Here is a 56057-nt window from a genome sequence, read left to right as displayed (position 1 = left end):
ATTTGCCCGAACAGAGTTGCTCAAGCCTCTGGGCATTACCGACTTCGAGTGGAGCCGGGTCAAGGGCGATACCGATGCCGGAGGCGGATTGCGCATGAGACCGCGCGACATGGCGAAGATCGGCCAGCTTGTCCTTGCGGGCGGTCGCTGGAATGACCGCCAAATCGTTTCCAGAGATTGGATCGAGACCTCGACGACATCAAAGATCAAGGCGACGGACGATCAACAACTGCAAAAGCAGGCGGCGATACAGCGGGCTAACCGTTGTGCCGCCAAACCCCTGGTGACACGCCGTACTCTCGCTTGAAGGCGCGGTTGAAGGCCGCTTCCGACTCGTAGCCGACGCCCTCGGCGATGCGCGCAAGGTTGACCTGGTCTCTGCGCAACATGCCTGCGGCCAGGATCATGCGCCAGTGCGCCAGGTAGTGCATGGGCGGCGCGCCCACCAGCTCTGTGAAGCGGTCCGCCAGCACGCTGCGCGAGATGTGGGATTCCTGCGCCAGTGCCTCCACCGTCCACGCGCGTGCGGGCTCGCCGTGCATCAGCGCCAGGCAGCGGCCCACGTGGGGGTCGCGCAGGCCGGCCAGCCAGCCGGGGTTGTTGGCGGGCATGGACTCGATATAGCCCCGCACCACTTCCGCGAACAGCAACTCGGCCACCTTGGCGACCAGCAACTCCGAGCCGGGCGCTCGCGCGGCTGCGTCGCCCAGCACAAAACTGACGGATTGCTCGATCCACGGCCCCGCCGGCCTGCTGCGCAGCGCCGTGATGAAGAGGCCCGGAAGGTTGGACATGACGGGGTTTGGCGCATCGCCTTCGTACGTGAGCCAACTGCACACGAGCACCGTGCGATCGCCATCGCCGCCGTAGCGAATGCGTTGCACCGCGGGCACCTGCGGGCGCACGACATGTTCGACGTCCACGGCTGCGTGGCGCAGGTGGCTCCCCAGGACATGCGGATCGCCGTGCGGCACGGCGATGACTTCGCCGGCGTTCACGCGAATCGGCTCTGCCCCCTGGAGTTGCGCCCAGCACTGCCCCTGCAGCACCAGATGGCAGATGGCAAGGCGTGGAGCGCCGGGCTTGAGCACCTGGGCCATGTCCGAGCTCTTGGGAACGTTGAAGCACCAGGGCGCGCGCATGTCTCCGTTCAGGAACAGGGCGCCCTCCAGCCGGATGGTCCGCAGCACGTCCGACAGCACGTCCATAGTCACCTCTCGAGCAGCAAGGCCGGGGTTTCGGTCAATAACTCCGGAGGGGCGGTCAAACCACGGGCCTATCGGTTCGGCACCATGGGGCCTGGTCGCTTTTGGCCGATTCTACAAACAGGAGTATTAATATGCCCAAGTTCGTAATCGAAAGAGACATCCCCGGCGCCGGCAAGCTCACGCCATCCGACCTGAAGGCCATCTCGCAAAAGTCCTGCGGCGTCCTCAGCAGCATGGGCACCGACATCCAATGGATCCACAGCTACGTGACGGGCGATCGGATCTATTGCGTCTACCAGGCGACCGACGAGGACCTCGTGCGCCGGCATGCCGAGCTCGGCGGCTTTCCGGCCAACCGGGTGGACCGGGTGTACAGCGTCATCGACCCGGCCACAGCCGAGTAAAGTTGAAGCCTCTGGTGGAGATCAAGCGGAACAAGCAGAATTCCGCCACGAATGACTACCCGGCAAGGTCGAATTTTCTTCTTTTCGTTTGGCGCAGTCCTGGCCATCGTCGGTGGCTTGATGTGGCATTGGGGCGAGCCGGCCGGCCTCTGGACACTTGGGCTGGCCGGCTGCGCGTGTATTGCCGTGAGCGCCGTGCTTTCGGATGCCCTCTTCGAAAAGACGATCAAATTCTTGGGCCTGTTCTGGTAGTGCCAATCGGCCAATACCCAACATTCATCTTGCCGGCCAGAAGAAGAATGTTTGTGCGATTTCTCAAGCTGTTCCTTTGCGTCGCAGGTGCTCTCTTCACCGGAGCCCTCATGTTTCTCCATGGTTTCAATGCATGGCGCAATGGAGAGATCGTTGTCAGGCACAAGGGGAAAGAGCCGTTCACTGCAATGGCTGAAGGCCCCTTTCCCATCACCTTCGCGACAGAAGTTTGGGGGTGGATGACTATCGGGACAGCACAAGAACCATCGGACCTCCGGTTCAGTAACGGAATTTCTGTGAGTCTCCGACGAACACGACCAGACACCTGGCGCACAACCTCAACGAGCCACCATGAAACGCATTGCCCTGGCTGCGATTGACGGATACCAACGGTTCATATCGCCATACAAGGGCTTCAGTTGCGCTCATCGGGTGCTGACGGGCGGAGCTTCGTGTTCGCAGTTCGCAAAGCGGGCCATTGCCCGTCTCGGGATGAGGGGCGGCGTTCTGGTCATCCTGCGGCGCTTCAGTGCCTGTGCTGCCTCGGCGCAGACCCTCTCGAACTCTCAAGTGCAGGCAGCCGCTACGCCGCCGGAAGCACCCGCGGAAGCCTGCCCACTTTGGTCCCGTTGGGGTGCGAAGAAAATGTCGGGGTGCTGGGCATGCTGCGCGTGCTGGCCTGGCTAGACGAACTTGCAGCCAGAACCAGATAGATGCAATGTGTTCTACGTTAAGTGCACTTCGATTCTGGCCTGCCTCGATGCAGAGCTCATCTCCGATCTGACCACCTGCTATTCGTGGCGAGCTTCGCACGCAACGAAGCCCCATCTCACGCAATCGGCATCCGGGCGCGCATGAGTGGCCATTCCGGGGTGGGGCAGAATTTGCCCTGGCCGCCTGGCAGTAGACGCCCAAGGCAAACGCCGGGTGCCCTGCATAGACACTTGTGAGAATCCACATGATTCAAATGAGACAACCCGAAGACGCGCCCCACGCGTTTCAAGCCGCCTGGAACAACCACGACATGGAGTCCCTCGGAGCGCTGTTCCATGAGGACGCGACATTCGTGAACCGGTTCGGGCACTACGTGCGCGGCGTCGAGGAAATCGTCAAGCTGCACGCGCCCATCCACGCGACCATCTACAGCGATTCCACGCTCGAGAACGAGCTGATCGACGTGGTCGCCATCAGCGATGGCGCGGCAATCATTCACTTCTGGAGCCGCCTCACGGCCGGTGCGGCTCACCCGGCGGGCCCGCACGCCGTCGACACGCTGATCCTTGCCGTGCTGACGCGGCAGGCTGGCGAGTGGCGAATCAAGGCGCTCGAGAACGTCACCTTGACGAATCCTCGCACTGGAGCAGCCGTGTTGAGGGACGAGCGGGGTTCCTGATCAAGCAGACAATCGAAGAAGCTCCATTCGACTTCACAGCCACACCATGCCCCGCCTCGACGACCCCCTCCACGACGCCGAAATCGGCTCCCGCGACAGCACGCTCGACACCACCCGGATCGACGACGTGCGCATCGGCGCAGTTCGTCCGCTCATCACCCCTGCCCTGCTGCAGGAGCGCGTGCCCGTGCGCGACAACACGCTGGCGCTGGTCGAAGGCAGCCGCAAGGCCATCGCCGACGTGCTGCACGATCGCGACGACCGGCTGGTGGTGGTGGTCGGTCCATGCTCCATCCATGACCACGACCAGGCCATCGAATACGCACAGCGTTTGAAGAAGGTCGCCGACTCCCTGCAGGACGACCTGCTGATCGTGATGCGTGCCTATTTCGAAAAGCCGCGCACCACCGTGGGCTGGAAGGGCTACATCAACGACCCGCACCTGGACGGCAGTTTCGCAATCAACGAAGGGCTGGAGCGCGCGCGGCGCCTGCTGCTCGAACTGACGACCCTGGGCCTGCCGACCGGCACGGAGTTTCTCGACCTCTTGAGCCCGCAGTTCATTGCCGACCTGATCGCCTGGGGTGCCATTGGAGCGCGCACCACCGAGAGCCAGAGCCATCGGCAACTGGCGTCAGGCCTGAGCTGCCCGGTCGGCTTCAAGAACGGCACGGACGGCAGCGTGAAGGTCGCGGCCGACGCCATTCTTGCGGCGCGCGCACCGCACGCCTTCATGGGCATGACCAAGATGGGCATGGCGGCGATCTTCGAGACGCGCGGCAACGACGACTGCCATGTGATCCTGCGCGGCGGCAAGGCTCCCAACTATTCGGCCGCGGATGTCGCCTCCAGCTGCGAAGCATTGCTGGCGAACGGCCTGCGGCCGCAGGTCATGATCGATGTCTCGCACGGCAACAGCAGCAAGCAGCATCAGCGGCAGATCGTGGTCGCCGAAGACGTGGCGGCGCAAATCGCGGCTGGCGAGCGGCGCATCACGGGCATCATGATCGAGAGCCATCTCGAGGAAGGACGGCAAGACCTGAAGCCCGGCGTTGCGCTGAAGCACGGCGTGTCGATCACCGATGCCTGCATCGGCTTTGCCCAGACGGTACCGGTGCTCGAGGGGCTGGCTTCGGCGGTGAAGGCTCGGCGGCGCCTGTCGAAGGCGTGAGGCTGCGGGGGTGCCCGCTCGCCTGCGGGCGCCTTGACCTCAGAAAAGTATCACCCACTCGCCGCGCAGATACCGATACGTGTAGCTGGGGCCCGAGAAGGTAGTGCTGCGGCTGTAGCCGGCGCCAAAGCGAAAGACCTGCGATCCTCTGACTGGGCTTTGCAGACTCAGGTCCAGCAATCTTGTTGGCTGATTCAAGTCGTGATTGATCGTCTCGTTGCCAAGCCCTGCCGTCAGAGCGGCAGTCCATCCCTGGAAACGATGCCGCCAGCCGACCGCCAGCATCGACTCGCTGTAGTTCTTCGGATTGAAATAGGCCCTGTCCACGTCCTCATGACTGCTCCGGTACGTTCGATAGCGCGCTTGCAAGGTCAGCCCCAGATCGAGCGACGGTTGATAAATCAGCCGCAGGCGGGCGTGGTCACGTCGATTGCTGTCGGAAAAAAACTGCTGTCCCAGCAGCCCCACCAGGGTCACATGGCTTCCAAGCCCTTGATCCACGGCAACCCCGACAAATGAAAAATCGATTCCGCGGTCCAGGGATTTCGGGGTTTCCACCCAGTCGCGCGTCACAAGAAACTCCACCGCCGTGCTCTTTGTCGGCGACATGCGGTAGCTGCCGTCGAGCGTCAGCAGCGTGTGCCCTCCCTGCTCGAACAGGCCGGCTTCCATTGCCCCTCCATCGCCGGTTCTGGTTTCGATCGAGCGGGCCAGAAATGAGATTTTCTTTCCGGCTCTTTGCCAGTTATTTTGACGGTATTGATAATCGCCGAGCCGGAATCCGAGAAAGCGATCGGCATTTTCAAAAGCAGGAAAAAACTCGACCGACACTCGTCGCGATTGAAAATTATCGCTGTCGTTGGTCACATAGAACTCTGAGCCGAAAGCCATGTCGGCTGTTTTCTCCGGGCTTTTTTCCTCCGCCCCTTCGCAGGAGGAAGCCAGAAAAACAAATCCCGAAGCAACGGCGGCAAAATATTTCAGCGCGTCGATCATTTTGTCCCCCAGGATTTAGGCCTTCTGAACAGTTCATCCAGATATCCGAGAACACTGGCTGGCTGCAGCAACAGGCTATATAGCAATACGTAGAAAAAGAAGCCCTGGACATTCTTGCGCACGACCAACCCTGTTTTCTTGAACGTCCGGCGCTCGATCAAGAACATCAGAAGGCTCAATGCGAAAGCAGCCGGTATCAGCGCGAGAGTCATCGGACCCACAATCCAGTAGTAGCCGAAAAGGGCCATTGCCAACCCTGGTATGAATCCGATGGTGAATGCCAGGTCCAGCCACGGAAAGAGCAGGTTCCAGTAAATGAAGAATGTCGACAAGCGGGGCTTCAGGAGAATTCCGGGGTGCTTGATAAAGGCCTCCGTCATGCCACGCGCCCATCGCTGGCGCTGCTTGACAAGTTGCTTGAGGGTGCTGGGCACATTGGTGAACAGGCACGCGTCCTCGCAGTGGCCAACCCGATAGCCGGCTTTCAGCAGGGCCCACGTGAGCACGATGTCTTCTCCCACGCACTCAGGCCACCCGCCAACCTCCACCAGCGCGGCCCGGTCGTAGACAGAAAATGCACCTTGCGCAACCAAGGTGCCCTGAAACAGCGATTGCACCCGCTTGATTGCAGCAATGCCGTGGAAATAGTCCCACTCCTGGCAACGGGTAATCCAGTTCTGCCGTGAGTTTCGAACCAGGATTTTTCCCGCGACGGCCCTCGTATTGGGCGGGTCAGCCAGATAGCGCTCGACAATACTGGCCAGCGCGCCTCGATACAGGAAAGAATCGGCATCAACCGTGACGACCAGATTGTGCAGAACTTCCTTGAACCCGATGTTGAGGGCGCGGGCCTTGCCTCCGTTCTTTTTCAGATCGACGAAGGTAAGCCATGGATATCGATTCTGGACGCGCTGGACAACAAGAGAAGTGCCGTCGGTGGAGCCGTCATTGATAACGATGACCTGCAGAGGGCCAGGGTAATTTTGCCGGTCGATGCTGACAAGAGTTTCCTCGATGGAGGCTTCCTCGTTGTACGCGGCGACCAGCATGGATATCGCAGGATAAGCGGACAAAGAAGGATGCGACGGCCTCTTGTCCAAAAGCAGGCTTATGGCCATGAATGCATTCATGAAGCCCGGAATAATGGCAATGCCATAGACCAGAAAAATGGCCAGCGCGGTGCCGACGTGGTATTTTAAATCGGCCAGCCAGAGTTCGGCTGCCCATATTGAAAACCCCATCCAGGCAATTGCGCCAATCAATGCAATAAGGAATTTCCCCGATACCGGCAGATAAATCCTTGATCGCGGCGCTTTTTGGCCATCTTCGTTCATATCACCCTCGATAGTTTCGGGAAACGTAACACTTATGAAACGCTCCGAACAGTCTATTTACACCTTTTGATGCACTCCAACAACCATTAGTCAAGGAACCATGCCCGCCCGGCTCCGATGAAGGCTTCTATTTGTATCTGAGGCAGGCTGCGGAGACCTTGCGCGATGTCAATCGATCGCACGCAAACGCGTCGCAGCGCTGGGGGCTCATCGGATCGCACCGCTTCGACAACCGCTCGTTGCATGGTGATGCATCAGACCAATGCGAGCGGTTGACGCCTGCATTCGCCCATGGCTACATTCCCCTCGAAAGCTCTTGGGGAGGCCACGTTGCCCAGACATGTGTACTTCGTACTCGCCTTCATTGCCATCGCAGTGCTCGCAGGCAACCTGACCGCAACGGTCGTCGTGTTGCGCAGCGACTTTTATTCGCCACTGCAGCGACGACTCCAGCTGGCTCTGGTGTGGTTGATTCCTGTGATCGGGGCGGCCTGCTGCGCAAGTTTCGCATCCATTCACAGGCGCGCAGTTCCCAAGCCCGACAAGAGATTCCCGAGACCCGACTCCTTCGATCTGCCCGGTGGCGAGGCCAACGGTCTTTGAGTCTGGCGGTGCCTTCCTGCCAGCACTGGCGATCCAACGCGCAAGGAGCGAATGAAGATGGGTAGTTTTTCGATGGAGCACTGTGCTCTGGCGGCTTGCGTACAGCAAGTGGCCCAGCATGCCCGAGCAGTCCTGATGCATGCCCGTGTTTGCTGATACCCAGGCCCTGCGCGAATCGCTGCGCAAGGCCGGGCTGAGCGACTACGCCCGGCGCATCGAGGCCTCGGTGCGGCCCGTGGTGATGTTCGTTCGCCGCCAGGAGAAGGACGACACGCTGCCCGTCGGCACCAGCAAGATGGCCGGCAACCCCGACCTTCCACCCGATGCGCCGTGGCCCATGCGCCCCGCGCTGGCCGCGCCCGAGCGACATCTGGCGCAGCTTCGCAAGCAGATCGAGGACATCCGGCCCCCCAAGCCGTCGATGTCCGCAAGCGATGTCGAAGGGCTGCTGCAAACGATGCGCGCCAGCGGCGCCACCGAGAAAGACTTGGCGCTCATGCGCGACGCACTGCCAGGCACCAAGCGGCGCGACCCAAAGGTCGATGCGAGCCGCATCGCGTGGCTGCAGGCTCGCATGGCCGCACTGCAGACCGAATTTCCGCTCGCCTTCATCGCGCAGCTCGACCTGGGCCAACTGTCCGCGCTCCCCGGCTTCGATCCGAAGCTGCCGCGCAGCGGCGTGCTCTTCATCTTCATGGACGCGATGCGCGACGACGATGGCAAGACGCCGCTTCACCACGTGTACTGGCACGACGCACGGCCGACCGCGCTGCGGCGCCGCGAATGGCCCGTCGAGCTCCAGCGCTGGAACGACCGCTGGTCTTCCTACGGCCATCCTGCAAGCCCCGAAGAAGCCTGGTCCCGTCTGCCGATGGCCGACCGGCTGCTGCCGCATTCCGGCCTCAGCGTGCCGCATCACTGGAAGACGGCCCTGCCGCAGCACAGCAGCAAGGCGATCTGGGCCTGGTTCCAGGGGGCAGACCCGCTGCAGCTGTCGCCCCACCTGCCTCCAGGCGACACCGCGCACGGCGGCAACTTCGGCGATCGGCTAGGCGGCTGGCCCGACGACATCCAGGGCCACGCCGAAGATGACGTGGACCCGCCGGGCGGGCACATCGCAGTGCCCGGCCAGACGCTATGGCGGCACCTGTTTTCGTACGGCGGTGAATACCATGCCGGCGCCCGTCGATCGGATTCCGTAGCCAGTGGCGACGGCAACCATTTCCTCATGATCCGCGACGAAGACCTCGCGCAACGCCGGTTCGATCGTGTGCGCGATACCTACCAGTCGACCTGAGCACCACGGAGGCAGGATGGCTGACAGCAAGAAGCGCCTGTTCTTGAGACTCATGGCAATGCCTCTCGCCATGCTTGGGCTGTCCCCGCCGGCACCCGCAAAGCCCGTGTCGGAAAACATGCAACTGATGGGCGCCATCGCCCGCGCGATCGTGAACAGCGGCAGGCTCCAGGGCGTCGACTGGGTCGAGGTTTCGGCGATCTTCGCGATCGATTCCGACGGCGACGTCAACGAGAGCTATGGATACGCCTACGACGCCCAAGGCAAGGCCCACGCGGCAACCTTTCTCGATGACGCCGTCGCACGTGAGGTAAAGGCGTATCGCGAATGGCTGCGCCAGAAAGATGACAAGGGCATCATCAAGATGCTCTTCCAGTTCAACCGGAACACGTGGCGAGTCCGTGCGGATTTCGAATACGACGATCCCCTGCGCTGGCAGGTTACGCCGAGAAATCTCGATGCAATGATCGAGGCGCTACGGCCCAAGCTCGGATCGGCAAGCGGCAAGTGACGCAGCGATTGAGGAAACGCCGTGACCGAGCGATCTGATCTCCGAATAGGCGACGGCGCCGTGCCCGTCATTCCCTACGACACCTTCGAGGCCGCGAACCTGTTCCTGGCGACCGGCCGCACACCCGAAGAAGTGCTGCCGCTGATCGGCCTGAGCCCCGCGCAATGGGAGCGGCTGCGCGAGACCTATCGATGGTTTCCCTACACCTATGGTGAAAGCCAGAGGCGCAGCTACTTCGGGGGGCTGGGTGATGCCGAGATACTGCGGCTCGTTCTGGCGCCGCGGTGGAACCTGAAGCCGGGAGACGAGCCCGATCTGCGCTCGACATGGCATGTCCGTGAAGCCGTGCGACGCAATCCACGCATCGGCCCTTTCGCTGGTTGCGACTGGCCGATCACCTGCATCGCCCCGCATCCCGAAGCGACCCTGTGCTGCTACACGCACGACGGGCGCACGGTCTACTTCGACGGCAAGCCGCTCACCGATCGCAGCGGCGAGGTGCTGGAAGTGGATGCCGGGAGCTTCGAGCCCGTTGGCGGGCGCTGGCTGCGCGACAGGCGTCGCATTTATGGACAGGGCGAGTTCGGATCCAGGCCGACCTTCTATTGGTACGTTGTCGAAGGCGCGGATCACGCGACTTTCAAGGCACTGAACCTTCGTTACGCGCACGACAGGGAGCGCGCCTACTACATCACCGCCAAGGCGATCCGTACGAAGAGCCCGGAGGCCTTCGAGATCGTGCCGGAGATACGGCTCAACTACCGCGACGGTACGCGCGATGAGCTGCATGACATCAGCCACATCGCTCGTGATCGTGAAGCTGTCTATTTCTACGGAACCCGCCTGAAGGGTGCCAGGCCGGAAAACTTCCGCGACCTGGGCCACGGCTATGCGACCGACGGCACGACCGTGTGGTTTCTTGACGAGAAAAAGGTGATCGAAGGCGCGGATGCGGCCACCTTCACCGTTCCCGGTCCTGGCGAGCCGCATGTGCCCGGCCGCGTGCGAGGCCACGCAGCCACGGATCGCTACCGCGTCTACGTTGGGGCCGAGCTGTGCGACCCGCAAGAATGGATCGAGGATTGGCGCCCATTCTTCGAGGCGCGGCCCGATCTCGGCGGCTGGTGGTGGCACCAGCTTGCGGGCGAAGCGGCGGGCAACAAAGGCCCGTCGCCCTAGGAGGCCGTCTTGCTCGCTGTTTACGACGGGTCGTAACCCGGCGCCGAGCTGATCTCGGTCGGCTTGTAGATCTTGTGCTGCGCTACCCCGCTGCCCGCATCCGTCACCACCAGCAGGCGCCACAGCGGCTCGCGCACCGAACACGCGCTCTCTTCGCTGCTGAGCTTGAAGCTGGACACCCCGGGCGCCGTGCCCTTCACCACGACGCGCAGGAGCGTCTGCCCCTTGGCGTTCGAGACTTCGAGGTCGAAGCCGATGTTCTGGGCGATCACGTTCTCGGCCTTGTAGCCATAGCCGGTGAAGTGCTTCGTCACGTACTCGATGGCGGCTGCGTGCACTTCCTCGGGCGAAGCCTGGCCGGTTGCGACTGCTGCTGCGGGCTCGGCCACCTTCGGCACGCTGCCGCGCGCCTTCGCGGCTTGCAGGTCGGCCTCGGTCGGAACCCAGCCGCGCGGGCCGCGCACCAGCACCGCGAGCTTTTTCTCGGGCTCCCAGGTGGCGACGTGCCATTCGTCGTCGTCGCGCACGCGGGTGGAAACCTTGGCGTCCTTGTTGCTCTCCAGCTCGGCGATGGCGATGCGGTTGGTCTGCAGCACGGCACGGAAGCCCTGGCCTGCGTCGAAGGTGCGCTTGAGCAACGCAAGCCGGTCCTTGGCGCGCTGCACCTGCTGCGCGTTGCGCGGGCCGCCGCCAACGCGATGCTGCGTATCGAGCGACTCGATGCAGAACCAGCGCCCGCCCGAACCGACGCTCACGAACTCGCCCCAGATGGTGGCGATGACGTTGTCGCCGGTCGCCAGCCAGGCCTGGTCGAATGGCTTGTCCCGCGCGTCGAACACACCCATCTTGGCGACGATCTCGACCGGCGTGAGCCGTGGTCCTTTGAGCCGCATTTCGTCGATGACGGCGAGTACGTGGGGTTCGACTTCCTTGTCCATTCAGTGGAATTCTGGTGAGTTTGAGGGGGGTGGGAGTATGCCGCATCGCTTGCCGCGCCCACCGGGACAGGCGCGATCGTATGGCAGGATCAAAGGATGAACGAGCCCTCACGCCGAATACCGTATCGCACCTGGCCGGGCGCGCTCGCGGTGCTTCTCGCCATTGCCGTCTACGTGGGCGGCCTGACATTCTGGGACCGCCATACCTCGGGCAGCAGACCGTTGCCCGTGGGGGAGACGATAGATGTCGGCCAGGCCCGGTTCATTCCCGCCGACGGATGGGAGATGGACGTGTCGCGCTCGAAGGCAGGCAAGTCGCTGATGCTGTTCAAGGGCGGCCACAAGTTCCTGGTGACCACGGGCCCGTGGGTGGGCGGACCCGACGGCCCCCTGATACGGCAGCAGCGGCTGATGGAACGCGGCCAGCGCCTGAGCATCGAGGGCGACGCGTCCGACTTCGTCACTTCCTGGGGCCTGCAGGGCAAGACTTTCGCTTACTACGGCTCAAAGCTGGCCGGCCGGTTCTGGCAGGTGGTCGACCTGCGGCGCAAGTCTCTGGTGCAGATCGACTTCTACGGCTCCAACGACGGCATGGACGATGCGCTGACGGAAGCGCGGCGCATGCTGGACTCGATGGACCTGGAGGCGCCGCAATGAGTTCGCCCGCCTTCGAGCAGGACGACGCGGGCTGGCCGGTTGGCACCGATTCATTCTTCCAGCCGCAGCGCGCCGCGTTCTGGGTGCTGACGGCGCTGATCGTCAACGGCCTGTTCTACACGGTCAGCATGTTCTCGATGGGGTTCCGCGTGGTGCCCGTTACCGCGTTTCTGGGGCTGCTGGTGTGGGGGCTCTACTCCCTTGCGTTCTTCCAGGCGTTTCGCACGCTGGACTTGCTCGAGCAGCATCCGCCAGAGGCTTATGTGCTGGCCTTTGCGTGGGGCGGAATGGGCGCTGTCTACTTCGCCGCGCCGGCCAACATCGCCATTCAGAGCCTGTGCGCGAAGCTGGTGTCGCCGGAGTTCGTCGCGGTCTGGGGGGCGGCGATTGCGGGGCCGATCACGGAAGAATTCCTGAAGCTTGCCGGCGTCATCCTGCTGGTGCTGGTCGCGCGCAACCAGTTTCAGACTTATCTCTCGGTGCTGATCGTCGGTGCGATGGCGGGGCTGGGTTTTCAGGTGATCGAAAACCTGAGCTACACCGTCAATTCGTCCATGCACTTTCCGCTCGAAAACCAGGTGTATCCGGTGCTTCTGAACCTGCTGACGCGCGGGCTGCTGAGCGGGCTGTGGAGCCACGCGGCCTACACGACGATCGCGTCCTTCGGCGTTGCATGGTTCCTGCTCCACCCGGAGCGGCCGATGGTGATGCGGATTGCCTGCGCGCTGCTGTGCTTCGGCCTTGCGTGGGCCATGCACTTCGTGTGGAACGCGCCGTTTCTGGAAGACCTCTTCGATGGTGGATACGGCGAGATGGCCGTACTGCTGATCGTCAAGGGCATTCCCGTTGTCATCGCGGCAGGGCTCTTCTGGCGGGTTGCCGTTCGCGAGAACGGCACATACCTGCATGCCCTCGCAGCCTGGTTCGTGCCGGAGCGCGAGTTGATCCGCGACGACGAATGGGTTCGCCTGGGCGCGCCCATGCAGCGCTACAAGGTCCGCAGGGAGATGGGATGGACCTTCGGCTGGAAAGCAAGGCGCCTGAAGACGCAGCTGCAGCGCGAGCAACTACGGCTGATCCGCAAGGCCGGCACCTACGGACGCGGGGCGCAAACGCTGCGGCATGAAGTGGCCATACGGCGGCTGCGCGCGGAGCTGGATCCGCTCATCGGGGCGAAAGCATGAGGGCGCTGCTGTTGCTGATGCTCGCGGTGTTGGGAGCCGGATGGAGCGCTCCTTCGCGGGCAGTCACGCTCATCGAGCAGGCGCAGCTCACGCTGGCCTTGCGCGGTCAGGCTCCAGCACAGGCACCGCAGCCGCAGTCCGTCGCACTGCCCTATGACTGGGATCAGCGGCAAGGCGCAGTCGACGGCGAGGCGCGGTTCGCGTTCGACATACCGGTGGCCGACCCTGCCGCGCCGCTGGCGCTGTTCGTGCCGCGCCTGGGCAACAGTTTTCGTGTGCTGGTGAACGGCCAGGAACTGGCCCGATTCGGCGCCTTCCCGCCGGGCCCCTACGACGATGCCTCCGTTGCGCCGCAGTACTTCGTGCTGCCGGCCTCGGGCTCGACGTCGCCGCATCGCGTTGAAGTCGTCATCGCGGCGCAGGCTGCAAGGCAGGGAGGGCTGTCGCCGGTGGTGGTCGGCAGCAAGGCCGAGGTTCTTCCGTTGTACGAAAACGCCCTGTTCTGGCATGTCAGCGGCGGACGCTTCATTGCCATCGTGAGTGGCGTGCTGGGAGCGCTGTCGCTGCTGGTGTGGCTGCGACAGCGCGAACCGATCTACCTCTACTACGGCCTGGGAGAGTTGTTGTGGTCCGTGCAGACGGCGCGCGTGCTGTTCACGCATGTGCCGCTGCCCTGGCCCTGGTGGGGTGTGCTGCCGCTGGCTGCGTTCCAGGCGGCGGTGCCGCTGCTGTGCCGCTTCGCCCTGGCCGTGGTGGGACGCGACGACACCCGCCTGGCACGCCTGCTGGGCCTGATGGCCTGGCTGGCACCGGTTGCGGCCGTGCTGGGCATCATGGTGCCTTTGCTGTGGCTGATGCCGCTGTGGCGGTCGCTGGGCCTGCTGGCCGCACTGGCAATGATGGTCGTCGTGGTGCGCGTGGCGCTGCGCAGTGCCGTGCTGGAACACCGCGTGCTGGGCGTGGCCGTGGTGCTGGTCGTGCTGTGCGGCGCACGCGACGTCTGGGTGATGCGCACATCGCCGGAGGCCTACGCGATGGTGCCGTGGATCCGCTTCGCCTGGGTTGGCTTCGCCATCACGCTGGCATGGGTCATCGCCGAGCGCATGCGCAAGGACGCCCGGGCGATGGCGGCAATGAACGCCTCGCTGGAAGCTGAGCTCGCAGAGCGCAACGCCGCCCTGGAAGCCTCCTTCGCCCGCGAGCGGGAAGGAGAAAAAGCGCGCGGCGCGCTGGAAGAACGCCAGCGCCTGACGCAGGACCTGCACGATGGTCTCGGTGGGCAGCTGGTCGGGCTGCTGCAGATGACCCAGCAACCAGGAACGGCCCTCGGCGATGTGGCGCTGCACCTGCGCGACGCGGTGGACCAGCTCAAGCTCACGGTGGACGCCATGCATGGCTGCGAGGGCGACGTTGCCTCGGCCCTCGGCAGCGTGCGCTACCGCCTGGGGCCGCGCCTGCAGGCTGCCGGCATCGAGCTGCACTGGGACGTGGGCCCCCTGCCGCTGATGACGGGCTGGAGCGTGCGCGAGTCTCATCAGACGCAGATGCTGCTGTTCGAGGCGTTCGCCAACCTGATGGCGCACGCGCAGGCGACGCGGGCCAGCCTCGGCGCGAGACTGGTGCCCGCCAGCACCGGCGAAATCATCGAGATCGAGTTGCGCGACAACGGCCGCGGCTTCGATGCAGAAGCCAAGTTCGCGGGCAAGGGACTGACGAACATGCACACGCGCGCCGCCGCGCTGGGTGGCGCACTCACGGTGCGCTCTAAGCCCGGAGAGACCAGCCTGCGCCTGCGACTGCCCGTGCCAGCCGCGACAGCAGCCGGCAAATGAAAAAAGGGAGGCGGGCTACACGCCCCCTCCCTTTCGCTTCAGAGCAATGCCAGAGCTCAGGGCTTCTGGGAGAAATCGAGCGCCGCGGTCAGATCGCCCATCGGACGGCTGCCGTTCTTCAGGAGCGCGGCGTCGCGCTCGACAAGGCCCTTCAGCGGCGGCAGCGACCAGCGGTGCGTGATGAAGCGCAACGTGGAGGCGGTGTCGTACTGGGTCTTGTCGATGAAGCCCTTCTTCGCGAACGGCGAGACGATGAGCGCGGGAATGCGCGTGCCGGGGCCCCAGCGGTCGCCCTTCGGCACGGTCGCGTGGTCGTAGAAGCCGCCGTTTTCGTCGTAGGTGACGACCACGAGCATGTTCTTCCACTGCGGGCTGGCCTGCAGCTTGGCGAGGACGTCGGCAATGTGCGCGTCGCCGTCGGCCACGCTGGCATAGCCGGCGTGCTGGTTCAGGTTGCCCTGCGGCTTGTAGAAGCTCACGGCGGGCAGCGTGCCAGCGGCGGCGTCCTTCAGGAAATCGGCATCGAAGTCCTTCAGGTGAGCGGCGCGCGCATCGGGGTGGGCGCTCGGGTCGAACGCGGCGTAGTAGTTGAACGGCTGGTGGTGGAACTGGAAGTTTGGCGTCTGCGCGGCGGGTGGCACTGCGGGCGGGAACACGCGGCTGCCCGTTGCGATGGCTGTGGTGTCCTTCCACGCACCGCCATACCAGGCCCAGCTGAGGCCCTTGGCCGTGAGCAGGTCGCCGATGGTGGCCTGCGTCTGCGCTGGCAGCGTGTTGGCCTTGGTCGGGTCGGCGAAGAGCTTGCTGGTGTCGCTGGTCGCCGGTGCGTTGCCGCTGGGCTGGTACGGCGGCTGCATGGTGTTGACTGCGTAGAAGTTGCCGGCGGCATCCTTCGGCGTCAGTGTGTTGTCGTTCAGGTACGTGGGCGCGGCGTTGAGCACCGAGGTCGACGCACCCGCGGCGGGCGTGAGGCGCACGAAGTTGCCGGCGCCGTCGGTGTCGATGGCCGAGATGCTGGCCTTGGCGGGTGACGAGGCAGCATCTGCGCTGGGGTACAGCGGCGCGCAGGCGCACACGAGGTACTGGTGATTCAGGAACGAGCCGCCGAATGCGCCCATGAAGAAGTTGTCGGCCAGCGTGTATTGCTTGGCCACTTGCCACAGCTTCATCTTGGTGCCGTCGTAGTAGCCCATGCTGAGGCCGCCGGCATCCGAGTAGGCGGTGAACTTGTCGTTCTTGCCGCCGTTGATCTGCATCTGGTTGTTGTAGAAGCGATGCACCAGGTCGCGCGAGATGATGGTCTGGTCGATCTTGGTGCCGGTGTTGTAGAAGCCCGCATCGGCATCGATCTGGAACATCTGGTTGGGCATGCCCACGGTCTGCGCCTGCGTGATCGTGGTGGTCTGGCCGGCCGCGGTAACACCGCCCCATACCGGCGGCAGGGTCGGCAGCGTCGAGCCGTCGAAGTCCTTCTGCGGTTCCGGCGTTTTGGTCAGCGAAGTCGGGTTCACGCCCGGGATGCCGTTGGCGCCGGGAAACAGGCCGTACAGATTGTCGAAGCCGCGGTTTTCCGCGTAGATGACGACGACGTTGGTGATCTGGTCGAGCGCGAAGCGGTTGCGCAGCGCCGCGATCACGTCGCCGCCGGCACCGGCCTCGGCCACCGCTTCGGCGATGCGCTCGATGGCCTGGTCGATCTCGTTCTGCAGCGCGGTCTTGATGCCGGCGTCGGTGATCTTGTTGTGGTCGGCCAGCAGTTGCGCTTCGCTCACGCCCAGGCGTGCGGCCAGCGCGGTGCGCGCAGCGGCGAGGTTGCCGCCGTTGGCATCCATCAGCGCCACCAGTTCGGTGGTGATGGCGCTCACCACGCCATTGGCTGCGGCCGGTGCGCGGAACACCAGCGGCTGCGTGACGGCTGTCTCGGTGCTGGTCGTGGGGTCAAAGCGCTTGCTCGACGTGCCGATCTCGGCCACCACGGCGCCCTGGCCAGAAAGCGTGAAGGCGCCGTTGGCATCGGTGGTGGTGGCGAGCTCACCGCTGTCGCAGCGACCGTTGTTGTTGGTGTCGATGCAGACCTTGGCGTTGCGGTAGTAGCTGCCGGTGACGACGCCGGAAGTGGTCGTCGTGCTGCTGCCGCCGGAAGGGAACCCGAAGAAGCCCGAGTTGTTGTCGGAACCGCCACAGGCCACGACCATCACCGCCGCGGCAATGGCTGTCGGCCAGGGAGTCAGGTGGCGCACGAGTTTGCGCCCGCGCAAGGACGCGCTGCTACGTTGGGATGAATTCATCATGAGTGGAGTTATGAGGTGTGGATGAACCAGACCGGCGGCCGGGCGCCGTGATGCTCTGCGTGACGCGTGACAGCCATGTTGCAATTCGTCGTACACCGGGCTTGCTAATTCAGGGTTAAGAAATCTCCAGCAAATGTCACGCCGCTGACATGCGTGAAACCGATCCTCGCCGGTTGCCTCGCGGTCCGGTCCGCCCACCCTTTCTCCACGTGCCCTCGACGACACGCTCCCTTCGCCGACTGGCCGTGCTTGCCGCGGCTCTCCTGCTGTGTGGCGTGCTTGCCGCCTGTGGCCGCGATGCGCCCGCATCGCTGACTGCTTCGACGCCGGTACCGCCACCCCAAGCCGCGCCAACGCCAGCCCCCGCAGCGCCCCCCGCTCAGCCCGCCTACGTCGGCGCCACCTACGCCCCCGTGCCCGGCCGGCCGCAACCCAGCGCCGCGCAGCTCACTGAAATCGGCCGGCGCATCTTCTTCGACGGCAGCCTCTCGGCCACGGGCAAGGCCTCGTGCGCGAGTTGCCACGACCCGCAGCACGCGTGGGGGCCGCCCAATGCGCTGTCGGTACAGCTCGGCGGCGCCGACGGCAAGCAGGAAGGCCCGCGCGCCGCGCCCTCGCTGCGCTATCTGGAAACGCTCATCGCCTTCACGGAGCACCACCACGACAACGACGGCGACGACAGCATCGACGCCGGCCCCACCGGCGGCCACATGTGGGACGGCCGCGCCGGCTCCGCGCACGAGCAAGCGGGCATGCCGCTGCTCTCGCCCTCCGAGATGGGCAACGCGTCTGTGGCTGAAGTGGCGGCCAAGCTCGAACGCGCGACCTATGCCGATGAACTGCGCAAGGCCTTCGGCGACGACGTGTTCAAGAACCCGGACGCCGCCTTCAAGGCCGCGGGCCTTGCGCTGGAGGTGTTCCAGCAGTCGCCGAAAGACTTCTATCCGTTCACGAGCAAGTACGACGCAGTGCTGCGCGGCGAAGCCAAGCTCAGCGTGGCCGAGACGCGCGGGCTGCGGCTCTTCAACGACGAGAACAAGGGCAACTGCGCCTCGTGCCATATCAGCGTACGCACGCAGGACGGCGCTTTTCCGCTCTTCACCGACTTCGGGTTGATCGCGCTGGCCGTGCCGCGCAACCGCAAGCTCAAGGCGAATGCCGATCCGGCGTTCTACGACCTCGGCCTGTGCGGCCCGTACCGCACCGACATGAAGGACCACCCCGAATACTGCGGCCTGTTCCGCACGCCCACGCTGCGCAACGTGGCGGTGCGGCAGAGCTTCTTCCACAACGGGGTATTCCATTCGCTGGAGGAAGCCATCCGCTTCTACGCGCAGCGCGACACCACGCCGCAGCGCTGGTATGCACGCTCGGCCAAGGGCATCGTGCAGCAGTACGACGACCTGCCGCCGCAGTACCACGCCAACATCAACACCGATGCGCCCTTCGGGCAGAAGCGTGGCGACAAGCCGGCCCTGACCGAGGCGGAGATTCGCGACGTGGCGGCGTTCTTGCGCACGCTGACCGACGCGGACCAGAAGAACGCGCCGGTCAACGCTGGGCGCTAGCCTCCGCCCATGCGCTCGACGTTCGCGTTGAGCCGCACCAGCAGCGCTGTCAGTTGCTCGACTTCTTCGGGGGAGAAGCCGGCCAGCGCCTCTTGCGTGTGCGCATCCATCACGGCCTTGGCCTTGGGCAGGCGCCTGGCGGCCAGCGGGGTCAGCGAGATGAGGCGGCTGCGCTTGTCCACGGGGTCGGGCACGCGCTCGACCAGGCCGTCGCGCTCCATGCGGGCCAGAAGCTGCGCCATGCTGGGCTGCTCCACCTGTGCGATGCGCGCGAGCTCGGCCTGCGACAGCGCCTTGCTTTTCTTGAGCGACACCAGCACCGGCAGTTGACCCACGGCAAAGCCGAGTTCACGAACCCCCACGTCGGCGATGCGGGAGAAGCCGCGCGTCACGCGGCCGATGAGTTTCAGGGGATTGGGTGTCTCGGTGTCGGTCATGCCGGATATCTTACATGCATAGCCTCCTATGCTAATATAAATAGGAACCTATCCTTTATTGAGAAGTAATCCGAATGCACACCGATCCCCGCATTGCCATCGTTGGCGCCGGCCCCGGCGGACTCACGCTGGCACGCATCCTTCATCTGTCCGGCATCCATGCCACCGTGTTCGAACGCGAAGAAGGCCCGCTCGCGCGGCCGCAAGGCGGCACGCTCGACCTGCACGAAGACTCCGGCCAGTTGGCCGTGCAACGCGCCGGGCTCGACAGCGAGTTCCAGCGCATCGCGCGCTACGACGACCAGGGCTCGCGTCTGCTCGACAAGACCGGCCGCGTGCTGTTCGAGGAGCCCGATGCCTCCGCCGGCAACCGCCCCGAGGTCGACCGCACCGCGCTGCGCGACATGCTGCTGGCGTCGTTGCCGGCCGGCTGCGTGCAGTGGGGCCGTGCGCTCAGTGACATGCGGCTGCAGGAAGGCGGGCGCTGGAACCTCTCGTTCACAGGCGGCAGCGAGGCAGGCCCGTTCGACCTGGTCGTCGGTGCGGACGGCGCGTGGTCGCGCGTGCGGCCGCTGCTGTCGCCCTACAAGCCGCAGTACAGCGGCCTGACCTTCATCGAGTTCGGCATCGACGACGTCGACCGCAGCCATCCGGCCATCGCGCAGCTCGTCGGCCGGGGCAAGCTGGATGTGCAAGGCGATGGAAAGGCAATCATCGTGCAGCGCAACGGCAACGCGCATATCCGTGGCTATGCGATCTTCCGCGTGCCGGCAGACTGGGCAGCGAAGCGCTTCGACTTCTCGTCGCCAGCAGCGGTGCGCAGCGCGCTGCTCGCGGAGTTCGCGGGCTATGCCGATGCCGTTACCGACCTCTTCCGGGTGAGCAACGACCAGTTCGTCCCTCGTCTCATCCACGCGCTGCCGGTCGGCCATTGCTGGGCGCCTCGGCGCGGGCTCACGCTGCTGGGCGATGCGGCGCATGTGATGTCGCCGTTCGGCGGCGAAGGCGTGAACGCCGCCATGCGCGACGCCGCCGAGCTGGCCGCCCTGCTGGCCGGACAGGGAGACTGGGCCGCAGCGGTTGCCACTTACGAAATGGATATGTTCGAGCGCGTCATCGAAGCGGCGGAAGGCTCGGCCGAAGCCGCCGCCGTGCAGATGTCGCACATCGGCGAGGCGCTGACGCTGGCGCACCTGCAGGAGCACCGCGCCGGCGCTGCCTGACACCCATGCCGGGTATCCGGTGCGTATCGATTTGACTTTATTTTAGATATATCTAAAATAATTCCGATACACATCACAAAGGATACCCACCATGAGGCATTTCCATCTCAACCATCACCACTGCCACACCGCCCGCGGCGAACATGAAGACGGCCTTTCCGGCGGCCGCGGACACCGTGGCGGACGCGGCGGCGGACGCGTGTTCGGCCATGGCGGCCTGCGCTTCGTGCTGCTGCAGCTCATCGCCGACAAGCCGGCCCACGGCTACGAACTGATCAAGGCCATCGAAGACCGCCTCGGCGGCAGCTATGCGCCGAGCCCCGGCGTGGTCTACCCAACCCTCACGCTGCTCGAGGAAATGGGCTACCTCAGCGTGGAAACCGCCGACGGCAGCGGCCGCAAGCGCTACAGCATCACGGCCAGCGGCCAGGAATTCCTCACGGCCAATCGCGAGATGGCCGACGCCATGATGTCCCGCATGAGCGGCGGCGTCGACGGCGCCGGCCCGCGCGGCGGACGCCCGCCGCAGGTCACGCGCGCCATCGAGAACCTCAAGCTCGCAATGCGCATGCGCCTGTCTGGCGTGCTGACCGAGCAGCAGGCCCACGACTTCGCCGCGGTGCTCGACAGCGCCGCGCAGCAGATCGAAAAGATCTGAACCCCATCTCAACCCGCCCTGCTCACCCAGGACTTCTGCAATGACTGACTTCAGTACTTCATCTGCTTCCACCGCCCCCGACCGCACGCCGCGCCGGGTGCGCCACGACCTGCGCTTTCGCCAGCTCACGGTGAAAACCGCGCAGCGCGTGACGCCGCACCTGATTCGCATCACCCTCACGGGCGACGACCTCGCGGGCTTCACCAGCCCCGGCTTCGACGACCACGCGAAGATCTTCTTTCCCGATGCCACCACCGGCAAGCTCACGCTGCCCACGGCCGGCCCCGAAGGCCCGGTATGGCCCGCAAGCGGCCGCCCCACCATGCGCGACTACACGCCGCGCCGCCACGACGCCAAGGCCGGCACGCTCGAAATCGACTTCGCGCTGCACGAAGCCGGCCCCGCCACGCAGTGGGCCGAGCAGGCCAAGCCCGGCGACGTCGTCGGCGTGGGCGGCCCGCGCGGCTCGTTCATCGTGCCGACCGAGTTCGACTGGCACCTGCTGATCGGCGACGACACCGCCCTGCCCGCCATCTCGCGTCGCCTGGCCGAGCTGCCGGCCGGCTCTCGCGCGGTAGTGCTGGCGGAAGTCGACAGCGAAGCCGACGAGATTCCGTTCGACACGCAGGCCGAACTCACGTTGAAGTGGGTGCACCGCCGCGGCACCGAGCCGGGCCTGAGCCCCGTGCTGCTCGACGCGCTGAAGGCCATGCAGCTACCGGCCGGCGATTTCCATGCGTGGGTAGGCTGCGAATCGGCCATCGCCAAGGCGCTGCGTGCGCACCTGGTGGGCGAGCGCGGCGCGAATCCGAAGTGGACGCGGGCCTCGGGCTACTGGCGTCGCGGTGCGGTGGCAACGCACGACACGCACGACGAGTGACGGGTCCTTTCAGTGCGGCACTTCGGCCGGGCCTGAGGCGGCCGCACTGCGCCTCGGGCTTTTGATCAGCAACAGCAGCGGAATCGCCAGCACCGTGATGATCATCATGATCGCGAAGTCGTCCAGGTAGCCGATCAGCGCGCCCTGCCGCGTCACCTCCGCATTCAGCAGCGCCAGCCCCGTCATCGTGTCGGGCGACATCATCTGCGGCAGCGTCGACAGCGCGGTATTGCCCGGCGCCACGGTCGACGCGATCTGCGCATGCGCCTTGCTTGAGCCTTCGGTCAGCAGCGCCTGCACGATCGAGATGCCCACGCTGCTGCCGATGTTGCGCAGCAGGCTGAAGATGGGCGTGCCCTGGTTGCGCAGCCGCGGCGCCAGCGTGGCGAAGGTGGCGGTCGACAGCGGCACGAAGGTGAAGCCGATGCCCAGGCCCTGGATGAAGCCCGAGACGATGATCAGCGTGCTGTCCATCTGCAGCGTGAGCCGCGTCATCTGGTAGAGCGAGAACGCCGTGAGGCCGAAGCCCACAGCCATGATCGCGCGCACATCCACCTTCTGCACCAGCCGCCCCACGATGATCATCGCGATCATCGTGCCGACGCCGCGCGGCGCCGTCACCTCGCCCGTGTAGACCACCGGATAACCCATCAGCCCCTGCAGGAAGTTGGGCAGCAGCGCCATCGTCGCGAACAAGATCATGCCGACGATGAACGCGAACAGCAGGCCGGTGACGAAGTTGCGGTCTTTCAGCAGGTCGCGGTCGAAGAAAGACACGCCCTGCACCGTCCACGTGTGGACCACGAAGAAGCCGAAGGCCACCAGCGCGGCGGCGGCTTCGAGCTTGATCTCCCACGAATCGAACCAGTCGAGCTGTTCGCCGCGGTCGAGAAATAGCTGCAGCATGCCGATGGCCAGGCTCAGCGTGACAAAGCCGAAGATGTCGAGCTTCTCGCCCTGCGGCCGGCTCTCGGGCAGGTAGCGTGCGATGCCCCAGAACGCGAAGATACCCACCGGCAGGTTGATGAAGAACACCCAGCGCCAGTCGAAGTTCTCGGTGAGCCAGCCGCCCAGCAGCGGCCCGAGGATGGGCCCGACCATGATGCCCGCGCCCCAGATCGCCATTGCCTGGCCGACTTTCTCGCGCGGGTTGATGTCGAGCAGCACCGCCTGCGACAGCGGCACCAGCGCCGCGCCGAAGATGCCCTGCAGCAGCCGCGCGGCCACGATGCCGACCAGCGAGGTCGCAAGCCCGCACAGCGCCGAGGCCACCGTGAAGCCGATCACCGAGATGATGAACACGCGCCGCCGGCCCCAGTGGCCGCACAGCCAGCCGGTCAGCGGCAGCGCGATGGCCGAGGCCACGATGTACGAGGTGAGCACCCAGGTGATCTGGTCCTGCGAGGCCTGCAGGCTGCCCTGCATGTGGGGCAGTGCGACGTTGGCGATCGTGGTGTCCAGCGCCTGCATGATGGTCGCCAGCATGATCGAGATGGTGATCATGCCGCGGTGCGGCACCTTGGTTCCGGGCGCGACGCTCATGGCTTCTTGCCCTCGCCCGAGGTGATGTCCACCAGGCTGCCTTGCACCTTGGCGAGCAGGCTCAGCAGTTGCGCGCGCTCGGGCTGCGACAGCACCGCCATCACGCGGGCATTGAGCCCGTCGCTGAGGCTGAGCGCGCTGTCGAGCGCTTTCTCGGCGCTCGGCTCCAGATGAATCTTGTTGACGCGGCGGTCCGTGGCGCTGGGTTCGCGGCGGATCCAGCCGGCTGCGGCCATCCGGTCGCACAGGCCGGCCACGGCCATCGGGGTCAGGTCGAGCCGCTGCGCGAGTTCGGCCTGCGATAGTGGTTCTTCATCGCCGTGCATGGCCAGCGCGCCGAGCAGGCGGCACTGGGCGCTGGTGAGGCCGATGCGTTCGCGCGCGAGGCGGTCGAACTCTTCGCTGTAGAGCTTGCCCACGCTCTTGACGAGGAAGCCGAAGCGCTGGGTGAAGTCCCTTTTCATAAGGGACTTGATTATCTACATGTTTATTAGTTGGGGCTTAGCAAGCCCCCCCCCTCGCACTCACACACTCACAGTCAAAGCCAGCCGGCGCGCCTGAACCGGTAGTAGAGATAGCCGCAGGTGCTGACGATCAGCCCCAGCGCCACTGCATAGCCATAGCGGAATTTCAGCTCCGGCATGTTCTCGAAGTTCATGCCCCAGATGCCGGCGAAGGCGGTGCACACCGCAAAGATGCTGGCCCAGGCCGCAAGGCGCTTGGTGACTTCGCTCTCCTCGATGGTGACCATCGACAGGTTCACCTGGATCGCCGTGCCGATGGTGTCGCGCATCGCGTCGATCGAGCCGTTGATGCGCCCCAGGTGGTCGCCCACGTCGCGAAAGTACTCCTGCGAGCTCATGCAGATCTGCGGCACGCGCCCGCCGTGCATCTTGCCGGACGCCTCCAGCAGTGGTGCCACCGCGCGCTTGAGGATCATGCTGCGCCGCTTCAGGTCGTAGAGCTGCTTGATCTTGTCGCGCGCCGCGCCGCCCTGGCCGAAAAGCTGCTGCTCGATGGCTTCGAGCTCGTCCTCCAGCGCATCGATCACCGGAAAGTAGCGGTCGACCACCGCGTCCATCAACGCATACAGCACGAAGCCCGCGCCGTTGCGCAGCAGGTCCGGCTCGCGCTCGCAGCGCTCGCGCACGCCAAGAAAGCCCTGCTTGCTGCGGTTGCGCACCGACAGCACGTAGTTGCTGCCTACGAACACGTCGACCTCGCCCACGTTCGTGCAGTGCTCGCCCTCGGGCGATGGCTCGACCAGGTGCATGACGACGAAAAGCGAGTCGCCGTATTCCTCCATCTTCGGCCGCTGGTGGCCGTTGCGGGCGTCTTCCACCGCGAGCGGGTGCAGGCCGAATTCGTGCTGCATCACGCTCAGTTCTTCCGGTGAGGCGTCGCTCAGCGCCACCCAGACGAAACAGCCCGGCCGGCTGATGTAGTCGCTGATGGCCTCGACCGAGATGTCGGCGAGCTTGGCGCCGTTTTCATAAGCGACGCAATTGATCAGCATCGGTACTCTTCCATGTTCAATCTGGACGTCGATCAGGTCGTCGCGTTGGAATTCGAAGTTGCGGCCAGTTGGGCGGTGGCCGCCAGCGAAGCCTCGATGGCTTGCGTTTCGCTCCTGAGCAGCGCGAGCCCCTTTTCAGCCAGCGCGGAATGGCTCGCAACATCGGCCCACAGGCTGGCCGCGGCTTCGGAGCATGTCAGCGATGCGAATCGGATGCGGCCTTTCGCGAGATCGACGAAGCGCGCCTCGCGCAGGGGGTCGGTCCGGTCCCAGGCACCGCCGATGATCACGCGCTTGCCGCGCTTGATGCGGGGTTCGAGTTCCGCGAAGAAAGGCAGCTTCGCCGACACCCAACCCAGCATGCCGGCGCTGGCCGCGGTGTCGAAGGCGGATGGAGCGGCGTGCGCTTTCGCAAAGTCGCGCAAGGCACCCAAGTTGTAGAGCACCGGGTCCTTGGGCCCCGCTGCGCCGCCTTCCACCGGCCTGATGACAGACGGGCTGTGGCCCGCGCGCCCCTCGGGCCGTTTCGACTTTCGCAGCTCCGCAAGCTGGGCCGGTGTTATGCACAGATACAGCGCGGCAAGCTCTGCGGGCAAGGTGGCGCTGCCGGGCAGCGCAGCCGCGTTCGCTTCAAGGCCTTTGAAATCATCCAGCTGGGCCATGGGCGCCTTGTTTGTTCTTCACGCGGGGGTCGCGTCGGGGGATTTTAGAGTGGTGGGTGCGGGCCCGGCCGGCGCCTTGCGGATGTCCCATACAAGATAATCCGAGCCAAGGCTCGCTCGGATACCCCGACACAGACACAAGGCGAAATCATTGAATTCGAAGGATAAATCGACGGCATCCCCTGGCGGGGCAGAAGCAACGCTCGGGCACACCCCGATGATGGCCCAATATCTAGGCCTCAAGGCGGACCATCCGGACACCCTGCTGTTCTACCGGATGGGCGATTTCTACGAACTCTTCTGGGCCGACGCCGAAAAGGCCGCGCGCCTGCTCGACATCACGCTCACCCAGCGCGGCCAGTCGGCCGGCCAGCCGGTGGTGATGTGCGGCGTGCCCTTCCATGCGGTCGACACCTACCTGGGCCGCCTCATCAAGCTGGGCGAATCGGTCGCCATCTGCGAGCAGGTGGGCGAAGTCGGCGCCAGCAAGGGCCCGGTCGAACGCAAGGTGGTTCGCGTGGTCACGCCCGGCACGCTGACCGACTCCGAACTGCTCAACGACAAGAGCGAATCGCTGCTGCTCGCGGTGCATGCGGGCTCGCGCAATTTCTGCGGGCTGGCATGGCTCAGCGTGACCGGTGCCGAACTGCGGCTGGCTGAATGCCCAGCCGACGCGCTCGAAGCCTGGATCGCTCGCATCGCGCCCAGCGAGCTGCTGTACAGCGCCGAAGTAACGCCGGCTTTCGAGCAGCGCCTGAAAGCCGCGCGCAGTGCCACGCCCTTCACGCTGTCGATTCGCCCGGCGTGGCAATTCGACGGCGGCCTGGGCGAGCGCAAGCTGGCCGAGCAGATGGGCAGCAACAGCCTCGCCGCCTGGAACGCCGAATCGCTGACCAACGCGCATGCCGCAGCCGCCGCGCTGCTGGGCTATGCCGAACACACCCAGGGCCGCGCGCTCTCGCACGTGCAGCGCCTGTCGGTCGAGCGCGACGGCGACCTGATCGAGCTGCCGCCCACTACGCGCCGCAACCTCGAACTGGTGCAGACGCTGCGTGGCGAAGACTCGCCCACGATGTTCTCGCTGCTCGACACCTGCATGACGGGCATGGGCAGCCGCCTGCTGAAGCGCTGGCTGCTCTCGCCCCGGCGCGACCGCTCCGAAGCGCAGGCCCGGCTCGAAGCCATCGGCGCCCTGCAGTCGACCGTGCTCGGTGGCACTGCCGCACCGTGGCGCACGCTGCGTGAGCAGCTCAAGAACACGAGTGACGTGGAGCGCATTGCAGCCCGCATCGCGCTGCGGCAGGTGCGCCCGCGCGAACTGCTGGCGCTGCGGCTGGCGCTATCGAAAGCGGAGCAGCTTGCGCCCCTGCTGCCTGGCGCCGCTGCACTGCTGGCCCAGATCACCGAACGCCTGGCCCCGCCGCCCGGCTGCGCCGACCTGCTGACCAGCGCCATCAAGCCCGACCCGTCGGCGCTGGTGCGCGACGGCGGGGTGATCGCTACCGGCCACGACGCCGAACTCGACGAGCTGCGCGCCATCAGCGAGAACTGCGACGACTTTTTGCTGAAGCTCGAAATCAGCGAACGCGAGCGCACCGGCATCAGCAACCTGCGGGTGCAGTTCAACCGCGTGCACGGCTTCTACATCGAGGTGACGCAAAGCGCGCTCTCGAAGGTGCCCGACAACTACCGCCGCCGCCAGACGCTGAAGAACGCCGAGCGCTTCATCACGCCCGAGCTGAAAGCCTTCGAGGACAAGGCCCTGAGCGCGCAAGACCGCGCGCTGGCCCGCGAGAAGTGGCTGTACGAGCAACTGCTCCACGCGCTGCAGCCCTCGGTGCCCGCGCTCACGCAGCTGGCCGGCGGCATCGCCACGCTCGACGCGCTGTGCGCGCTGGCCGAGCGCTCGCACACGCTGCACTGGCGCGCACCGAGCTTCGTGGCGCACCCCTGCATCGAGATACAGCAGGGCCGCCACCCGGTGGTGGAAGCGCGGCTGGCCGAGAAGTCGTCGGGCGGATTCATCGCCAACGACACGCAGCTCGGGCCGCAGCAGCGCATGCAGGTCATCACCGGTCCCAACATGGGCGGTAAGTCGACGTACATGCGGCAGGTGGCCATCATCGTGCTGCTGGCCTCCATCGGCTCGCACGTGCCGGCGGCAGCCTGCCGGCTCGGGCCGATCGACGCCATCCACACCCGCATCGGCGCGGCGGACGACCTGGCCAATGCGCAGTCGACCTTCATGCTCGAAATGACCGAGGCCGCGCAAATCCTGCACAGCGCCACGGCGCAGTCGCTGGTGCTGATGGACGAGATCGGCCGCGGCACCAGCACCTTCGACGGGCTGGCGCTGGCCGCCGGTATCGCGGCCCAGCTGCACGACCGCAGCAAGGCCTTCACGCTGTTCGCCACGCACTATTTCGAGTTGACCGAGTTTCCGGCCACACACCACGGCGCCGTGAACATGCACGTGAGCGCGACCGAGGCGGGCCGCGACATCGTGTTCCTGCACGAAATGCAGCCCGGCCCTGCCAGCAAGAGCTACGGCATCCAGGTGGCGCGGCTCGCGGGCATGCCCGCGGCGGTGGTCAACCATGCGCGGCAGGCGCTGGAGGCGCTTGAATCGCAGCATGCGCAAACTCGTGCACAGGTCGACCTGTTTGCACCGCCTCCGGTGGCCGAGACACCGCTGGCCAGCGCCGTAGAATCCGCGCTGGCCGCGCTCGACCCCGACACCATGAGCCCGCGCGAGGCCCTCGATGCCTTGTATGCCCTTCAAAAACTGAATAAACGTGAACTCGGTGCCGCATGATCCGGCGCCGGTCATGCCAGACGAACCCATGACTTACTGCGTAGGCATCAAACTCAACGCCGGCCTGGTGTTTCTCTCCGACTCGCGCACCAACGCGGGCGTGGACCACATCAGCACCTTCCGCAAGATGATCGTCTACGAGCAGCCGGGCGACCGCGTCATGGTGCTGCTGTCGTCGGGCAACCTGAGCATCTCGCAGTCGGTGCGAGAAATCCTCCAGATCGAGGAGCTGCGCGAAACCCGCGAAGACGGCACGCAGGGCGAGCCCATCACCATCTGGAACGCGAAGAGCATGTTCGATGCCGCGCGCGTGCTCGGCTCGGCGGTGCGCCACGTGTACGACCGCGATGCCGAGGCGCTCAAGCATGCGGGGCTGGACTTCAACGTGTCCTTCATCTTCGGCGGGCAGGTCAAGGGCGAAGGCATGCGCCTGTTCCTGGTCTACGCGGCCGGCAACTTCATCGAAGCCACCACCGAGACGCCCTACTTCCAGGTCGGCGAATCGAAGTACGGCAAGCCCGTGCTCGACCGTGTTCTCACGCCCGAGACGCCGCTCGACGAGGCAGCCAAGTGTGCGCTGGTGTCGATGGACTCGACCATGAAGTCGAACCTGTCGGTCGGCCTGCCGCTCGACCTGGTGGTGTACGAGGCCAACAAGCTCGAAACCGACCGCGTGATCTGCATCGACGCCGACAACCCCTACTACCGCATGGTGCACAGCAGCTGGGGCCAGAAGCTGCGCGAGGTGTTCGACAGCATCGAAGACCCGGTGTGGGACGACAGCCAGACCGAGCATCCGCTGAAGATGCCCGCAACGCGCCACAGCCCGCTGCGCAAGATTTCCACGCCAGACGAAAAGCTGATCTGACCCCCGTGCCCCCGGTCGTCTTCTCGCACGGCAACAGCTTTCCCGCGAGCACCTACCGCGTCATCCTCGACAGCCTGCGCAACCGCGGCTTCGAGGTCGATGCCATCGAGAAATTCGGGCACGACCCGAAGTACCCCGTCACCGACAACTGGCCGCACCTGGTGCAGCAGCTGGCCGACTTTGCAAAGCTGCGTGCCGACCGCGCGGGCGGACCAGTGTTCCTGATCGGCCATTCGCTTGGCGGATTCCTGAGCCTGATGTGCGCGGCGCTGCACCCGGAGCTGGCGCGCGGCGTGGTGCTGATCGACTCGCCCATCCTCGGCGGCTGGCGCGCGAACACGCTCAACGTGGTCAAGCGCACGCCGCTCATGAAGAGCATTTCGCCCGGCGCCATCAGCCGCAAGCGCAAGAACAGCTGGGAGCATCGCGAGGCGGTGTTCGAGCATTTCCGCAGCAAGAAGGCGTTCGCGAAGTGGGACGAGCAGGTGCTGCACGACTACATCGACCACGGCACCTTCGATGCCGACAAAGCTGGCGAGGACGGCCGTTCACTGAGCTTCGACCGCGACGTCGAGACCGCCATCTACAACACCCTGCCCCACAACCTCGGCGCGCTTCTGCGCGCGCACCCGCTCAAGTGCAAGGCGGCCTTCATCGGCGGGCGCCAGTCGGCCGAGATGAAGCGGGTGGGCATGGCGATGACCGAGCAGGTCACCAGGGGCCGCATCGCCATGATGGACGGCACGCACCTCTTCCCGATGGAAAAGCCGCTGGCAACAGCCGCGGCCATCGAGGCCGCGCTGCGCAACCTGCTCTGAGCGACCGCGCCGTCACCCCTGGGTGACGTGCACCCCGGGCCGCCGGCCCGCATTCCACTTGCCATCTAGCGCCCGCTCGATCTGCGCGGCCAGCTGCAGCAGCAGCCCGTCGTTTGCCTGCGCCGCCTGTGCCTGGATGCCCAGCGGCATGCCGTTCTCCTGCGTGGCCATCGGCAGCGAGATGCCCGGCATGCCGCACAGGTTGGCCAGCGGCGTGTACGCGAAGTTCTTCCAGAGGTTGGCGAACCAGTCGTAGACGGACGGGTTCGTGCTCGTCGTCAGGTACTCGCTGGTGCCGACCTTGGGCGTAGGCAGTGCGGTGATCGGCGTCAGGATGATGTCCCAGCGCTGGAAGAAGTCGCCGAAGGCGCGCGAGGTGGTGTTGAACACCGCCTGCATCTTCGAGCGCTCGGTGTACGAGGTGTGCAGCCCGGCTTCCCAGATCTTGATGTTGATCGGCTCCAGCAGCTCGGCCGGCGGGCGCTCCAGCCCAAGCCGGTGCAGGTGGCCGTCGATGACCTGCGCGAAGTTGCTGATGTAGCAGGTGGTCTGCGCGGCAAAGGCGGCTTTGAAATCGACCTCGGGCAGCACCCATTCGACGTGATGGCCCAGCCCCTCGAGAAACTTGCCGACACGCTCCAGCTCGGCCACGAAATGCGGCGGTGCACGGAAGTCGCCCCACTCGTGCGACAGCGCGATGCGCAGGCGGCCCGGGTCGCGCCGGATGAGTTCGCTGTACGGCTCTGCTGGCGACCAGAAGGGCATGAACTCGCCGGGCGCGCCGCCGCGGCAGTGGTCGACGAAGGCCGCCGTGTCGCGCACCGTGCGGCTGTGGCAGCCCTGGATCGACACCAACCCCGAGAGGTCCGACAGGCCGGGCGCCAGCGAGAACACGCCACGCGACACCTTCAGGCCAATGTTGCCGTTCACGCCCGCCGGAATGCGGATGGAGCCGCCGCCGTCGGTGGCATGCGAGAGCGGCAGCACACCGGCGGCAACGGCGGCGGCCGTACCGGCCGACGAGCCGCAGGTGGTGTATTCGAGGTCCCAGGGGTTGCGCGTGGTGTGCAGCGCGTTCTCCGCCGAGCTGCACACGCCGAACTCCGGCGTCGTGCTGCGGCCCACGATGTTGAGGCCCGCCTTGCGCAGCTGCTGCGTGAGAAAGCTGTCGGCAGCCGGGCGATGGCCCTGCATCATCATCGAGCCGAATTCCTGCAGCCGGCCCTTCAGCGTCGGCCCGAGATCCTTCATCAGGTAGGGCAGGCCCGCGAACATGCCATCGGGGTTCATGCCGTCCTTCAGCGGATCGGCCACCACGTCGTCGAACACCTCGACCACCACATCGAGTTGCGGGTTGAGCTTCGCGATGCCCGCCGCGGCCTGGGCCGCCAGCTCCGCCGCCGTCACGTCGCCCTTGCGGACCCTCTCGGCCAACCCGATGCCGTCGTGATCGGCCCATTCGTTCCAGCTCATTGCCAGCGTCATCCGCGGTGCTCCATTCTTTCGAGATTTTGTTTCAAGGACTGAGCGCCCGATTTTGCCGAGCGTGTCGGCGCGACGCATACTCGCTCGTCCTTGGGTGAGCAGGAACGAGGGACAACGAGCGCATCGCATGACCGACACCGCCTGGATCGCCACCACGCTGACCGCTTCGCGCCCCCGCGCGGTGGCGGCGCTGCTGCGCTACTTCCGCGAGCTGGACACGGCCGAGGAAGCCTTCCAGGAAGCCAGCCTGCGCGCCCTGCAGCACTGGCCCGCGAGCGGCCCTCCCAGCGATCCGCTGGCCTGGTTGATCTTCGTGGGGCGCAATGCGGCGCTCGACGAGGTGCGCCGGCGCAACCGGCACGACGCGCTGCCCGAGGACGACGCACTCATCTCCGATCTCGAAGACACCGAGGCCCGGCTCGTCGAACAGCTTGACCACGCCCACTACCGCGACGACGTGCTGCGCCTGCTGTTCGTCTGCTGCCACCCCGAGCTGCCGCTCACGCAGCAGATCGCGCTGGCGCTGCGCATCGTCTCGGGCCTTTCGGTGCAGGAGATCGCGCGTGCCTTCCTCGTTGGCGAAAGTGCGATGGAGCAGCGCATCACGCGCGCCAAGAAGCGCGTGGCCTCGGCCGGCATTCCCTTCGACACGCCGGGCCGGCGCGAGCGCGACGGGCGGCTGGCCGCCGTGTGCACCACGGTCTACCTGCTGTTCAACGAGGGCTACTCGGCCAGCGGCGGCACCGAGCACGTGCGCGCCGCGCTGTGCGAAGAGGCGATACGCCTCGCGCGGCTGCTGCTCGCGATCTTTCCCGACGAGCCCGAGCTGATGGGCCTTGCCGCCCTGCTCCTGCTGCAGCATGCGCGCGCCGATGCGCGGCTCGATGCCGGCGGCATGGTCGTGCTGCTCGAAGACCAGGACCGTGCGCGCTGGAACCGCACGCTGATCGGAGAGGGCCTTGCGCTGGTCGAAGGCGCGCTGCGGCAACGCCGGCCCGGCCCCTACCAGCTGCAGGCGGCCATCGCAGCCACCCACGCGCAGGCCACACGCGCCGAAGACACGAACTGGGCCGAGATCGACCGTCTCTACGTAGCGCTCGAAACCCTTCAGCCCTCGCCGGTCGTCACGCTGAACCGCGCAGTGGCCGTGCACAAGCTGCACGGGCCGCAGGCGGCGCTGGCGCTGACGGAACCGCTGGCCGGTGCACTGGCCGACTACTTCCACTTCCACGGCCTGCAGGGCACGCTGCTGATGCAGCTCGGCCACGGCGAGGAAGCCCATGCCGCCTTCGCGCGCGCCCTCGGCCTGGCCCGCACGGCCGCGGAGGCGGCGCACATCCGAACGATGCTCGACCGCCTCGGCGCGCCGCATTGATCGATCCTCCCGAACCACGAACCACAGCCAGAAAAAGGAAGACCATGCTCTATTCCATCCTCATCTACGGTTCCGAATCCGCGGTGGCCGCCTGGGAGCCCGGCGTCGAAGAGGAGATGCTCGATCGCCACACCGACCTGCGCGACGACCTGCAGGCACAAGGCCGGCTCGGCACAGTGCTGCGGCTGATGCCGAACGTGTCCACCACGGTGCGCCGCGCGGGCGACATGCATCCGCTGGTCACCGACGGCCCCTTTGCCGAGACAAAAGAACAGCTGATGGGCATCTACATCGTGGAGTGCGAAACCGTCGAGGAGGCCACGCATGCCGCGCACCGGCTGGCCTTCGAGACCGGCGTGTTCGAGATCAGGCCGATCACCTGGTACGACCCGGGCGTGATTCCGGCGAGGATTCCGCAGGTCTGAAGCGACGGAAGATTTTTTCGGCAGCGTTGTCGGATCGCGCCGCCGCCGTCCGTCCTTGGCTGGAACGCCCGCATGTCGCGGGCGGCAACCCAAGGAGAAGACGATGTCCCACACATTCAAGGACCGGTGCTTGGTGATTCATGGCGGCAGCGGCGCCATCGGCGGCGCGGTGGCCCGCGCCTTTGCCCGCGAAGGCGCCCGGGTGTTCCTCACGGGGCGCAACCGTGCCAGGCTCGATGCGGCGGTGCAGGCCATCGTGGCCGAGGGCGGCCGCGCCGAGGCGGCGGTGGTCGACGCGCTCGACGAGCAGGCCATGGTCCGCCACGCCGGCGAGGTGGCCGAACGCGCCGGCGGCATCGACATCGCGCTCAACGCCATCGGTATCCTGCACGTGCAGGGCACGCCGCTGTCGGCGCTGTCGCTGGAAGACTTCTTCGTGCCCGTGCACGCCTACACCCGCAGCCCCTTTCTCACGGCCAAGGCCGTCGCGCTCCACATGGCAAGGCGCGGCGGCGGCGTGATCCTCTCGGTGTCGACACCGGCTTCGCGCCTGCCCGGCCCGGGCTATCTCGGCCACGCAGTGGCCTGCGCGGGCGTGGAGGCGTTGTCGCGCCACATGGCCGGCGAGCTGGCAGCCTTCAGCATCCGCACGGTGTGCATCCGCTCGCACGCCATTCCCGAAGCGGCGTTCGGCGGCTCGCATTCCTACGAAGTGTTCCGCCCGGCCGCGGAGAGCATGGGGATCACGGTCGAGCAGATGCTCGCGGACAAGCCAGCCGGCCTGCTCGTGAAGCGGCTTCCCTCGCTCGACCAGATGGCAGCCGCCGCGCTGTTCGCCGCATCGGAAGGCGCTGGCGCGATGACAGGCGCGGTGCTGAACCTCAGCGGCGGCGTCACGCTGGACTGAGGGCGGCTCCCTAGAATCGCGCAGGTCATCCTGAACCTTGCCGACCTCCGCATGTCTCTCGAACTCCCGTCAGCGCCCGCATTGGCCGACGCACTCATCGTCGATCCGTTCTATCTCGCAATCTCCGTCGACTTCGAGCACGACATGCCGACCCGCAAGGCGGTGCTCGCCAGGTACTTCGCCTACTCGCTGGGCGAGGCCGCGCGAACCGGGCGCTTCCTGGCGACGGAAGACGGCAAGCTCGGCGCGGCGGCCTGGCTGCTGCCGCGCACGAATGACGTCGACGCAGCCGAGTCGGCGGCAAAGAACGAATTCCTCGCGAGCACACTGGGCCCGCGTGGCTATGACAACTACCACCGCATCGTCGAATTCATGGCCGCGCGTGCGCCGGCCGTGGTGCCGGCGGGGGCCTGGTACCTGTCGATCCTCGGCATCTCGCCCGCCGCACAGGGGCGCGGGCTGGGTGCGCAGCTGCTGGCGCCAACGCTGGTCGAAGCCGACGCGGCAGGCGCGCCGTGCTTCCTGGAAACCTTCACGCCGCGCAGCGTGGCGTTCTACGAGCGGCTGGGCTTTCGCAGCGCGGCGGAACACCTGGAGCCGGTCACGAACTCGGCGTACGCGATCATGTGCCGGCCCGCCGCGGACATACTTCGCAACAACCACGGAAAATAAGCAAATACCGTTACCCGTCGCGCCGCGCTGGCCGAAGAATCCGCCGCATGTCCCCTCTCCCGATCGAAGACGCCGAACCCGTCTCGCTGAGCCCCGCCCTCATCGTCGAGGACGACCCCGCCATGCAGGCACGCCTGCGCTACGTGCTCTCCACGCTCGGCTGCGACGAGGAGCGCATTGCGGTGACCGACAGCGTCGCCGGGGCGCAGCAACTGCTCGGCGAGCATGGCTACGGCGTGGTGCTGGTGGACATCGGCCTGCCCGACGGCAGCGGCGTGGAGCTCATCGGCTGGCTGCAGGCGCACCACCCGGGCATTCCGGCGGTGGTGATATCGGCCTGGCGCACCGAGGAAATCATCTTCGCGGCACTGCGCGCGGGCGCCATCGGCTATCTGCTGAAAGAGCGTGACGACGTCGAACTCGGCATCGCGCTGCGCAGCATCGAACAGGGCGGTGCGCCCATCGACCCCAGCATCGCGCGCCACATCCTCGCGTGGCTCGCAACGCACCAGCCGACGGCCGACGCGCAGGTGCAAGCCTCCGGCGCCGCACCCGCCGCCGATGGACTGGCCCCGCTGACGCGCCGCGAGCGCAAGATCCTCGAGCTCGTGTCGCAAGGCCTGAGCAATCGCGACATGGCCGAGTCGCTGTCGATCTCCAGACTGACCGTGGAATGCCACACCAAGAACATCTACCGCAAGCTGGCCGTCAATTCGCGCACCGAAGCCGTCTTTCAGGCGCGAAGGCATGGCTTGCTGCGCTGACGGGCGCGCTGCTCCTCCTGCTTCTTGCGGCCAGCCCGGCCTTCGCCCAGGCAACCGCCGCGCCCGCGCTGCACGTCGAAGCCGTGCGCGGCACCGACTGGAACGACACGGCCCCGCCCGCTGAAGGCTGGGCACCCGTCACCCTGCCCGACAGCTGGGCCACACGCTGGCCCGGCTTCGACGGCGTGGTCTGGTACCGGCTGACGTGGCAGGAGCCGGAGCAGGTGCGCGAAACCGGCCTGCTGCTGCACTACCTCAACATGGCCGGCGAGGTGTCGCTCAACGGCACGCCGATCTCGCGCGACGACAGCCTGGTCGAGCCGCTCACGCGCGCCTGGAACACACCGCGCTACTGGCTGCTGGCGCCGCCGCTGCTCAGGCCCGGCACCAACACGCTGCTGGTGCGCGTATCGGGCCTGTTCGCCTATCAGGCGGGGCTGGGGCCGGTGAGCCTGGGCACGCCGGCTGCGATGCAGGCGGAGTTCGAGCAGGAGCGCCTCGTGCGCCGCGACCTGCAGGTGCTGGGCCTCGCGGTGAGCGCGGCGGCCTCGGCCTTCTTCGCCGCCCTGTGGCTGCTGCGTCGGCGCGAGACGGCCTACGGATGGTTCGCGCTGATGTCCGTGCTGTGGCTGCTGTTCGGCTACAACCAGATCGCAACCAGCCCCTGGCCCTTTGCCAGCAACCACAGCTGGCAGGCGCTGAACATCTCGACGCTGCTGGTCTTCGGCGTTTCCTACGTCGTCTTCGCGCTGCGCTTCTGCGGGCGGCGCATGCCCCGGCTGGAGGGTGCGGCGCTGCTGGTTGCGGTGGTCGGCGTGCTCGACCTGTGGCTGGCACCCGGTGCGGACCTGATCGCGCACCGCGCCATCTGGACGCTGGTGGGCGGCTTCACCGTCATCGCGGTGAACGGCACCTCGATCGTCCACGCCCTGCGCCACCGAAACAGCCCGATGCGCTCGCTCGCGCCGTTCATGGCGGTGTCGGCGCTGACGGACGCGCACGACTTGCTGGTGTTCACGCAGGTGATCGACAGCAACACCTACTACACGACGATGTCTTCGTACATCCTGCTGCTGGGCATGGCGCTGACGCTGGCCGCGCAGTTCGTGAAGAGCCTCAAGCGCATCGAGAACTTCAACACCGAGCTGATCGAGGAAGTGAACGCGGCCAAGGCCGACCTCGCCGCCACGCTGGCGCAGCAGCACGCGCTGGAGCTGACGCATGCGCGCATCGGCGAACGCGTGAACCTGGTGAGCGACCTGCACGACGGCCTCGGCGGCATGCTGGTGGGCAGCATCGCCACGCTGGAGCGCACGCCCGAGAACCTCAGCGCGCCCGAGCTGCTCGCCATGCTCAAGCACCTGCGCGACGACCTGCGGCTGATCATCGACGCCACCGGCCGCGACGACGGCGCCCGTGCACTCGGCGAACTGCTCGCGCCGCTGCGCCACCGCAGCGCCCAACTGCTCGACGCCAACGGCATCGACTGCCGCTGGCAGGTGTCGGGCATCGACACGCTCGAACTGCCGCCTTCGCAGAGCCTCGACCTGATGCGCTTCCTGCAGGAGGCGCTGACCAATGTGCTCAAGCACAGCGCGAGCCGGCGCGTGGACGTGACCGTGGCGCGCGCGGGCGCCGAGCTCCGGCTCAGCGTGCGCGATGACGGGCGCGGCTTTGCGGTCGAAGGCACTGGCGAAGCCGGCGGCGCAGGGTTGCGCAGCCTGCGCGCGCGGGCGCGCCGCCTCGGCGCCGAGCTGCAGTTGCAGTCGCGCCCCGGCGAGACGCAGGTTGCACTGCGAATGCCACTCGCGAGCTGACTAGAGTTCGAGCACCAGGCGCCCTTCGCAGGCACGCGAGCAGCAGGCCATCATCTTCGTGTTGGCGTCGCGCTCCGTACGCGTGAGCACCACGTCGCGGTGATCGACCTTGCCGGAGAGCACGCGCACTTCGCACGAGCCACACAGGCCTTCTTCGCAATCGCTCTGCACGTCGACGTTCGCGGCGCGCAGCGCGGTCAGCAGGGTCTGGTCGGGCGGCACGGTGAGGACGAGGCCGGAGTCTTTCAGCTCGACCTCGAAGGCGTGCTCCTTCGACGGATCGAGCGTGGCGAGCGTCGACTCGAAATGCTCCACGCGCAGCGCGCCTTCGGGCCACGCGGCGCAGCAGCTTTCCAGCGCTTCGAGCATTCGCAGCGGGCCGCAGGCATAGACCTGTGCGCCGGGCACGGGTTGCGTGAGCAGGGCCTGCAGATCGTTGCGGCGCCCTTCGTCGGCAGCGTGCACGTGCAGGCGTTCGCCATGCAGCGCGGCCAGCTCATCGACGAAGGCCATGCTCGCGCGGCTGCGGCCGCTGTAGTGCAGTTCGTAGTCCATGCCCAGAGCCTTCGCGCGCCGCGCCATCGCGCTGACCGGCGTGATGCCGATGCCGCCGGCAATGAAGATCGCCTTCTTCAGCGACTCGTCGAGGCGAAAGTGGTTGCGCGGACCGCGAATGCGCAGCCGGTCACCCGGCTTCACGTTCGCATGCACCCATGCCGAGCCACCACGCCCATCGGGCTCGTGCAGCACGGCGATTTCCAGCACGCCCGCCTCGTCGGGGTCGCCGCACAGCGAGTACTGGCGCGACAGCTCGGGCGTGCCGCATTCGACGTCGATGTGCGAGCCAGGCGTCCAGCGCGGCAGCGCCTTGCCGTCGGGCGAGACGAGGCGCAGCTTGACGATGCCATCGGCCACCGGCGTCACGCGCTCGACCACCACGGGCCTCGCGATCGAATGCGCCGAAGGTTCGCCGATGCGCACGGGCACCTGCACATCGCGCAGGCTCTTGTTCGCGCGCTCGGGGTTGGCCGCCGGGTCCCATTCCACCCACAGATGCTCGGGCCCGCGGAACGAAGTGTTCGGCACGTAGGTGAAGCGCTGCTCCGACAGCCGCATATGCGGCAGCCGGCGCGTGAACTCCTCAAGGAAGATCTGCATTTCCATGCGCGCCAGGTTCTTGCCCATGCACTGGTGCGAGCCGTAGCCGAAGGTGAGATGGTCGCTGGCGTTGTCGCGGCGGATGTCGAACAGGTCGGCATCGGCGAAGTGCCCTTCGTCGTGGTTGGCCGACGAGGTGACGATCAGCAGGCGCGAGCCCGCCGGCAGGTCGACGCCGTCGATCTGCGTGTCTTTCGTGACGAGCCGGCGCCATGCGGCCACCGAGCCGTTGTGGCGCAGGCACTCTTCCACCGCGTTGGGAATGAGCCCCGGGTCTTCGCACAGCTCGCGCCACACGTCGGGGTGCTGCAGCAGCAGCTTCATCGCGTTGGCCGTGGCGTTGGCGGTGGTCTCGTGCGCGGCGACGATGCCGGCCATCATCATCGAGTGCAGGTACGAGTCGGTCACCACCTCGGGGTGCAGCATCTGCTTGCGGATGCCGTACTGCATCCAGCCGGGTGCGTCGGGGTCTTGCCGCATCTTCTCGAGCACCTTGCCGGCGTACTGCCAGAAGTTGCCGACCGCGTGCGCCACGGCCACCTGCTCCTCGGGCTTCGGGCGGCCCCAGGTGTTGACGGTGTGCGCGATGGAGTATTTGCGCAGCGTGTCCATGTCTTCCTCGGGCACGCCAAGGAAGTGCAGCGCCACGGTGAGCGGAATTTCCCACAGCATCTGGTCGACGAGGTCGGCCTTGCCGTCGTCGATGAAGCGGTCGACATACGTGCGGGCCAGCTCGCGCACCATCGGCTCGTGGTGCTTCAGCGCCTCGGGCGTGAACGGGTCCATCAGCGCGCGGCGGCGCGGCATGTGGGCGGGCTCGTCTTCGTTGACCAGCGTGCGGTTCAGCGCGAAGCCGTACGAGGCGAGCACCGCGTTGGCTTCCTCGCCGGTGGGCGTGATCTTTTCCAGCGCATTCGACGGGCTGAAAGTGATGTTGTCGCGGAACACCGCCTTGATGTCCGCATAGCGCGTGAGCACCCAGTAGCCCAGCTTCGGGCTGTAGAAGATGGGCTCCTGCTCGCGCGCCCAGCGCACGTACTCGGGCGGGTCCTGCTGGTAGCCGTCTTCGAAGGGGTCGAAGCCGGCGGCGCGCTGGCTCACTGGGCAGCCCGTGGGCGTGCGCTCGGAAGACAGCGGCCCGTGCGCAACGGGGCAGCCGGAAGCGCGTGGTGGCATGGCGGTATCGGGCATGGCGGCAGACTCAGTCGAGGGTGATCTTCAGGTCGCGGATCAGCTTGTGCCAGCGCACGGTTTCGTTCTTCAGCAGCTCGGTGTACTGGGCTGGCGTGTTGCCCACCGGCTCCACGCCGAAGTCGACCATGCGCGTGTGCACCGAGGGCTCGTTGATGGCCGCGACGATCTGGCGGTTGAGCGTGTTCACCACCTCGCTGGGCGTGGCCGAAGGCACCACCACGCCGACCAGCGCGGCAGCCTCGACGTTCTTGTAGCCGAGCTCGGCGAAGGTGGGCACGTCGGGCAGCTGCGGCAGGCGGGCGGGGTTGGCCACGGCCAGCGCGCGCACCTTGCCGCCCTTGATGAAGCCGGAGCCCGCGGCCAGGTCGACCATCATGGCCGGCAGTTGCCCGCCGACCACGTCGGCCAGCGCAGGCGCCGCGCCGCGGTACGGCACATGGACCATGAAGAGCTTCGCCTCCACCTTCAGCAGCTCCATCGCGAGGTGGTGCGGGCTGCCCGCACCGGCCGAGGCGTAGTTGATGCCGCCGGGCTTGGCCCTGGCCTGGGCGATGAAGTCCTTGGCCGAGGCGAAGCCCGAGTTCGCGCCGACCACCAGGATCATCGGGAACTTGCCCATCAGCGTGACGGGCGCGAGGTCTTTCGTCGGGCTGTAGCTCAGCGACTTGTAGAGCGCGGGGTTGAAGACCAGCGTGCCGTTGTCGGCCGAGAGGATGGTGTAGCCGTCGGCCGGGGCACGCGCGGTTTCGGCGGCGGCCAGCGCGGTGTTGCCGCCGGGCTTGTTGTCCACCAGCACCGGCTGCGCGACCTGGGTGGACAGCGTCTGGGCGACCGTGCGCGCGAGAAAGTCGGAACCACCGCCGGCCGCGTACGGAACGATCCAGCGGATCGGCTTGGCGGGAAATGTCTGGGCGCTTGTGCTGGCAACAGCTGCCAGCGAAAGGATGACGGCAATGCACTTCTTCATGGGGTGTCTCCGGATTGGATATTGTGTATTGCGTAATTATCATACGCATAGCGTAATCACAGAATCGCGGGTTTACCCGGCCATGCAGGCCGAGCACCTAACATGAAGGCGACATGACCTCATCCCCGGAACCCAGCTCCCCTGCCCGCGAGCGCCGTCAGCGCGTGCAATCCGCCGAAACCGGCATGGCCGTGCTCAAGGGGCTGGCGCACCTGGGCGGCCGCAGCAGCCTCACGGCGTTGTCGACGCACGTCGCCGAGAGCCCGGCCAAGGTGCACCGCTACCTCGCCAGCCTGATGGAAGCGGGCCTCGTGCTGCAGGACGCCGCTTCACAGCACTACTACCTGGGCACCGAGGCCATCCAGATCGGGCTGGCCGCAATGCGGCAGGCCGACCCGATCCGCGCGGCCGAGCCCTGCCTGATCCGCCTGCGCGAGTCGCTGGAGGTGACGTGCTTCGTCGCGGTCATGGGCAACAAGGGCCCGACCATCGTGCGTTTCGAGGAGCCGGGCCTGCCGGTGACGGTGAACGTGCGCGCCGGCTCGGTGATGTCGATGCTGTGGTCGGCCACCGGCCGCGCCTTCCTGGGACTGCTCGACGAATCGCGTGTGCTGGCGCTGGCCGAGCAGGAACTTGGCGAGGCCACGCCCGAAATGCGGGCGCAGCTCGACGCGAAAGACCCGATCGGGCATCTGCGCCGCGAGGTGCGACTGGCGCACTGCGCCAGCGTGAAAGACACCTACCTGCGCGGCATCAGCGCCGTGGCGGCGCCGGTGTACGACTATGCGGGCCGGGTGTGCGCCGTGATCACCGCACTGGGCGCCACGGGGGGCTTCGATCCGGCCATCGACGGGCCCATTGCCACGGCGGTGCGGCAGGAGGCCCGGGCCGCCAGCGCCCTGCTGGGCGCCGCAGCCTGAAGCTTCAGGGCTGGATCAATCGGCCCAGACCACCGTGCCGGTCCACGCCGTGGCCAGCACCAGGATGCCGAAGGCAATGCGGTACCAGGCGAACGGAATGAAGTTGTGGGTGCTGATGAACTTCAGCAGCCAACGCACGCACAGCCAGGCGCTGATGAACGAGAACACCAGCCCCACGGCGAACAGCGGGATGTCGGCCATCGACAGCGCCGCGCGCTCCTTGTAGATGCTGTAGAGCCCTGCGCCGATCAGCGTCGGAATGGCAAGGAAGAACGAGAAATCGGTCGCCGCCTGGCGCGACAGGCCCAGCAGCATGCCGCCGATGATGGTCGAGCCGCTGCGGCTGGTGCCCGGGATCATCGCGAAGCACTGCACCAGGCCGACCTTCAGCGCATCCCACGGCGTCAGGTCGTCCACGTGCTCGACACGCACCGAGCCCGGCGGCCGCTTCTCTGCCCACAAGATGATGAAGCCGCCGATGATGAAGGTGCTTGCCACCACGGTCGGAATGAACAGGTGCTCCTTGATGACCTTGCCGAACAGCAGGCCCAGCACCACCGCGGGAAGAAAGCCGATGAAGATGTTCAGCGCCAGTCGCTGTGCCTTCGGTTGCCGCGGCAATGCGACGACGGTCGATTTGATCTTCTGCCAATAGACCAGGATCACCGCGAAGATCGCGCCGGTCTGGATGGCGATCTCGAAAACCTTGCCCCGGTTGTCGCCGAAGCCGCCGAGCAGCGAGCCCGCAAGAATCAGATGGCCGGTCGATGAGATCGGAAGGAATTCGGTCAGCCCCTCGACGATGCCCATGACGGCGGCCTTGGCCAGCAAAACAATATCCACGCGTACTCCTTTTAAGAGCAGCCATTATCACGATGGGTCGGTCAGGAGGAATTCAGGATCCCCAGTTCCGGTGATGTTCAGATGCAGTGCGTTAACACAAAGTAGTGCATTACCGGGCATGTGTGATGTCCGAAGGAGCTTGCGCCAAATGCGAACGCCAATGCCCGCCAACGGGCACGAAGAACATAACTCGACCGTCGACGACCACGGCGAAGACCGTCGCAAGAATGCACAGGACCTCGAGCGCGAGCAGTGCGCCTCGATGCGGCGAGTGACCGAGGCCACCGGCGCGTCGGCCCACGAACTGCAGCAGTTGATGCAACGGCTGCTCGACATCGACCGCTCGGGCTCGAGCGCCGGCATCGTCGCCCAGGGCCACATCGCGGCCGACCGCATGCAGTCGGGCATGCAGGCACTCGACCTCGGCGACGGCCACCTGGCCGAACAGCACGGCGATGCCGCGCAGAGCATCGATTTCTGGCTGCTCGAGCCGCTCGACCCGGCGCACGACAAGAAGTGGTACGCCCGCTGGAAGTTCTGGAGCTTCATCCTCGGCGTGTCCGGTTCCGAAGCCGCACTCACCCTGCAGGGCCTGGCGCTGCGCCCCACCGAGCCCGGCGACACGCACGCGGACCTGGTGGCCAAGGCGCGCAAGGTGCTGGAGGCCTGGCGCCGCACTTCGGAGCCGCTCTTCTGGGCGGCCGTGGAATGCTACGTGCGGCAACAGTCGTTCTCGCTCGAAACACAGGCCTACCTGATGCACTGCATCGCCGCCATGTTCGCGGGCGACCCGATGAAGCTGTCGAACGCGCAGAGCGAACAGCTCGCGGGCGTTCTCACCGACACCTACTGCGACGCGCTGGGCACCTCGGCGAGCATGCCCTCGGCGGACATCTACCGGCGCCTGTCGCAGGGGCTGGAGGCGACTGATCGCGAAACTGGCCTTACCCGCAACCTGGGGCGCAGCGACGCGGCCCAGATCGCGATCACGGCGCTGTTCTCGGTCATCGAAGGCTCGCGTTCACGCTACTGAGCCGTGCGCCGGCGCAGCGCGCGCACCGCGCTGTCGACCGTGGTCAGCACCGGCAGGCCGCCGCCGGCCTCGCAGGCAGCGCGTGCCCTGGCCATGCTGAACTGCGCCAGTGCAATGCGCGTGCAGCCGCGTTCGCGCAGCGCTGTGGCCTGCGCAGCGATCAGGGTGTCGTGGCGCTGCACATCGCCGGCATTCAGTGCGTCTAGCGCACCCTCGGCCAGCGCGAGCTCGAGTGCCGTGTCTTGCGGAAACTCTGGCGGCATCGAAGCCAGCGTGGGCGCAAAGGTCGCGATCAGCCCGAGCCGGCCCTGCCCTTGCGCCGCCTCGTCGATCATGGCCTCGTTGGGCTTGAGCACCGGAATGCCCGCATGCCGCCGCGCCACCGCCTCGATGCACGGCCCGAAGGCCGAGCAGGTGAAGAGAATGCCCTGCGCGCCCGTATCGACCGCGTACTGCGCCAGGCGCTGGAAGCGCTCGTGCATCGCGGCGTCGAGCCCCTTGCCGTTGCGCGCCAGATCGGCCGAGAGGCTGTCGTCGAGCAGGTTCATGCGCACGGCCTCGGGCCAGTCGCGCGCGAAGGCTTCGTTGATGGGCGCGACGGAGTGCGAGAGCGCGTGGATCAGGGCAATGCGGGTCATGAATTCAGAGGCTCTTCAAAAGCTCAGATACCTTTGGAAGAAGGATTGGCGAACGCTTCCTTCGTCTCGGCATTCAGCGGGTAGTTGATGTTGATGCCCTTCGGCGGAATCGGCGACATGAACCACTTGGCATAGAGCTTCTCCATCTCGCCCGACTTCATCATGCCCGACACGACGCGGTCGACCAGCGCCTTGAAGGCCGGGTCGTCCTTGCGGAACATCAGCGACTGGTTCTCGGTGCGCAGGCTCTCGCCGGTGATGATGAAGTCCTTCGGGTTGCGCGCATTCGCGATCTGCCCGGCCAGCAGGATGTCGTCGAGCACGAAGGCCTGGGCACGGCCGCTTTCCACCAGCAGGAAGGAGTCGCTGTGGTCCTTGCCCGCGAGGTTGTTCACTTCGAGGCTGCGGCCGCGGTCGGCCTCGCGCAGCAGGCGGAACGAGGTGGTGCCGCTGGTGGTGGCCACCGTCTTGCCCTGCAGGTCGGCAATGCTCTTGATGCCCGAATCGGCCTTCACCAGCATGCGCACGTTGTAGCGAAAGATGTCGGGCGAGAACGCCACCTGCTTCTGCCGCTCGACCAGGTTGGTGGTGGAGCCGCATTCGATGTCGACCGTGCCGTTCTGCACCAGCGGAATGCGATTGGCCGAGGTGACGGCCTGGTACTTGATCTCGATGGCCGGCATCTTCAGCTCGGTCTTCACCGCCTCGACGATGCGGTTGCAGATCTCGATGCTGTAGCCCACGGGCTTGAGGTTGCCGTCGAGGTACGAGAAGCCGAAGGACGACTCCCGGTAGCCGAAGGTGATGGCGCCGCTGGCCTTGATCTTCGCGAGCGTGTCGCTCTCCTGGGCCTGCACGGCCGTGAGCGGCATGAAGGCCGCAAAAATCACCGCGAGCGCGGCACCAAAGGGAAACGGCAGACGAAGCTTGGGCATGGAACGCTCCTCGGAACGATGGTTGAAGAAAAAGCGGATGGGAAAGTGGTAGCGCTCAGCGCGCGGCGGCGCGTGTGACCGCATCGATGGAGGCCGCGAGCCGCGCGGCGATCTCCTGCAGGTCTTGCCGCGTGGCAATGAAGGGCGGCGCCAGCAGCACGTGGTCGCCCAGCCGGCCATCCACCGTGCCGCCGAAGGGGTAGCACAGCAGGCCGCGCGCCATGGCGTCCTTCTTGACGGTGGCGTTGACCTTCAGCGCCGGGTCGAAGGGCGTCTTGCTCGCGCGGTCGGCCACCAGCTCGATGCCCCAGAAAAAGCCGCGGCCGCGGATGTCGCCCACGTGCGGGTGCGCGCCCAGTGCATCGGCCAGCATCGCGCCGAAGGCAATGCCGTCTTCGCGCACCTTGGCGACCAGCCCGTCGCGCCGGATCACCCGCTGCACCGCGAGCGCAGCAGCGCAAGCCATCGGGTGGCCGAGGTAGGTGTGGCCGTGCTGGAAGAAGCCGCTGCCGCTGGACATGGCTTCGACGATGCGGCGCTGCGCCAGCACAGCGCCCACGGGCTGGTAGCCGCCGCCCAGGCCCTTGGCGACGGTCATGAGGTCGGGCACCACGCCCTCCTGCTCGCAAGCGTGCAGCGAGCCGGTGCGGCCCATGCCGCACATCACCTCGTCGAGGATCAGCAGCACGCCGTATTTGTCGCACACCGCGCGCACCGCCTTGAAGTAACCCGGCACCGGCGTGAGCACGCCGGCCGTGGCGCCGCCAACGGTCTCTGCCACGAAGGCGATCACGCGATCGGCGCCCTGCGCGAGGATGGCCGCTTCGAGCTCTGCCGCCAGGCGCAGGCCGTACTGCCCGGTGCTTTCGTCATCGCGTTGCTCGCGGTACGGGTAGCAGGGCGACACGTGCGTGGCCGGCACGAGGATGGGTGCGAAGGGCTCGCGACGCCATGCGTTGCCGCCCACGGCCAGTGCGCCCAGCGTGTTGCCGTGGTAGCTCTGGCGGCGCGCGATGAAGTGCGTGCGCTGCGGCTGTCCGATTTCGACGAAGTACTGCCGCGCCATCTTCAGCGCCGACTCCACCGCTTCCGAGCCACCGCTTACCAGGTAGACGTGGCTCATGCCCTCGGGAGCGGAGCTGATCATTTCGTCGGCCAGCTGCTCGGCCACTTCGCTCGTGAAGAAGCTGGTGTGCGCATAGGCGAGCTTGTCGATCTGCGCGTGCATGGCGGCCAGCACCTCGGGGTGCGCATGGCCGAGCGACGACACCGCCGCACCGCCAGAGGCGTCGAGGTATTCGCGGCCTTCGGCGTCGCGGATGAACATGCCGTGGGAGCCGGCGGCAACGGGCGGGGTCTGGCGAAGATGGCGGTGGAAGACGTGCGTCATGGGGGCTGGCAACTGGACTCTCGGGTTGGAACTAACGTTTCCACCGGATTATTGTTTGGAACATTTGTTCCGTCAACTGCCGCCATTCGCCCCTCCGGTACATTTGTTCCAACGACAGCCGAAGAGAGACACCGCCATGGGCGCCCGAGAGCAGATCCGCCAGCGTTTCAACGAACTGAGCCCCGCCCTGCAGCAGGTGGCGCGCTACGTGCTCGACCATCCGAACGAGGTGGTCACGGGCTCGATGCGCAACGTCGGCACGCGCTCGCAGAGCACGCCCGCCACCCTCGTGCGTTTCGCGCAGCATCTGGGCTTCGAAGGCTGGCCGCAGCTCAAGGAGGCCTTCGCCGCCGACATGGGCCTGGGCTCCGTCGAGACCTACGGCGGTCGCGCCAAGCAGCTCGTCGGCCGCGCCAAGGACCAGACGCTGACCGGCGAAATGTTCGAGGTGCAGCGCCGCAATCTTGAAGCCACGCACCAGCAGAGCGAGCAGGCGCTGCAAAAGGCCTGCGCGCTGATCGAGAAGGCCCCGGCAGTGCACGCCGCGGGGTTCAGGGCGTGCTTTCCGATCGCTTTTTCATTCGTCTACGTGTACCGGCTCTTCCGCGCCAGCGTGCACCTTGTCGATGGCCAGGGCGGCTCGCTGGAAATGCAGCAACGAGCCTTCGCCAAGGGCGACGCGCTGGTGGTGGCGAGCTTCGTGCCCTACTCGCGCGAGGCGCTGCAGGTGGCGCAGGCGGCCAAGGCGGCGGGGTGCCGCATCGTCGCCATCACCGACAGCGTGACCTCGCCGCTGTCGCTGCTGGCGGACGAGACGCTGCTTTTCACGATCAACAGCCCCTCGTTCTTTCCGTCGGTCGCGGCGGGGGTGGCGGTGACGGAAGCGCTGGTCGAGCTGCTGGCCAGCCGCGCGGGCAAGCCGGTGATCCGGCGCATCGACCAGGCGGAGGCGCAGCTGTTCGAATCGGGGGCCTACCTCACGCCGCCGGCGGCGCGCGGCGGCTAGGGCCAGGAGCTCAGATCAGCGCCCGGGTGCGGCCGGCGGCCTGCTGGCTCAGGTGAAGCACCAGCAGGTCGCGGTTGGCGATGATGTGGTCGCGCATGGCGGTTTCGGCGCCGGAGGCTTCCTGCCGGCCCAGCGCCTCGACGATGCGGCAGTGCTCTTCCAGCGCCTGCAGAGCCTGCTCGTGGCGGTACAGCTGCATCGACGCGTCGCGGTTGTGCGGACGCAGCTTGCTGTCGAAGATGATCGGCAACTGGCTGGCTCGCTGCACCGCCTCGGTCAGCCAGCGGTTGTCCGCCAGTGTCAGCAGCTTGCGGTGAAAGGCCTGGTTCAGGTCCTGCCAGCACTCGGCCCGGGCGTCAGTCCATTCGCCCCTGCCGTGCAGCACTTCGTACTGCTCGTCGAGCATGGCCGTCAGTTGCGCCAGGGCTCCGCCTTCGAGACCGCGCTCGCTGATCAGGCGGCAGCACATGCCCTCCAGCGTGGCACGCACGCTGAAGGCGTCGAACACGTCCTTGGCGTTGAAGCGGCGCACCTGGAAGCCCTTGTTGGGCAGATACAACAGCAGCCCCTCGTCGGCCAGCCGCGCCATGGCGCCGCGCACAGGAGTGCGCGACACGCCAAGCTCGTTGGCGAGCGAGATCTCCATCAAATGGGAGCCAGGGGCAATCACACCATCGAAGATGCGATTGCGCAGCGTGTCGGCCACGGACAACGCTCGTGTCCGAGAGGGGTCTGGGGGGGTCATCGAAAGTCGGGAACTAGGGGGCGCCGGAAGCGGGTCGCGCGGATGGTACGGCCGCGTACAAAAGCTTCATATCCCCGATTTCCGTAAAAATTTTATTCCGGGACTTTTTCGATGATTACTTCAAATTTATTAACTTTTGTAAACTTCTCTTCAGCTGTACGCGTTAACCCGCCTCCGGTAGCCCTTCCGGACAGCCTGCCTATCTGGCAATGATCCAGTCGGCGATCTGCGGGACAACTTCGCGATCGAGCCCGTTGAAGCCGTGATACGCCATGGCCTCGCACGAGTCGCCCCAGTTCTCCCCGCCCTTGAAGCTCAGCAGCGCCTTCCTCGGCGAGTTCTCGAGCTTTCCCATGAGGACGGGCACGTTGGCAAACGCGCAGAGCGCGCAACCATCCTGCTCGTGATGGACGACGAGAACGGGAACCCGGATCTTTTCCAGCGGCATTGCCGGAACGGGCCGTCCCCGGTCGTCGGTGAGGATGGTCGAACTCAGCACGATGCCGTCCGGCCCTTCAGGGCCCGCGAGCTCGGTCGCGACGTATGCCGCGGACTGCGTACCCCGGCTGGTGCCCACAAGCCACACAGGCACCCTGGATTGCGCTCGCATCCACGCAATGACCGCCTTGAGGTCGGCCGCATGCTCCGGCTTCTGGCGAAAACCGCTGAGGTAGGGTGGACTCAGTCGGTCGGACGGAGCATCGACGACGGCGACCATGAGCCCTTGGTCCGCAAACAGCTGCCGCGTGCGAACGAGAAAATTCCCGGCGCCCCAGTTGAACGAGCCATTGGGAAAGATCTGCAGCCCGCCGTGCCCGCCCGCGAGCAGGATCACGGCAGCCTTTGGCGCTGGCGGCGACAGCACGAGCATCCGCTGCGTTACCCCGGGCCGGGTGGGAATGTCGACCACCTTCTGCGTGGTCTGCGCCTGGACTGGCGAAACCAGTGCAATCAGGAAAAGAAAGCCCGCGATCCAGTACCTGGCAATGTTGCGCATCGACGATCTCCTGGGGGTACAGCTTTGAGTCCGTTTGCCGCCGACCTGCATAATCGCGCCCTTTTTCCCTAGGGACGCCAGATGAATCTGGAAATCGCGCAATCCACGCCGACGGCGGCAAGCATTGCGAAGCTCGTTCAGGCGCACTACGGCCTGGGCGAAGTGGTCGAGAGCGAGTTCCTGCGGCGCAGCTTCAATCAAGTCTATCGGCTGAGCTTTGCCAGCGGGCGACGTGCCGTGGCGCGGCTCTGCGCCGAGCGGCCCCGAGGCGGCCCCAACATGCTGTTCGAATCAGCCGCGCTGCAGCATTGGGCCCAGGCCGGATGCACCGTATCCCGTTGCCTGCCCACCGCGGACGGTGAAGTCGCCATCCACGTGTCGCTACCAGAGGGCTCCCGGGCGCTGATGCTGTTCGAGTATCTGGACGGAGAGTTCACCGGCGACTCGGCCGATGACATCGGAGCCTTTGCGCACGGACTGGCCGCCTTGCACATCACTGGTGAAAGCTACCAGGGGCCGGCCAGCAGCTATCACCTGGACCTGGACTACCTGCTGCTGCGCCCCCTGCAAGGCCTGCTGCACGCTCCGACCATGACCGCCGAGTTGCGCCCGCAATTCGAGAGGCTGGGCCAGCGGCTGCACAGCGACGTCCTGGCATTGGGCGAGCTCAGCCGCGTGCTGTGCCACGGCGACGCGCACGGCAGCAACAACTTCATCGTGCGCGGTGCGCAGGAGCAGCACGAGGCGGTGTTCTTCGACTTCGACGAGGCAGGCCCCGGCTACCTGGCCTATGAACTGGCGGTCTATCCGTGGAGCCTGCATCCGCGCACGCCCGATGGCGTACTGAGCGACAAGGCAACGGGGCAGTGGCGGAACTTCATATCCGCCTATCGCGAGGCCCGGCCTGTCGCCGATGCCGACCTCGCCGCCGTCGCACGCTTCATGGCGGTGCGGCAGATCTGGCTGCTGGGAGAGTGCGCAGGACGGGTTCCTGTCTGGGGCTCCCAGACCATACCGACCGACTACCTCCGCCGGCAGGTGACCATGCTGCGCAAGTGGGAAACATTGGAGTTGCCACTCTAGTAGGGCCCGGAACCCTCCCCTGCCAGCGCAAGTCAAACCGCTTGTCGCGGCGCCTTGTCGCGACAGGAGGTAATGACCATGAAGCAAGTGAAGCATTGGCAAGACCCCGTCAACGCCGTCGCCGGCGCCTGGCTGATCGTCTCGCCCTGGGTCCTGGGCTTTTCGGACCTGACGCCCGCCATGTGGACGATGGTGGCGACCGGCATCGTGCTCGGCGCGGTGGCGCTCGGTGCGACCTTCGTGCCCCGACAGTGGGAAGAATGGACCGAGGTCGCGCTGGCGGCCTGGCTCGCGATATCGCCCTGGGTGGTCGGCTTCCGTGGCGTCGAGACGGCGATGGTCAATGCGGTGCTCGTCGCCGCGGTGATCCTCGTGCTGGCGCTCTGGGTGCTGGTGACCGACAAGGACTACCTGGGCAACATCAGCGACCGTCCGGCACATTGACCTGAGCGCCGGGCCTGAGGATGGGCCCAGTGCCCATCCTCCATATCGATCAGCCGCTTACTGCGTGCGCGAAGCGGCGGGTTGCGGTGCTGCCGCGTCCGCTTTGGCGTTGTTGCCATCGCCCATCCACCCAGCCTGCCAGCCCCCGCCCATCGCCTGGATCAGCGCGATGGCCGTGGTCTGGCGACTGACCTGCAGCTGCACAAGCGTGCGCCGCGCGCTCAGCGCGGCGGCCTGTGCGGTGACCACGTCGGTGTAGCTCACCTGCGCGGCGCGATAGCGGTTCAGCAACTGCTGCTCGGTCTTGTCTGCCGCAGCCGAGGCCTCGCGGCGGAAGCCCTCCTGCTCGGCGAGCGTCGCGCTCGCGGTGAGCTGGTCTTCCACGGCCTGGAAAGCCGTGAGCACGGTCTGCCGATAGCGCGCCACGCTCGACTCGTAGGAGGCCTTGGCCGAATCGACGTTGGCCGCGATGGCGCCCGCGTCGAACACCACCTGCGCCACCGAGAAGCCCAGCGACCACAGCGAGTTGGCCGAGCTGAACAGGTCCTTCACGCGGCTGGCGCTGCTGCCGACCGAGGCCGTGAGGCCGATGTTCGGAAAGTAGGCTGCGCGCGCAATGCCGATCTGCGAATTGGCCGCCGCCACGGTCCGCTCGGCGGCCGCGATGTCGGGCCGGCGCTGCAGCAGCGTCGAGGGCACGCCGAGCGGCACGCCAGGCACCACGGGCGTCCATTGCGCGGCCGGCAGGCTGAAGTCGGCTGGTGCCACGCCCAGCAACGCGGCAATCGCGTGCTCGTAGGTGGCGCGCGTGCGCTGCAGGCCCACGCGCTCGGCCTTGGCGTTGACGAGTTGCGTCTGCGCCTGCAGCACATCTGTCTGCGCGGCGATGCCGGCCTGATAGCGGTTGCTCGTGATCTCGAAGGCGCGCTGGTAGCCCTGGATGGTTTCGTCGAGCAGCACGATCTCCGTGTCGGCCTCGCGCAGCGAAAAGTAGTTGGTGGCCAGGTCGCCGATGGCCGACAGGCGCGCCGCGGCCAAGTCGGCCTCGCTCGCCTGGGCATTGGCCTGCGCGCTGCTCACGGCTTCGCGCAAGCGACCCCACACATCCGGCGTCCAGCTGGCGCCCAGCGTGGCCGAGAAGGCATTCGACGGACTCGACGTGCTGCTGCCGCCCACCGTGCCGGAGCGCTTGCCGCTGCCATCGAGCGACACCGACGGGAACAGCGCCGCCCGCTCGCCGCGCACCAGCGCCTGGGCCTGCGAATAGTTGGCCACCGCCGCGGCGATGTTCTGGTTCGACACCTGCACGCGGCCGGCCAGTTCGTCGAGCGTGGCGTCGCCGAACAGCTTCCACCATTCGCCGCGGTCGAGCGCGTCGGCAGGCGCGGCGGGCAGCCAGCCTTCGGCGGTCTTCTGCTCCTTCCAGTTGACGGAAGCTGCGGTGGTGGGCTGTTCGTAGCGCGGGCCGACGGAGCAGCCGGCGAGCACAGCAGCCAGTGCGAGCGCCGAGAGCGGGAAGCGGCTCGCGCGGAAGGAAGAAAGGGAAAGCAGTGCGTTCATGGCGGTGTTGTTCTCAAGCTGGCGCGACCCGGCTCAGTTCGTGTTCGTTCTTGCCGCGGCGGCGCAATTTGTCGAGCAGCAGATAGACGACCGGCGTCGTCAGCAGGGTCAGCAGCTGGCTGGCGATCAGCCCGCCGATGATGGCCACGCCCAACGGCCGGCGCAGCTCGGCACCCTCCCCGAAGCCGATGGCCAGCGGCAGCGCGCCCAGTGCGGCCGCCAGCGTGGTCATCAGGATCGGGCGGAAGCGCAGCAGGCAGGCCTCGCGCACCGCCTCCAGCGGCGAGAGCCCGCGCGAGCGCTCGGCCTCCAGTGCGAAGTCGATGATCAGAATGGCATTCTTCTTCACGATGCCGATCAGCAGGAACACGCCGATCAGCGCAATGATCGAGAACTCCATGCGGAACATCAGCAGCGCCAGCACCGCGCCCACGCCAGCCGACGGCAGCGTCGACAGCACGGTGATCGGATGCACCAGGCTCTCGTACAGGATGCCCAGCACGATGTAGATCACGATCAGCGCGGCCAGGATCAAGATGGCCTGCTGGCCCTGCGACTGCTGCGCGCTGGCCGCCGTGCCGGCGAAGGCGCCGCGCACGTTGGTGGGCATCGCGATGTTGGCCTCGGCCTTGGCGATGGCCTCGCGCGCATCGCCGAGGTTCGCGCCTTCGGCGAGGTTGAACGAGATGGTGGTCGCCAGTTCGCCGTCCTCGTGGCTCACCGAGGTGGCGACCGATTGCTCTTCGAACTTCGCCACCGCCGACAGCGGCACGAGCGCAGTGGCCGTGTTGCTCAGCACGTTGCCGGTCGATGCGCTGCGCAGGCCCGCGTTGGCCGACACCGGCACGGAGGTGCTGCTGGCCGTGCTCGAGGACGACGAACTTGAACTCGTCGAGGTCGTGGTGCTCGCCGCCACCTGCGTGGTCACGGTCTGGCCCGCCACCACCGTCGTCTTGGTGGCCGGCACGTAAACGTCGCTCAAGGCATTGGGACTGCGCGAGTAGCGTGGAGCCCACTCCATCACCACGTGGTACTGGTTCAGCTCGGTGTAGATGGTCGCCACCTGCCGCTGCCCAAAGGCGTTGTAGAGCGCGTTGTCGACGGCTGTGGAAGTAAGGCCCAGCCGGCGCGCGCTGTCGGGGTCGACCTTGGCCACCGTCTCCACACCGTTCTCGTCCTGGTCGGTGTCGATGTCGGTCAGCACCGGCTGCATCTTCAGCTCGTCGGACAGCTTCAGGGCCCAGGTGCGCAGGTCGGCGAGGTTGTCGCTCTTGAGCGTGTACTGGTAGGTGGAATTGCTGGCGCGGCCGCCCGAGCGCACGTCCTGCACCGTGCCCAGGAACACGCGCAGGCCGGTCACTTCGTTGAGCTGTGGCCGCAGCCGCGCGATCACGGCCAGGCCGCTGTCCTTGCGCTGGTTGGCCGGCTTCAGGTTGACGAACATGAAGCCGCCCCCTGCCCGGCCCGCGCCGGTGAAGCCGACCACGGTGTCGACCGCCTCGTCCTTGCGGATGATGTCGACCACCTGCCGCAGCTTGGCGGCCAGCGCCTGCGACGAAATGCTCTGGTCCGCGCGCAGGCCGCCGTTGAGCTGCCCGCTGTCCTGCTGCGGGAAGAAGCCCTTGGGCGCAGCGCTGAAGAGATACACATTGAGCCCGACCACCGCCACCAGGATCAGCATGACCAGCGCCTTGCTGTCGAGCGCCCAGTCGAGGCTGGTCTCGTAGCGCTTGAGCACCCAGTCGTAGCTACTCGCAGCCATGCGACCGAAGCGGCCCTGCGGCTTGCTCTTGTCATGCTCGCCACCGGGCTTGAGCAGCCACGCGCACATCATGGGCGTGGTGGTCAGCGAGATGACGAGCGAGATCATCACCGCCGCCGACAGCGTCACCGCGAACTCGCGGAACAGCCGGCCCACCTGTCCGCCCATGAACAGCAACGGAATGAACACCGCCACCAGCGACACGCTGATCGACAGTACGGTGAAGCCCACTTCCTTGGCGCCCAGCAGCGCCGCCTTCATGCGCGTCATGCCCGACTCGATGTGCCGGCTGGTGTTTTCGAGCACCACGATCGCGTCGTCCACCACGAAGCCGGTGGCCACCGTGAGCGCCATCAGGCTCAGGTTGTTCAGGCTGAAGCCCAGCAGATACATCACCCCAAAAGTGCCCAGCAGCGCCGCCACCGTGGCCACTGCGGGCACGATGGTCGCGCGCACGCTGCGCAGGAACAGGCTGACCACCAGCACCACCAGGATGACCGAGATGACCAGCGTGAGCTCGACCTCGCGCAGCGAGCCGCGGATGGAGTTCGTGCTGTCCGACGCCACCTGCAGCGTGACGTCGGGCGGCAGCTGAGCCTGCAGCTCGGGCAGCAGCGCGCGCACGCTGTCGACGGTCTCGATGATGTTGGCCGAGGGCTGCCGCGTGATCAGCACGATGATCGCGGGCTCGCCGTTGAACAGGCCGAGCGTGCGCGTGTCTTCTACGCCATCGACCACCTCGGCCACGTCCTGCAGGCGCACGGCCGCGCCGTTGCGCCAGGCGATGACCATCGGCGCGTAGTCGCTGGCGCGCAGGGCCGGCGTCTGCGTGTAGATCTGCAGCTTGCGGCCCTCGCCCTGGACCGTGCCCTTGGGGCGGTTGGCGTTGGAGGCCTGGATGGCGGCGCGCACGTCTTCGGTGCTGATGCCGTAGCGGCTGAGCGCGAACGGCAGCAGTTCGATGCGCACGGCCGGGAGCGAGCCGCCGCCGATTTCCACGTCGCCCACGCCGTCCACCTGGGACAGGCGCTGGCTGACGATGTTCGAGACGGCGTCGTAGATCTGGCCCGGGGTCTTGGTCTTGGACGTGAGGGCCAGGATGATGACCGGCGAGGCGGCGGGGTTGGCCTTGCGGTAGGTCGGGTTGCTTCTCAGTGTGGCGGGCAGATCGACGCGGCTGGCGTTGATGGCGGCCTGCACTTCTCTGGCGGCGCCGTCGATGTTGCGGCTCAGGTCGAATTGCAGGGTGACTCGGGCGGAGCCTACCGAGCTGGTGGACGTCATTTCGTTGACGCCTGCGATGGTGCCTAGGTGGCGCTCCAGCGGGGTTGCTACGCTGGTTGCCATCGTTTCAGGGCTTGCGCCCGGGATCGATGCGCGTACTGAGATGACTGGATAGTCGACCTGGGGTAGTGGCGAGACTGGGAGGACGAAGAATGCGGCTATGCCTGCCAGTGCTATTCCGATGGTCAGGAGGACTGTGCCTATGGGGCGGCGGACGAAAGGTAATGAGAGATTCATCGCTGCTCTCCTTGCGGAGGGCTGAGGCCGGGTCTCGCCCCGGCGGGCGAGCTACTTTCTTTTGCTTCGCCAAAAGAAAGTAGCGGCGATTTCAAATCCCAAGTGCAACGATGGGTTGAATGTCGACATTCTGGTTGAAGCAGTCCTCGAAGAGGACTTGAGCCGGTGTGCGGAAGCCC

Annotated in this window: 52 protein-coding genes (1 of these 52 running past the window's edge); 31 read left to right on the top strand and 21 right to left on the bottom strand. The window is 66.3% G+C overall.

The window, feature by feature from the left end:
• A protein-coding gene (locus BLV60_RS30680) for a serine hydrolase domain-containing protein (RefSeq protein ID WP_176929010.1) crosses the window boundary here: on the top strand, positions 1-307 show its 3' portion. Its footprint begins 410 nt before the window's first position; 307 of the gene's 717 nt are visible here — the last part of the coding sequence; its start codon lies beyond the left edge, outside the window; the stop codon is at positions 305-307.
• Here BLV60_RS30680 and BLV60_RS30675 read toward each other — a convergent pair.
• The gene (locus BLV60_RS30675; protein WP_093059084.1) at positions 258-1208 is read right to left on the bottom strand and encodes an AraC family transcriptional regulator; all 951 of its coding nucleotides are present in this window, start codon (positions 1206-1208) and stop codon (positions 258-260) included. The genes BLV60_RS30680 and BLV60_RS30675 overlap by 50 nt on opposite strands.
• Positions 1209-1339: 131 nt before the next feature.
• Here BLV60_RS30675 and BLV60_RS30670 point away from each other — a divergent pair, with 131 nt between their 5' ends.
• The 5 genes from BLV60_RS30670 to BLV60_RS30650 all read left to right on the top strand — a co-directional run bounded on the left by BLV60_RS30670 (position 1340) and on the right by BLV60_RS30650 (position 4428).
• Positions 1340-1612: a DUF4242 domain-containing protein gene (locus tag BLV60_RS30670; protein WP_093059083.1), complete on the top strand. Its 273-nt coding sequence runs from the start codon at positions 1340-1342 to the stop codon at positions 1610-1612.
• 51 nt (positions 1613-1663) lie between these two features.
• Positions 1664-1864: a hypothetical protein gene (locus BLV60_RS30665; RefSeq protein WP_093059082.1), complete on the top strand. Its 201-nt coding sequence runs from the start codon at positions 1664-1666 to the stop codon at positions 1862-1864.
• Between the two features lie 351 nt (positions 1865-2215).
• Positions 2216-2551, top strand: a complete 336-nt coding sequence (gene yidD / locus BLV60_RS34885; RefSeq protein WP_093059081.1) for a membrane protein insertion efficiency factor YidD — start codon at positions 2216-2218, stop codon at positions 2549-2551.
• A gap of 280 nt (positions 2552-2831) precedes the next feature.
• Positions 2832-3257: an SgcJ/EcaC family oxidoreductase gene (locus BLV60_RS30655; protein ID WP_256329647.1), complete on the top strand. Its 426-nt coding sequence runs from the start codon at positions 2832-2834 to the stop codon at positions 3255-3257.
• A 46-nt stretch (positions 3258-3303) separates the two neighbouring features.
• Positions 3304-4428, top strand: a complete 1125-nt coding sequence (locus tag BLV60_RS30650) for a 3-deoxy-7-phosphoheptulonate synthase (protein WP_093059079.1) — start codon at positions 3304-3306, stop codon at positions 4426-4428.
• Between the two features lie 39 nt (positions 4429-4467).
• Here the strand turns inward: BLV60_RS30650 and BLV60_RS30645 are convergent, their stop codons facing one another.
• Positions 4468-5424, bottom strand: coding sequence for a porin family protein (locus tag BLV60_RS30645; RefSeq protein WP_093059078.1), 957 nt, complete (start codon positions 5422-5424; stop codon positions 4468-4470).
• Entirely contained in the window at positions 5421-6758 is a 1338-nt protein-coding gene (locus BLV60_RS30640; RefSeq protein WP_093059077.1) for a glycosyltransferase family 2 protein, read from the bottom strand. Before BLV60_RS30640 ends, BLV60_RS30645 begins: the two co-directional genes overlap by 4 nt.
• A gap of 291 nt (positions 6759-7049) precedes the next feature.
• On the opposite strand from BLV60_RS30640, the gene BLV60_RS30635 reads away from it, so the two are divergent.
• The 4 genes from BLV60_RS30635 to BLV60_RS30620 all read left to right on the top strand — a co-directional run bounded on the left by BLV60_RS30635 (position 7050) and on the right by BLV60_RS30620 (position 10348).
• Positions 7050-7361: a hypothetical protein gene (locus BLV60_RS30635; RefSeq protein ID WP_093059076.1), complete on the top strand. Its 312-nt coding sequence runs from the start codon at positions 7050-7052 to the stop codon at positions 7359-7361.
• A gap of 139 nt (positions 7362-7500) precedes the next feature.
• Entirely contained in the window at positions 7501-8658 is a 1158-nt protein-coding gene (locus tag BLV60_RS30630; protein WP_093059075.1) for a DUF1963 domain-containing protein, read from the top strand.
• A 16-nt stretch (positions 8659-8674) separates the two neighbouring features.
• Positions 8675-9169 carry a hypothetical protein gene (locus tag BLV60_RS30625; RefSeq protein ID WP_093059074.1) on the top strand — a complete coding sequence of 165 codons (495 nt, stop codon included), beginning with the start codon at positions 8675-8677 and terminating at the stop codon, positions 9167-9169.
• Between the two features lie 60 nt (positions 9170-9229).
• Positions 9230-10348 carry a DKNYY domain-containing protein gene (locus tag BLV60_RS30620; protein WP_176929015.1) on the top strand — a complete coding sequence of 373 codons (1119 nt, stop codon included), beginning with the start codon at positions 9230-9232 and terminating at the stop codon, positions 10346-10348.
• Positions 10349-10368: 20 nt separating this feature from the next.
• Here the strand turns inward: BLV60_RS30620 and BLV60_RS30615 are convergent, their stop codons facing one another.
• Positions 10369-11286: a protein NO VEIN domain-containing protein gene (locus tag BLV60_RS30615; protein WP_093059072.1), complete on the bottom strand. Its 918-nt coding sequence runs from the start codon at positions 11284-11286 to the stop codon at positions 10369-10371.
• Positions 11287-11382: 96 nt separating this feature from the next.
• Between BLV60_RS30615 and BLV60_RS30610 the strand changes: the two genes are divergently transcribed.
• The 3 genes from BLV60_RS30610 to BLV60_RS30600 are packed head-to-tail and all read left to right on the top strand — an operon-like array spanning position 11383 to position 14959.
• Positions 11383-11943 (top strand): hypothetical protein, encoded by a 561-nt coding sequence (locus BLV60_RS30610; protein WP_093059071.1) that lies wholly within the window; start codon positions 11383-11385, stop codon positions 11941-11943.
• Positions 11940-13127: a PrsW family intramembrane metalloprotease gene (locus BLV60_RS30605; RefSeq protein WP_093059070.1), complete on the top strand. Its 1188-nt coding sequence runs from the start codon at positions 11940-11942 to the stop codon at positions 13125-13127. Before BLV60_RS30610 ends, BLV60_RS30605 begins: the two co-directional genes overlap by 4 nt.
• Entirely contained in the window at positions 13124-14959 is a 1836-nt protein-coding gene (locus BLV60_RS30600) for a sensor histidine kinase (protein WP_093059069.1), read from the top strand. Before BLV60_RS30605 ends, BLV60_RS30600 begins: the two co-directional genes overlap by 4 nt.
• Before the next feature lie 56 nt (positions 14960-15015).
• Here the strand turns inward: BLV60_RS30600 and acpA are convergent, their stop codons facing one another.
• Positions 15016-17154 (bottom strand): acid phosphatase, encoded by a 2139-nt coding sequence (acpA, locus tag BLV60_RS30595; RefSeq protein ID WP_256329648.1) that lies wholly within the window; start codon positions 17152-17154, stop codon positions 15016-15018.
• Positions 17155-17459: 305 nt separating this feature from the next.
• On the opposite strand from acpA, the gene BLV60_RS30590 reads away from it, so the two are divergent.
• Positions 17460-18818 carry a cytochrome-c peroxidase gene (locus BLV60_RS30590; RefSeq protein WP_256329646.1) on the top strand — a complete coding sequence of 453 codons (1359 nt, stop codon included), beginning with the start codon at positions 17460-17462 and terminating at the stop codon, positions 18816-18818.
• Here the strand turns inward: BLV60_RS30590 and BLV60_RS30585 are convergent.
• Complete coding sequence (locus BLV60_RS30585) at positions 18815-19255, bottom strand: MarR family winged helix-turn-helix transcriptional regulator (protein ID WP_093059067.1); 441 nt, start codon at positions 19253-19255, stop codon at positions 18815-18817. The genes BLV60_RS30590 and BLV60_RS30585 overlap by 4 nt on opposite strands.
• 74 nt (positions 19256-19329) lie before the next feature.
• Between BLV60_RS30585 and BLV60_RS30580 the strand changes: the two genes are divergently transcribed.
• The 3 genes from BLV60_RS30580 (at position 19330) to BLV60_RS30570 (ending at position 22016) form a co-directional block, all read left to right on the top strand.
• Positions 19330-20478, top strand: coding sequence for an FAD-dependent oxidoreductase (locus tag BLV60_RS30580; protein ID WP_093059066.1), 1149 nt, complete (start codon positions 19330-19332; stop codon positions 20476-20478).
• 91 nt (positions 20479-20569) lie between these two features.
• Positions 20570-21136: a PadR family transcriptional regulator gene (locus BLV60_RS30575; protein WP_093059065.1), complete on the top strand. Its 567-nt coding sequence runs from the start codon at positions 20570-20572 to the stop codon at positions 21134-21136.
• A 40-nt stretch (positions 21137-21176) separates the two neighbouring features.
• Complete coding sequence (locus BLV60_RS30570; protein ID WP_093059064.1) at positions 21177-22016, top strand: siderophore-interacting protein; 840 nt, start codon at positions 21177-21179, stop codon at positions 22014-22016.
• Positions 22017-22025: 9 nt separating this feature from the next.
• Here the strand turns inward: BLV60_RS30570 and BLV60_RS30565 are convergent, their stop codons facing one another.
• The 4 genes from BLV60_RS30565 to BLV60_RS30550 all read right to left on the bottom strand — a co-directional run bounded on the left by BLV60_RS30565 (position 22026) and on the right by BLV60_RS30550 (position 25736).
• A complete protein-coding gene (locus BLV60_RS30565; protein WP_093059063.1) occupies positions 22026-23558 on the bottom strand; it encodes a DHA2 family efflux MFS transporter permease subunit in 1533 nt (510 codons plus the stop codon).
• Positions 23555-24022, bottom strand: coding sequence for a MarR family winged helix-turn-helix transcriptional regulator (locus BLV60_RS30560; protein ID WP_093059062.1), 468 nt, complete (start codon positions 24020-24022; stop codon positions 23555-23557). The genes BLV60_RS30565 and BLV60_RS30560 overlap by 4 nt, the downstream gene beginning before the upstream one ends.
• A 74-nt stretch (positions 24023-24096) precedes the next feature.
• Complete coding sequence (locus tag BLV60_RS30555) at positions 24097-25074, bottom strand: magnesium and cobalt transport protein CorA (protein WP_093059061.1); 978 nt, start codon at positions 25072-25074, stop codon at positions 24097-24099.
• Positions 25075-25106: 32 nt separating this feature from the next.
• On the bottom strand, positions 25107-25736 hold the full coding sequence (locus BLV60_RS30550; protein ID WP_093059060.1) for a hypothetical protein: 630 nt from the start codon (positions 25734-25736) through the stop codon (positions 25107-25109).
• A 217-nt stretch (positions 25737-25953) separates the two neighbouring features.
• Between BLV60_RS30550 and mutS the strand changes: the two genes are divergently transcribed.
• Genes mutS through BLV60_RS30535 form a run of 3 tightly spaced genes read left to right on the top strand, consistent with a single transcriptional unit; the run spans position 25954 to position 30237 of the window.
• Entirely contained in the window at positions 25954-28551 is a 2598-nt protein-coding gene (gene mutS / locus BLV60_RS30545; RefSeq protein WP_093059059.1) for a DNA mismatch repair protein MutS, read from the top strand.
• A gap of 28 nt (positions 28552-28579) precedes the next feature.
• Positions 28580-29419, top strand: a complete 840-nt coding sequence (locus BLV60_RS30540; protein WP_093059103.1) for a proteasome-type protease — start codon at positions 28580-28582, stop codon at positions 29417-29419.
• A 5-nt stretch (positions 29420-29424) separates the two neighbouring features.
• Entirely contained in the window at positions 29425-30237 is an 813-nt protein-coding gene (locus tag BLV60_RS30535; RefSeq protein ID WP_093059058.1) for an alpha/beta fold hydrolase, read from the top strand.
• Between the two features lie 12 nt (positions 30238-30249).
• Here BLV60_RS30535 and BLV60_RS30530 read toward each other — a convergent pair whose 3' ends face one another.
• The gene (locus BLV60_RS30530; RefSeq protein ID WP_093059057.1) at positions 30250-31722 is read right to left on the bottom strand and encodes an amidase; all 1473 of its coding nucleotides are present in this window, start codon (positions 31720-31722) and stop codon (positions 30250-30252) included.
• A 127-nt stretch (positions 31723-31849) separates the two neighbouring features.
• Between BLV60_RS30530 and BLV60_RS30525 the strand changes: the two genes are divergently transcribed.
• The 6 genes from BLV60_RS30525 (at position 31850) to BLV60_RS30500 (ending at position 37682) form a co-directional block, all read left to right on the top strand.
• A complete protein-coding gene (locus tag BLV60_RS30525; protein ID WP_093059056.1) occupies positions 31850-33097 on the top strand; it encodes an RNA polymerase sigma factor in 1248 nt (415 codons plus the stop codon).
• A 44-nt stretch (positions 33098-33141) separates the two neighbouring features.
• On the top strand, positions 33142-33522 hold the full coding sequence (locus BLV60_RS30520; RefSeq protein ID WP_093059055.1) for a YciI family protein: 381 nt from the start codon (positions 33142-33144) through the stop codon (positions 33520-33522).
• Between the two features lie 103 nt (positions 33523-33625).
• Complete coding sequence (locus BLV60_RS30515; RefSeq protein ID WP_093059054.1) at positions 33626-34429, top strand: SDR family NAD(P)-dependent oxidoreductase; 804 nt, start codon at positions 33626-33628, stop codon at positions 34427-34429.
• Positions 34430-34480: 51 nt separating this feature from the next.
• Complete coding sequence (locus BLV60_RS30510; protein WP_093059053.1) at positions 34481-35101, top strand: GNAT family N-acetyltransferase; 621 nt, start codon at positions 34481-34483, stop codon at positions 35099-35101.
• A 47-nt stretch (positions 35102-35148) separates the two neighbouring features.
• Positions 35149-35865, top strand: coding sequence for a response regulator transcription factor (locus BLV60_RS30505; protein WP_093059052.1), 717 nt, complete (start codon positions 35149-35151; stop codon positions 35863-35865).
• The gene (locus BLV60_RS30500; RefSeq protein ID WP_093059051.1) at positions 35775-37682 is read left to right on the top strand and encodes a sensor histidine kinase; all 1908 of its coding nucleotides are present in this window, start codon (positions 35775-35777) and stop codon (positions 37680-37682) included. The genes BLV60_RS30505 and BLV60_RS30500 overlap by 91 nt, the downstream gene beginning before the upstream one ends.
• On the opposite strand, the gene BLV60_RS30495 is transcribed toward BLV60_RS30500, so the two are convergent.
• Positions 37683-40031: a cytochrome P450/oxidoreductase gene (locus tag BLV60_RS30495; RefSeq protein WP_093059050.1), complete on the bottom strand. Its 2349-nt coding sequence runs from the start codon at positions 40029-40031 to the stop codon at positions 37683-37685.
• A 10-nt stretch (positions 40032-40041) separates the two neighbouring features.
• Positions 40042-41001 carry a Bug family tripartite tricarboxylate transporter substrate binding protein gene (locus BLV60_RS30490; RefSeq protein WP_093059049.1) on the bottom strand — a complete coding sequence of 320 codons (960 nt, stop codon included), beginning with the start codon at positions 40999-41001 and terminating at the stop codon, positions 40042-40044.
• Between the two features lie 113 nt (positions 41002-41114).
• Between BLV60_RS30490 and BLV60_RS30485 the strand changes: the two genes are divergently transcribed.
• Positions 41115-41921 carry an IclR family transcriptional regulator gene (locus tag BLV60_RS30485; RefSeq protein ID WP_093059048.1) on the top strand — a complete coding sequence of 269 codons (807 nt, stop codon included), beginning with the start codon at positions 41115-41117 and terminating at the stop codon, positions 41919-41921.
• A 15-nt stretch (positions 41922-41936) separates the two neighbouring features.
• Here BLV60_RS30485 and BLV60_RS30480 read toward each other — a convergent pair whose 3' ends face one another.
• Positions 41937-42764, bottom strand: coding sequence for an undecaprenyl-diphosphate phosphatase (locus BLV60_RS30480; protein ID WP_093059047.1), 828 nt, complete (start codon positions 42762-42764; stop codon positions 41937-41939).
• 148 nt (positions 42765-42912) lie between these two features.
• On the opposite strand from BLV60_RS30480, the gene BLV60_RS30475 reads away from it, so the two are divergent.
• Positions 42913-43797: a hypothetical protein gene (locus BLV60_RS30475; protein WP_093059046.1), complete on the top strand. Its 885-nt coding sequence runs from the start codon at positions 42913-42915 to the stop codon at positions 43795-43797.
• Here BLV60_RS30475 and BLV60_RS30470 read toward each other — a convergent pair.
• The 3 genes from BLV60_RS30470 to BLV60_RS30460 are packed head-to-tail and all read right to left on the bottom strand — an operon-like array spanning position 43791 to position 46760.
• Positions 43791-44435 (bottom strand): aspartate/glutamate racemase family protein, encoded by a 645-nt coding sequence (locus BLV60_RS30470; protein WP_093059045.1) that lies wholly within the window; start codon positions 44433-44435, stop codon positions 43791-43793. The genes BLV60_RS30475 and BLV60_RS30470 overlap by 7 nt on opposite strands.
• A gap of 23 nt (positions 44436-44458) precedes the next feature.
• Positions 44459-45370 carry a transporter substrate-binding domain-containing protein gene (locus tag BLV60_RS30465; protein ID WP_093059102.1) on the bottom strand — a complete coding sequence of 304 codons (912 nt, stop codon included), beginning with the start codon at positions 45368-45370 and terminating at the stop codon, positions 44459-44461.
• A gap of 55 nt (positions 45371-45425) precedes the next feature.
• Positions 45426-46760, bottom strand: coding sequence for an aspartate aminotransferase family protein (locus BLV60_RS30460; RefSeq protein WP_093059044.1), 1335 nt, complete (start codon positions 46758-46760; stop codon positions 45426-45428).
• Between the two features lie 136 nt (positions 46761-46896).
• Between BLV60_RS30460 and BLV60_RS30455 the strand changes: the two genes are divergently transcribed.
• Entirely contained in the window at positions 46897-47766 is an 870-nt protein-coding gene (locus tag BLV60_RS30455; RefSeq protein WP_093059043.1) for a MurR/RpiR family transcriptional regulator, read from the top strand.
• A gap of 10 nt (positions 47767-47776) precedes the next feature.
• Here the strand turns inward: BLV60_RS30455 and BLV60_RS30450 are convergent, their stop codons facing one another.
• Both BLV60_RS30450 and BLV60_RS30445 read right to left on the bottom strand, forming a co-directional pair.
• On the bottom strand, positions 47777-48472 hold the full coding sequence (locus tag BLV60_RS30450; protein ID WP_176929013.1) for a GntR family transcriptional regulator: 696 nt from the start codon (positions 48470-48472) through the stop codon (positions 47777-47779).
• Positions 48473-48710: 238 nt separating this feature from the next.
• Complete coding sequence (locus tag BLV60_RS30445) at positions 48711-49508, bottom strand: alpha/beta hydrolase (RefSeq protein WP_093059101.1); 798 nt, start codon at positions 49506-49508, stop codon at positions 48711-48713.
• A gap of 81 nt (positions 49509-49589) precedes the next feature.
• Here BLV60_RS30445 and BLV60_RS30440 point away from each other — a divergent pair, with 81 nt between their 5' ends.
• Together BLV60_RS30440 and BLV60_RS30435 are read left to right on the top strand one after the other, a co-directional pair.
• A complete protein-coding gene (locus BLV60_RS30440) occupies positions 49590-50591 on the top strand; it encodes a phosphotransferase enzyme family protein (RefSeq protein WP_093059041.1) in 1002 nt (333 codons plus the stop codon).
• A 78-nt stretch (positions 50592-50669) separates the two neighbouring features.
• Positions 50670-51035, top strand: a complete 366-nt coding sequence (locus BLV60_RS30435; protein WP_093059100.1) for an SPW repeat protein — start codon at positions 50670-50672, stop codon at positions 51033-51035.
• Between the two features lie 57 nt (positions 51036-51092).
• Here the strand turns inward: BLV60_RS30435 and BLV60_RS30430 are convergent, their stop codons facing one another.
• Together BLV60_RS30430 and BLV60_RS30425 are read right to left on the bottom strand one after the other, a co-directional pair.
• Positions 51093-52595, bottom strand: coding sequence for an efflux transporter outer membrane subunit (locus tag BLV60_RS30430; protein WP_093059040.1), 1503 nt, complete (start codon positions 52593-52595; stop codon positions 51093-51095).
• 13 nt (positions 52596-52608) lie between these two features.
• Positions 52609-55878: an efflux RND transporter permease subunit gene (locus tag BLV60_RS30425; RefSeq protein WP_093059039.1), complete on the bottom strand. Its 3270-nt coding sequence runs from the start codon at positions 55876-55878 to the stop codon at positions 52609-52611.
• Between the last annotated feature and the right edge of the window lie 179 nt (positions 55879-56057).

The organism is Variovorax sp. YR634 (genome assembly GCF_900106655.1).
Lineage (GTDB): Bacteria > Pseudomonadota > Gammaproteobacteria > Burkholderiales > Burkholderiaceae_C > Variovorax.
This window is presented reverse-complemented; position numbering and strand designations above follow the sequence as displayed.

Bases quoted from the DNA above. Each gene is read 5' to 3' on its own strand.
- BLV60_RS30675 (WP_093059084.1), bottom strand. From the start codon at position 1,208: ATGGACGTGCTGTCGGACGTGCTGCGGACCATCCGGCTGGAGGGCGCC.
- BLV60_RS30670 (WP_093059083.1), top strand. From the start codon at position 1,340: ATGCCCAAGTTCGTAATCGAAAGAGACATCCCCGGCGCCGGCAAGCTC.
- BLV60_RS30665 (WP_093059082.1), top strand. From the start codon at position 1,664: ATGACTACCCGGCAAGGTCGAATTTTCTTCTTTTCGTTTGGCGCAGTC.
- yidD (WP_093059081.1), top strand. From the start codon at position 2,216: ATGAAACGCATTGCCCTGGCTGCGATTGACGGATACCAACGGTTCATA.
- BLV60_RS30655 (WP_256329647.1), top strand. From the start codon at position 2,832: ATGAGACAACCCGAAGACGCGCCCCACGCGTTTCAAGCCGCCTGGAAC.
- BLV60_RS30650 (WP_093059079.1), top strand. From the start codon at position 3,304: ATGCCCCGCCTCGACGACCCCCTCCACGACGCCGAAATCGGCTCCCGC.
- BLV60_RS30645 (WP_093059078.1), bottom strand. From the start codon at position 5,424: ATGATCGACGCGCTGAAATATTTTGCCGCCGTTGCTTCGGGATTTGTT.
- BLV60_RS30640 (WP_093059077.1), bottom strand. From the start codon at position 6,758: ATGAACGAAGATGGCCAAAAAGCGCCGCGATCAAGGATTTATCTGCCG.
- BLV60_RS30635 (WP_093059076.1), top strand. From the start codon at position 7,050: ATGGCTACATTCCCCTCGAAAGCTCTTGGGGAGGCCACGTTGCCCAGA.
- BLV60_RS30630 (WP_093059075.1), top strand. From the start codon at position 7,501: ATGCCCGTGTTTGCTGATACCCAGGCCCTGCGCGAATCGCTGCGCAAG.
- BLV60_RS30625 (WP_093059074.1), top strand. From the start codon at position 8,675: ATGGCTGACAGCAAGAAGCGCCTGTTCTTGAGACTCATGGCAATGCCT.
- BLV60_RS30615 (WP_093059072.1), bottom strand. From the start codon at position 11,286: ATGGACAAGGAAGTCGAACCCCACGTACTCGCCGTCATCGACGAAATG.
- BLV60_RS30610 (WP_093059071.1), top strand. From the start codon at position 11,383: ATGAACGAGCCCTCACGCCGAATACCGTATCGCACCTGGCCGGGCGCG.
- BLV60_RS30605 (WP_093059070.1), top strand. From the start codon at position 11,940: ATGAGTTCGCCCGCCTTCGAGCAGGACGACGCGGGCTGGCCGGTTGGC.
- BLV60_RS30600 (WP_093059069.1), top strand. From the start codon at position 13,124: ATGAGGGCGCTGCTGTTGCTGATGCTCGCGGTGTTGGGAGCCGGATGG.
- acpA (WP_256329648.1), bottom strand. From the start codon at position 17,154: ATGGTCGTGGCCTGTGGCGGTTCCGACAACAACTCGGGCTTCTTCGGG.
- BLV60_RS30585 (WP_093059067.1), bottom strand. From the start codon at position 19,255: ATGACCGACACCGAGACACCCAATCCCCTGAAACTCATCGGCCGCGTG.
- BLV60_RS30580 (WP_093059066.1), top strand. From the start codon at position 19,330: ATGCACACCGATCCCCGCATTGCCATCGTTGGCGCCGGCCCCGGCGGA.
- BLV60_RS30575 (WP_093059065.1), top strand. From the start codon at position 20,570: ATGAGGCATTTCCATCTCAACCATCACCACTGCCACACCGCCCGCGGC.
- BLV60_RS30570 (WP_093059064.1), top strand. From the start codon at position 21,177: ATGACTGACTTCAGTACTTCATCTGCTTCCACCGCCCCCGACCGCACG.
- BLV60_RS30565 (WP_093059063.1), bottom strand. From the start codon at position 23,558: ATGAGCGTCGCGCCCGGAACCAAGGTGCCGCACCGCGGCATGATCACC.
- BLV60_RS30560 (WP_093059062.1), bottom strand. From the start codon at position 24,022: ATGAAAAGGGACTTCACCCAGCGCTTCGGCTTCCTCGTCAAGAGCGTG.
- BLV60_RS30555 (WP_093059061.1), bottom strand. From the start codon at position 25,074: ATGCTGATCAATTGCGTCGCTTATGAAAACGGCGCCAAGCTCGCCGAC.
- BLV60_RS30550 (WP_093059060.1), bottom strand. From the start codon at position 25,736: ATGGCCCAGCTGGATGATTTCAAAGGCCTTGAAGCGAACGCGGCTGCG.
- mutS (WP_093059059.1), top strand. From the start codon at position 25,954: ATGATGGCCCAATATCTAGGCCTCAAGGCGGACCATCCGGACACCCTG.
- BLV60_RS30540 (WP_093059103.1), top strand. From the start codon at position 28,580: ATGACTTACTGCGTAGGCATCAAACTCAACGCCGGCCTGGTGTTTCTC.
- BLV60_RS30530 (WP_093059057.1), bottom strand. From the start codon at position 31,722: ATGACGCTGGCAATGAGCTGGAACGAATGGGCCGATCACGACGGCATC.
- BLV60_RS30525 (WP_093059056.1), top strand. From the start codon at position 31,850: ATGACCGACACCGCCTGGATCGCCACCACGCTGACCGCTTCGCGCCCC.
- BLV60_RS30520 (WP_093059055.1), top strand. From the start codon at position 33,142: ATGCTCTATTCCATCCTCATCTACGGTTCCGAATCCGCGGTGGCCGCC.
- BLV60_RS30515 (WP_093059054.1), top strand. From the start codon at position 33,626: ATGTCCCACACATTCAAGGACCGGTGCTTGGTGATTCATGGCGGCAGC.
- BLV60_RS30510 (WP_093059053.1), top strand. From the start codon at position 34,481: ATGTCTCTCGAACTCCCGTCAGCGCCCGCATTGGCCGACGCACTCATC.
- BLV60_RS30505 (WP_093059052.1), top strand. From the start codon at position 35,149: ATGTCCCCTCTCCCGATCGAAGACGCCGAACCCGTCTCGCTGAGCCCC.
- BLV60_RS30500 (WP_093059051.1), top strand. From the start codon at position 35,775: ATGCCACACCAAGAACATCTACCGCAAGCTGGCCGTCAATTCGCGCAC.
- BLV60_RS30495 (WP_093059050.1), bottom strand. From the start codon at position 40,031: ATGCCCGATACCGCCATGCCACCACGCGCTTCCGGCTGCCCCGTTGCG.
- BLV60_RS30490 (WP_093059049.1), bottom strand. From the start codon at position 41,001: ATGAAGAAGTGCATTGCCGTCATCCTTTCGCTGGCAGCTGTTGCCAGC.
- BLV60_RS30485 (WP_093059048.1), top strand. From the start codon at position 41,115: ATGACCTCATCCCCGGAACCCAGCTCCCCTGCCCGCGAGCGCCGTCAG.
- BLV60_RS30475 (WP_093059046.1), top strand. From the start codon at position 42,913: ATGCGAACGCCAATGCCCGCCAACGGGCACGAAGAACATAACTCGACC.
- BLV60_RS30470 (WP_093059045.1), bottom strand. From the start codon at position 44,435: ATGACCCGCATTGCCCTGATCCACGCGCTCTCGCACTCCGTCGCGCCC.
- BLV60_RS30465 (WP_093059102.1), bottom strand. From the start codon at position 45,370: ATGCCCAAGCTTCGTCTGCCGTTTCCCTTTGGTGCCGCGCTCGCGGTG.
- BLV60_RS30460 (WP_093059044.1), bottom strand. From the start codon at position 46,760: ATGACGCACGTCTTCCACCGCCATCTTCGCCAGACCCCGCCCGTTGCC.
- BLV60_RS30455 (WP_093059043.1), top strand. From the start codon at position 46,897: ATGGGCGCCCGAGAGCAGATCCGCCAGCGTTTCAACGAACTGAGCCCC.
- BLV60_RS30445 (WP_093059101.1), bottom strand. From the start codon at position 49,508: ATGCGCAACATTGCCAGGTACTGGATCGCGGGCTTTCTTTTCCTGATT.
- BLV60_RS30440 (WP_093059041.1), top strand. From the start codon at position 49,590: ATGAATCTGGAAATCGCGCAATCCACGCCGACGGCGGCAAGCATTGCG.
- BLV60_RS30435 (WP_093059100.1), top strand. From the start codon at position 50,670: ATGAAGCAAGTGAAGCATTGGCAAGACCCCGTCAACGCCGTCGCCGGC.
- BLV60_RS30430 (WP_093059040.1), bottom strand. From the start codon at position 52,595: ATGAACGCACTGCTTTCCCTTTCTTCCTTCCGCGCGAGCCGCTTCCCG.
- BLV60_RS30425 (WP_093059039.1), bottom strand. From the start codon at position 55,878: ATGAATCTCTCATTACCTTTCGTCCGCCGCCCCATAGGCACAGTCCTC.